The sequence below is a fragment of the Mesorhizobium sp. B2-4-13 genome, assembly GCF_006658535.1.
In the GTDB taxonomy this organism is placed as follows: Bacteria; Pseudomonadota; Alphaproteobacteria; order Rhizobiales; family Rhizobiaceae; genus Mesorhizobium; species Mesorhizobium australicum.
The window spans coordinates 57,672-114,372 of the sequence record NZ_VFVB01000009.1 but is presented as its reverse complement, the minus strand read 5'-3'; the positions used below and the strand labels follow the sequence as shown (position 1 = coordinate 114,372).

The window sequence follows — 56,701 nt, the reverse complement described above, 5'->3', positions numbered from 1 at the left end:
TGCAACGTTGGCGATTGGCGAAGCGCCGATGACAGCACCCCTCTCCCCGTCACTATACGGGGAGAGGATGCCGGCAGGCAGGTGAGGGGCGGCACTGCCCTCGGCGATGATCTTCCCGTCACAAAGCGTCCGCGCCGATTGCCTCGGAACCACACGGCGGCAAACCTTGTCTTGTCATGCCGGCCATGGTAGCGAACGCCCGATTTCAATTCGGTCAGCCCCGATTCAATTCGGTGAGCGAGACTGCCCAGGGGAAAAGGATATTGGCTCATGGCCAGCAATGATGACGCGCCGGTCGGCGCCAACGGCAACGGCAACGCGGCACAGCCGTCGCTCAACGTGCTGGCCCAGTATGTGAAGGACCTGTCCTTCGAAAGCCCCGGCGCGCCGAACTCGCTGCGCGGCCGCGATAAGGCGCCCGGCATTGCCATCAACGTCAACGTCAACGCCAACCCGCTCTCCGACAAGCAGTTCGACGTCAATCTGACGCTGAACGCCAAGGCCTCCTTCGACCAGGAAGTGCTGTTCAACGTAGAGCTGGTCTATGGCGGTGTCTTCGCCATTTCGGGCTTCCCGCAAGAGCACATGCTGCCGATCCTGTTCATCGAATGCCCGCGCCTCCTGTTCCCCTTCGCCCGCCAGATCATCGCCGAGGCGACGCGCAATGGCGGCTTCCCGCCGCTGATGCTGGACCCGATCGACTTCGCGCAGATGTTCCAGCAGAAGCTCGCCGAAGACCAGGCCGCGTCCTCCAAGACCCAGGTGAGCTGATCCTCGGCTGACAGGGATCGCTTGAAAAACCCGGCCTCGCGCCGGGTTTTTTGTTCTGGTGGATTGACCGATCGCGCCATGGGTCGACCCCCACTCCGTCGAGCTTCGCTCGACACCTCTCCCCCGATCGACGGGGTAGAGGAAAGGCGCGACCTCGCCAAGCGCGTTCCTTCCTCTCCCTCCGGAGGGGGGAGAGGTGGCTCGGCGAAGCCGAGACGGAGTGGGGGAAGCCGCTGGTGAAACGCGAAGCCGCAGGCAAACGCATCGCTCTTGCTCGCAATCCGACCGATCCCCTGCGAGGGAGATGGCTAGCAGACAAGAGGTGGTGCGCCCAGGTCCGTCCACCCCCTGCGGAGCATCGCACAAGTCCTGCGGATTCCAGAACATTCCGCCACGTCACCCAGCCCTATCATTCCCTCTCAGGCAATGGCGCCCCGGCGGTCGCAGCCGCGCCGCGTCGGCTTGTCCGCCGGGGCGAGCCTGTTTCCGTGCAGGCTGTCGTCCCAAAACCGCTGGGCAATTTTGGGCATGCACCAACAAAAGAGGGAACGACGATGAAATTCATGCTGACCGACCGCAAACTTCACCCGCGCGCCAAACCTGTCGCCGACGATTTCAAGACGGGCGGCATCAGCCGTCGCGAATATCTGGCGCTGATGGCCGGGCTCGGCGTCAGCGCCGCCGGCGCTTTTGCGCTGGGCGGCATCGCCCCGACGCCCGCCCGCGCCGCCGAGCCGAAGAAGGGGGGCGTGCTGCGCGTCGCCATGAACGTCAAGGGATTCAAGGATCCGCGCACCTTCGACGGCGTCGAAATGTCCAATGTCGCGCGCCATTGCAACGAATATCTGGTGCGCTGGAACACCGATTTCTCCTTCGAGCCCTGGCTGCTCGAAAAGTGGGAGATGAGCGACGACGCCAAAACGCTCACGCTTCACGTGCGCAAGGGCATCACTTGGTCGAACGGCGACGCCTTCAACGCCGACGACGTCGTCCACAACCTCACCCGCTGGTGCGAAGCCGGCGTTGCCGGCAATTCGGTCGCCGCGCGCATGGGCGCGCTGGTCAATGCCGACACCAAGAAGGTGGTCGATGGCGGCATCGAGAAGGTCGACGACTACACCATCAAGCTCAACCTGCCCAAGCCCGACATTTCGTTGATCGCCGGCATGGCCGATTATCCCGCGTTGATCATGCACCGCTCCTATGAGGGCGACGGCGACCCGATGAAGGCGCTCGCCATCACCACCGGGCCGTGCGAGCTGGTGAAATGGGACGCCGAGACGGCCGCGGAGGTCAAGCGCCGGGACAAGCCCTGGTGGAAGGGCGAGTTTTACCTGGATGGCATCCAGTGGATCGACTACGGCTCCGACCCTAACGCCATGCTGTCGGCCTTCGAATCCGGCGAGATCGACACCGACCACGAAACCGCCTCCGATGCCGTCTCGCAGACCGACAAGATGGGGCTGAAGAACTCCGAGATCGCCACCGGCTCGACCATCGTCGCCCGCTTCAACGTCGCCAACGCGCCCTATGACGACGTCAAGGTGCGCCGCGCCGCCCAGCTCGCGGTGGACAATTCCGCCGTGCTGAAGCTCGGCCTCGATGGCCGCGGCAAGCCCGCCGACAACCACCATGTCGGCCCCATGCATCCCGAATATGCCGATATCGGCCCCGCCAAGCGCGATGTGGAGGCGGCCAAGAAGCTGCTCGCCGAGAGCGGCAAGGCGGACCACGAATACGACCTCATCTCGGTCGACATCGAATGGCAGAAGAGCACCGGCGACGCCATCGCCGCGCAGATGCGCGAGGCGGGCCTCAAGATCAAGCGCACCGTGCTGCCGGCCGCCACCTTCTGGAACGACTGGAGCAAGTTCCCCTATTCCTGCACCGAATGGCTCGGCCGCCCGCTCGGCGTCCAGGTGCTGGCGCTGGCGTATAAATCGGGCGCCGCCTGGAACGAGAGCGCCTACGCCTCGAAGGAGTTCGACGAACTGCTCGACAAGGCGCTCGCCATGCCCGACCCCAAGGCCCGCAAGGAGATCACGGCCAAGATCGAGCAGAATTTGCGCGATTCAGGCATCATCATCCAGCCCTACTGGCGCTCGGTCTACCGGACCTTCCGCAAGGGCATCGAAGGCTGCGAACAGCACCAGGCACTGGAGCAGCACTTTGAGAAGGTTTGGATTGAGAGTTGAGGTTTGGCCGGTCTTGGTTCCTCTCCCTCCGGAGGGGGGAGAGGTGGCGCTGCGAAGCAGCGACGGAGTGGGGGACGGCGTCCGCAAAGTCAAAATCGGGTCGGGGTTGGGGATAGCGGCTAGTCCAGCGTGCGCCTATCGCAGGTCAGCACCGCCCCCACTGTCCTGCCGGCAGGCAGGTGAGGAGCGCCGACGCAGACTTTCCTGTCGCGGGCGAAGGGAGGTACCAACCTGCGAAGGTCAGCACCGGGCGACGCGGAGCGCCTTTGGCCCACACTCAATCATTCCGGGAAGATGGCCGGCGCGCGTGCCGGTGAGACAATTGCCTGAGCCCCGCGCCGGCCACTAGCGACCTGATGAAGGTCCGCCGCCCGATTTGTGTACCGGGCCTATGCCGCGCGATCAACCGAGGCGGATGCTTGGTATGAATTCGTACCAACGCTGCCTGGGATTTGTCGCGGGAGAGCGATGGGCGGCAGCAGGCCTGCCCTTTCCCGGGAACGTCCTAGCGCGGGCAGACCGACACTGGACACGCGACAGCCGTCACGGCCGAAAGCCTCTCGCGTTTGCTCAGCGTCGGCTTTGCATAGATCTTTTTCACGGATAGTCCCCCAATTGCCCGCCTCCAATGACGCATGTGTGGAGCTGATGTCAATACGAGGCGGCCGTAGTTCGGGGCGGACTGTTGCTTTGCCAAGGCCGGCGCCGCCCCTCACTGTCCTGCCGGACGTTCGCGTGATAAGCGCCTCCTGCGGAGGCGGATATATAGCTGCAGCATTTTCGTTAGTGCTCGACTCGCGTATGCTGAGTTCTATTGGAGGCGAGCATGTCTTGTAACGGTCGGAACCATCAACCTAACTGCACATGCGGCTTTAGTGGTGGGCGACATTCGCGATCACGCACATTCCGATGGAAAGGATGGAAGCGCGCCTCTATCCGTAGTTACAGCAACGGACCGTGGGCCAAATGCCCCGAGTGTCAAATTGGCGTCTACTACATTTCTGGGCCGCGTGGCGGTGGTGCCTTTTTCGACTGCCTTGGTCCACCATGGACGTTACACCCCTGCACAAACAAAAGGCTCAAATATTCGCCCTTCGGCCGTGCTGGCCGACCAAAATTGAGGGTGCTCAAAACCTTACTAGAGAAGAACGGTTTCCTGCCGCTAATCGTGAGAAGGGTCGAGAGAGTAAATGGCGGCTCCATTTTGCATGGTGTCGTGTGGGACACACCAACCGCGCTTCACCTTGGAACAATGGAAATCCTAGACCTTGATGCAAATAGGCCCGTGTATGTCCGTCGAGACGGCTCGGGCTGCGCAGTAGTAAGTCACTTCCCAATGGGTAGCCTAGAGCCAATCAATATCAGGATGAGAGAAGATACGTTGGGGCCATTAGACCTACTCATGAACCCTCCGCATAAAACGGATAGTGATCGGTAGCTGCTACTGGCGTGCATAGTGCGAACGGCCGATTAGGTCACCGCACTGCTGCAACCCCCGGGTGGGACCCGCTGCCTTCGGCAGCTTCCATCCGGACTTGCGCTCCCATCGACCCGGTGGGTCGATGCGAGCGGCCAAAGCCGGACCGCTTAGTCCCCCATCTTCAGCGCCTGGATAAACGCCTCCTGCGGGATATCCACCTTGCCGAACTGGCGCATCCGCTTCTTGCCCTCTTTCTGCTTGTCCAGCAGCTTGCGTTTGCGGGACACGTCGCCGCCGTAGCACTTGGCGGTCACGTCCTTGCGGAGCGCCGAGATGGTTTCGCGGGCGATGACCTTGCCGCCGATCGCGGCCTGGATCGGGATCTTGAAGAGGTGGTGCGGGATCAGATCCTTGAGCTTCTCGACCATCTGGCGGCCGCGCTTTTCGGCCGCTGTGCGGTGCACCAGCATCGACAGCGCGTCGACCGGCTCCTCATTGACCAGGATCGACATCTTCACCAAGTCGCCCTCGCGGTAGTCGGTGAGGTGGTAGTCGAAGGAGGCGTAGCCTTTCGAGATCGACTTCAGCCGGTCGTAGAAGTCGAAGACGACTTCGTTGAGCGGCAGGTCGTAGGTCAGCATGGCGCGCTTGCCGACATAGGAGAGGTCGGCCTGGATGCCGCGCCGGTCCTGGCAGAGTTTCAGAATGCCGCCGAGATAGTCGTCGGGCGTCAATATGGTGGCGCGGATCCACGGCTCCTCGATGGCCGAGATCTTCACCACGTCGGGCATGTCGGCCGGGTTGTGCAGTTCCTTCATCGAGCCGTCGTTGAGGAGCAGCCGGTAGACGACCGAGGGCGCCGTGGCGATGAGGTCGAGGTTGAACTCGCGCTCCAGCCGCTCCTGGATGATTTCGAGATGCAGCAGGCCAAGGAAGCCGCAGCGGTAGCCGAAGCCGAGCGCGGCGGAGGTTTCCATTTCATAAGAGAAGGAGGCGTCGTTGAGGCGCAGCTTGCCGACGGCGGCGCGCAGGTCCTCGAAATCGGCGGCGTCGACCGGGAACAGGCCGCAGAACACCACCGGCTGCGCCGGCTTGAAGCCGGGCAGCGCATGCGCGGTCTGGCGCTTGTCCTCGGTGATGGTGTCGCCGACGCGGGTGTCGGCCACTTCCTTGATTGAGCCGGTGAAGAAGCCGAACTCGCCGGGGCCGAGCTCGTCGACATTGATGCGGGCGGGCGTGAACACGCCGGTGCGCTCGACCAGGTACTTGGCGCCGGTGCCCATCATGCGGATGGTCTGGCCCTTCTTCAGCACACCGTCGATGATGCGCACCAGCACGATGACGCCGAGATAGGCGTCGTACCAGCTGTCGACCAGCATCGCTTTGAGCGGCGCCGTGGCATCGCCCTCGCGCGGCGGCGGCAATTGGTGGACGATGGCTTCCAGCACGTCGGGAATGCCGAGGCCGGTCTTGGCCGAGATCAGCACGGCGTTGGAGGCGTCGATGCCGATCACCTCCTCGACCTGCTCGCGGATGCGCTCGGGCTCGGCGGCCGGCAGGTCGACCTTGTTCAGCACCACGACGATCTCGTGGTTGTTGTCGATGGCCTGATAGACATTGGCCAGCGTCTGCGCCTCGACGCCTTGCGAAGCGTCGACCACCAGCAGCGAACCCTCGCAGGCGGCGAGCGAGCGCGACACTTCATAGGCGAAGTCGACATGGCCGGGCGTGTCGATGAGGTTGAGGATATAGTCCTCGCCATTGTTGGCGCGGTATTTCAGCCGCACCGTCTGCGCCTTGATGGTGATGCCGCGCTCGCGCTCGATGTCCATCGAGTCCAGCACCTGCTCCTTCATGTCGCGCAGCTCCAGCCCGCCGGTGGACTGGATCAGGCGGTCGGCAAGCGTGGATTTGCCATGGTCGATATGGGCGACGATGGAAAAATTCCGGATGTGGTCGAGGGGCGTGCTCATGCCGCGCGCTTTAGCAGGGGCGGCAAGCGGCGGCAAGGCTTGGCGCCCAAGGGCTGCCTTGCCGCTCACAAAGCGGTGAGATCAGCGAAAAAATCGAAAAAGCCGGCCTACGGGCAAAGAATGCATAAACTTTGATGGGTCACATTAGAGCTTGGTTCGCCGGCTCGTGGTAATTGCACGCTCGCTAATGTCTGTCGGGGGTTTGAAATGTTCAGGATTTTGCGCGGCTTTGCCCGCTCCCGCAGCGGGTCGATGATGCCGCTCTTCCTAGTGATGCTGATGCCGCTGATCGCGGTCATCGGCTTCTCGGTCGACTATACTGGCGCGGTCCAGACCAAATCCAACCAGCAGCAGGCGCTGGATGCCGCGATCCTGACGATCACCACCATGGACACCACGTCGACGCTGGCGCAGCGCCAGACGCTGCTGCAGGATTCCTTCGCCGCGAACGGTGGACAAGGCACCGCGACGCTGACCAACTTCGTGGCCGGCAACACCACCACCGCCACCACGGCGCAGGCCACGGCGAGTTTCGCCATGCCGACCGTTTTCATGAGCATCGCCAGGATCAACACCGTACCAATCGCCGTCGCCTCTGCGGTCAGCAAGCCGCCCGCGCTGGTTGCGGCTACCTTCAAGGTCTCCGGGGTTTCGGGTTACTGGAACAAGACAATGACGCTTTACGGCACGCAATTCGGTGCGACGGTGGCCAAGCCGCTGATGACGATCGACTATACCTATGGGAACACCAAGGATCCCAAGGGCTACGGCACGACCAATGTCAACGTCCTCACCACCGATTCAGCCGGCAAGACCGTCACCACGCTGGTCCAGAAGCAGGTCTGCACCGTCGGCAACAATCCGCCAAGCGGCGTGACCCTCAAGACCGATGCGAGCGGCACGAAATACTACTGCGTCGATACGATGTATCCGGCCAACAGCGCCGGCGCGGCGATCGACGTCAGCGCGATGGGCGGCCTCTATTTGCAGATGGACGTACCGTCGGGCAACCCGAAAAAGCTGATCTCAAACGATCCAACGACGTCCAACCGGCTCTATAGCGGTTTGAGCGCGACCACCCTGACCGAGACGGCCACCGGTCAGCCTGTCGACATCTTCAGCGTCGTGCCTTGCGGCGCGACAGCCTACCAGGCTTGGGAAGATGGCGGCAACTCGGTCCCGGCGCCAGTCAGCAACGCCGACTTCTTCTACAACGTGACCGGCAAATGCGACTACAACAAGCGGCCCTCGGAGACGGCGCTGACACAGTGACGCTGCCGATCTCCCCTCGTGGTGAGATTGGATGCGGCGACCGTGTTCGCCAATCTCTGGGGCCCGCAGGGAAGAGGCGCTCTTCAATCACAAACCGGTGAGCGTTGTAACGAAGCCGTCCGTGGCGGCGAAGTGGGGATATGAGCGGCGCATCGTGACGTCGTCCCACGGAGCAAGCCGATGTCGCCAGTCCTACCAAGCAGGTTTTTCGTACTGTCCGGCCTCGCCGCGCTGGCGCTCGCCGGATCGCTTGCCGGCGCCGTCGCCCAGCCGCTCACCGTGGTCGAGCTGTTCACCAGCCAGGGCTGCTCGTCCTGCCCGCCGGCCAACGCCAACCTCATCAAGGTCAAGGACCGGCCCGGCGTGCTGGCGCTGTCGTTCAACGTCACCTACTGGGATTACCTCGGCTGGAAGGACACGTTCGGCAAGCAGGAATTCACGCAGCGCCAGGTGTCCTATGAGCCGCCGCTCGGCCATGACGGGCCATTCACACCGCAAGTGGTGGTCAACGGCCATGCCGACGTCGTCGGCGCCGCACCCGGCGAGATCGAACATCTGATCGCGGCCACGGCCAAGACCGGCGGCCCGTCGCTGTCGCTCGAGGGCGGCAAGGTCGCGATCGGCGCCGGCGCCGTTCCTGGCGGCCATGCCGATGTCTGGCTGGTGCGCTACACCAAGGGTGTCGTCGAGGTGCCCGTGGCGCGCGGCGAGAACACCGGCCGCACCTTGCCGCATGCCAATGTCGTGCATGCGCTGACAAAACTCGGCAGCTGGAGCGGCGACGCCAAGACGCTCGATCTGCCGGCGGCCTCGGGCGGCCTCAGCACCGCCGTGCTGGTGCAGTCGCCCGGCGGCGGACCGATCCTGGCGGCCGCCGCCAACTAGATCCCGTTCGAGCAGAGATTTGCCAAACAGAGATTTGCACCGCCGCATGAGCAGCGGTGCAAGAGCCCGGCCGCCCAAAGGGCGTGCCATCAACCCGTAAACCCAAGGAACCGACCATGACCACTTTCTCCCGCTTGACGCTGCCGGCTCTCGCCCTCGCTTTGTGCTCCACGGCGCTGTTTGCCGGCGGCATCGCCCGCGCCGACGATGCCACCAATGCGATGAAGCCCGCCGCCAACGCCATGGCGCCGGCCGCGGACGCCATGAAGCCGGCAACCGACGCGATGAAGCCGGCCGACCCGATGGCGACCACCGCCATGAAGCCCGCTACGGACGCCATGAAGCCTGCCACGGATGCGATGAAACCGGCGACCGACGCGATGAAGCCGGCAACGGATGCCACCGCCAATTGAGATTGGTGCGTGGCCTTCTGTCCCTGGCGGGCTCCCTGTCCAGCCGGGGACAGTTGCTGGAGCAGCCCCGGGAAAGGCTTGAAGCGGTTTTGCTTCGGCAACGAGGTCGAAACAGAAAGTCCGCAGGCGCACGCGAATGTGAGCTTCCGCCGCAACTCACGCATCGCGCCACCGTAGCTGATCCAATAGACTGATCCCAATGGAAGCCATGAGGAGTGCAACCATGACCACTATCAACAAACGTTCGACAGGCTTTGTCCGGGGCGCGCTCGCCGCCCTCGCCCTTGCCGTCGCGGGCGCCGCCTTCTGGCTGACGCCGGCCATCTCCGCCGAGGATGCCGTGAAGATCCCGCCGCCGGCAATCGACGAAAAGGCGGCCACCGGCACAGAGAAGGCGATCTTCGCCGGCGGCTGCTTCTGGGGCGTGCAGGGCGTGTTCCAGCACGTCAAGGGCGTCAGCAAGGCGGTCTCGGGCTATACCGGCGGCGCCAAGGACGACGCCGTCTACGAGACGGTCGGCACCGGCCGCACCGGCCACGCAGAGTCCGTCGAGATCACCTATGATCCGTCCAAGGTCACCTACGGCCAGCTGCTGCAGGTCTATTTCTCGGTCGCTCACAACCCGACCCAGCTCAACTACCAGGGTCCGGACTCGGGCACCCAGTACCGCTCGACGATCTTCGCCGAAAACGACGCCCAGAAGAAAATCGCGCAGAGCTACATCGCCCAGCTCGACAAGGCCAAAGTGTTCGGCGAGCCGATCGTCACCACGCTGGAGACCGGCAAGACCTTCTATCCGGCCGAGACCTACCACCAGGACTTTTTGACGCTGAACCCGACCTATCCCTACATCGTCTACAACGACCTGCCCAAGGTGGCGAATTTGAAGACGCTGTTCCCGGCGCTTTACAGCGAAAAGCCGGTGCTGGTGCTGTCGGCGAGCAACTGAGATTGCGAGGCGCGCCATTCTGGCCTTTCTCCCCGTCATTATACGGGGAGAAAGGCGCTGTCATCGCGCCTCAATCATACGTCAGATCCGTCGCCTTGCCGCCGAACACGCGGTAGGCATAGAACGAATAGAAGATGATGACCGGCAGCACCACCACGGTGCCGGCCAGGATGATCGCCAGGCTTTCGGGCGCCGACGCCGCCTGCCAGATGGTCAGGCGATCGGGCACCACATAGGGATAGAACGACCAGGCCAGGCCGGCAAAGCCGAGCGCGAAGATGGTGGCCAGCGTCAGGAACGGTGTCAGCGAATGGCGATCGTCAGGCCTCGGCAGATGGAAGGTCTGCCGCCACAGCCAGGCAAACAGCAGCGCCGACAGGATCGGCAGCGGCGACAGATAGAGCATCTCGGGCCAGACGAACCATTTGGCGAAGATGCGCGGGCTGGCGAACGGCGTCGCCAGCGACACGGCGGCCATTCCGAGCGCGGTCAGCACCAGCGCGGTGCGCAGCCAGAGCACCGCCTTCTTCTGCAGCGCGCCTTCGGTCTTGTAGATCACCCAGGCGGAGCCCATCGCCGCGTAGGCCGCCGCCAGGCAGAACGCCACCAGCACGCCAAAAGCCATGCCGCCTGGCCCGACATCGAGGCCGAGCACGTAGACGCCCAGCATATAGCCTTGCGCCAGCGAGGCGATGAGCGAGCCAAGGAAGAAAATACGGTTCCAGCGATGTTTCTTCCCCGCCGGCACCTTGGCGCGGAAATCGAAGGCGACGCCGCGCAGGATCAGGCCGACCAGCAGGACGAAGACCGGAATGTAGAGAGCTGTCAGGATGACGCCATGCGCCAGCGGAAAGGCGACCAGCAGCAGGCCGACGGCCAGCACCAGCCAGGTTTCGTTGGCATCCCAGAACGGGCCGATCGCCGCGATCATGGTGTCCTGTTCGGTGTCCTCGGCGGCGGCGAAGAGGATGCCGATGCCGAGGTCGAAGCCGTCGAGAATGACGTAGATCAGGATGGCAAGGCCCATCAGTCCGGCGAAGATGAGGGGGAGCAGGGTCGGCCAGTCATAGGTCATCTTGCTCTCCTCACGCCCTGACTTCGGTTTGCGAAGCTAGCGCAGCCCCTCATCGCCCTGCCGGGCACTTCTCCCCGTATAGGGACGGGGAGAAGCGGGCTGGCCGCAACGCCGGCGCCATCCATGCAACGTTGGCGATTGGCGAAACCATAGGACTCAGCGCTCCTCTCCCCGTCCCTATACGGGGAGAGGATGCCGGCAGGCAGGTGAGGGGCGGCGCGGGCCTGCAATGAAAACATGCTCACTCCCCCGCGGCCGGCTGCGACAGCGGTGCGTTGAGAACACCCGGCAGCGGCGAGGTGTCGCCGTCCTTGGCCGCCTTCAGCGCCAGGTGCACCAGCACGCCGAGATAGGCGATCAGCAAAAGCACGTAGAGCAGGAGATAGATGGCGAGCGTCAGCGCCACATGGCTGCCGGCCACCGGCCCGACGGCGTCGGCGGTCTTCAATACGCCGGTCACCAGCCAGGGCTGGCGGCCGATCTCGGTCGTGTACCAGCCGGCCAGCGTCGCCAGCCAGCCCGACAGCGCCATCGGCACCATCAGCATGGCGAGCGGCTTTGGCAGCGCGTGCCGGCGCTTGAGGAAGAAGGCGGCCGACCAGGAGACGGCGAGCATCAAAAGCCCGGTGCCAACCATGATGCGAAAGCTCCAGAAGAGCGGAAAGACCGGCGGATGGTTGCCGGGATAGTCGTTCAGCCCCGGCACCACACCGTCGGTCGAGTGCCGCAGGATAAGGCTGGCCCCGTCCGGAATCGCGACCTCGAACTTGTTTTCCCTGGCCGCCTCGTCGGGCAGCGCGAACAAAACCAGCGGCACGTTGGGACCGGTGTTCCAGTTGGCCTCCATGGCGGCGATCTTCTGCGGCTGGTGTTCCAGCGTGTTGAGCCCATGCTGGTCGCCGGCCAGGATCTGGATCGGGATCAGGATCGCAGCGGTAAAGACGCCGGTGCGCAGCGCCTTCCACATCGATTCCGAACGGTCGCCGTTGAGGTAGCGCAGCGCCGACAGACCGGCGATCAGGAACGACACCGTAAGCCCCGAGGCGAGCAGCATATGCACCAGCCGGTAGGGCATGGACGGGTTGAAGACGATGGCCCACCAGTCGACGGCGTGCGCGACGCCGTCGCGCATCTCGAAGCCGGCCGGCGTCTGCATCCAGGAATTGAGGGCGATGATCCAGAACGCCGACAGCGTCGTGCCGCCGGCGACCAGCACCGTCGCCAGCGTGTGGATGCGGTTGGAGACGCGGCGGAAGCCGAACAGCATGATGCCGAGAAAGGCCGCCTCGAGGAAGAAGGCGGTGAGGATCTCGTAGGCGAGCAGCGGTCCGGCGATGTTGCCGACATGCTGCATGTAGCCCGGCCAGTTGGTGCCGAACTGGAAGCTCATGGTGACGCCCGAGACCACGCCCATGGCAAACGACAGCGCGAACACCTTCACCCAGGTGAAATAGGCGCGCATCCAGGCGGAATCATTGGTCGCGTTGTAGCGCAGCTTGAAGAACAGCAGCACCCAGCCAAGGGCAATGGTGATTGTCGGAAACAGGATATGAAACGAAATATTCGCGCCGAACTGCATGCGCGACAGTATGAGCGGGTCCATGGCGGGCTCCGGCTGTAAATACTCGCGAAGGATAGGCCCGAAGCGGGGTCAGGTCAAAGCGGCCTCCTGCCGCGAGGCTGAACGCCACAGGACAATTTTACCGGATGGACGCGGCGCATTCCCAGCCAGCTCCGCGCTTCGATGTCCAGAACTGGCAGCAGGGCATTGACTTGCGGTTGCACTGGGCGACAACAGGCCTATATCAAGTCACCTCTTTCAGGCAGCCGTTTTCAACCATGCCCTCCATATTGTCCATTTCCGGGGTCTCCAAGACCTACGCCACCGGCTTCACCGCGCTCAAGGAAGTCAGCCTCGATATCCAGCGCGGCGAGATCTTCGCGCTGCTCGGCCCCAATGGCGCCGGCAAGACGACGCTGATCTCGATCGTCTGCGGCATCGTCAACCGCTCTTCGGGTACCGTGACCGTCGATGGCCATGACATCAACAAGGACTATCGCGCCGCGCGCAGCCTGATCGGGCTGGTGCCGCAGGAACTCACCATCGACGCGTTCGAGAGCGTCTGGGCGACCGTCAATTACAGCCGCGGCCTGTTCGGCAAGCCGGCCAACCCGGCCTTCGTCGAGAAGGTGCTGCGCGACCTGTCGCTGTGGGACAAGAAGGACGCCAAGGCGATCACGCTGTCGGGCGGCATGAAGCGGCGGCTGATGATCGCCAAGGCGCTGTCGCACGAGCCGCGTATCCTGTTCCTCGACGAACCGACCGCCGGCGTCGACGTCGAACTGCGCCAGGACATGTGGGCGATGGTCCGGCGGCTGCGCGAGGACGGCGTCACCATCATCCTTACCACGCACTATATCGAGGAAGCCGAGGCCATGGCCGACCGCGTCGGCGTCATCAACCGCGGCGAGATCATCCTGGTCGAGGGCAAGGCCGAACTGATGCGCAAACTCGGCCGCAAGGAGATGAGGCTGGAGCTGCGCGCGCCGCTCGGCAGCGTGCCCGACGGGCTCTCGCGCTATGCGCTCGAACTGTCGCCGGATGGCACGCAACTCACCTACACATACGACAACCAGAGCGACCGGCCGGGCGTCGCCTCGCTGATCAGGGATCTCGAGGCGGCCGGCATCCAGTTCCGCGATCTCGACACCAAGAACAGCTCGCTCGAAGAGATCTTCGTCAATCTCCTGAGGCAAGAGCCATGAACCTGCGTGCGGCCCCTAATTTTCGCGCGGTCTGGGCGATCTACCGGGTCGAGATGGCGCGTGCGTTCCGCACCGTGCTGCAGAGCATCATCTCGCCAGTCATCTCGACGTCGCTCTATTTCGTCGTCTTCGGCTCGGCCATCGGCTCGCGCATAACCGAAATCGACGGCATCGCCTACGGCGCCTTCATCGTGCCGGGACTGATCATGCTGTCGCTGTTGACGCAGTCGATCTCCAATGCCTCTTTCGCCATCTATTTCCCGAAATTCGTCGGCTCGATCTACGAGCTTTTGTCGGCGCCGGTCTCCTACCTGGAGATCGTCATCGCCTATGTCGGCGGCGCCGCGACCAAGTCGATCATCCTCGGCCTGATCATCCTGGCCACCGCCTCGCTGTTCGTGCCGCTGCACATCGAACATCCGTTCTGGATGCTCGCCTTCCTGATCCTGACGGCGGTGACCTTCAGCCTGTTCGGCTTCATCATCGGCATCTGGGCGAAAAGCTTCGAGCAGCTGCAGCTGGTGCCGCTGCTGATCATCACCCCGCTGACCTTCCTCGGCGGCAGCTTCTATTCGATCCACATGCTGCCCGGCATCTGGAAGACGATCACGCTGTTCAACCCGGTGGTCTACCTGATCAGCGGCTTCCGCTGGAGTTTCTACGGCAAGGCCGATGTCTCGGTCGTCGTCAGCCTCGGCATGACGCTGGTGTTCCTGGCCGTCTGCATCGCGATCGTCGCCTGGATCTTCCGGACCGGCTACCGGCTGAGGAACTGACGCGGCCCTAAGGTCGTGAGAGAGGCCTCAAATGGCCTTGACCAGCCGCAGCAATCCCAGCATCTCGATGTAGGTCCCCTCGCGAAAGGCGATATAGACCGGCTCCTCGGCGCCGTGGAAGCGGCGCTTGAATGCCGCCTGCCCCTGCAGGTTGAACCTGCGGCGGTTGACCCAGGGCGAGTCGTAGGCGCGCTGGAAGGTGTTGCGCCAGAACTCGCTTTCGGCAAATCCGCTCGGGCCGACATCGAGCAGCGGCGACAGGCCGAGCGTCACCACCGAAATGCCTTCCTCGCGAAAGCGGTCGACGGCGAATTTGGTCAGGCCGATCTCGGCATGCGGCGAGGCATCGATGTGCTTGCGCTTGAAGGCCGTGGTGTAGCCGATCACCTTGCCGTCGGCGAACATCGGATCGAAATCGAGCAAGGCGACGAGGTCGCCATCGGGGCCGTGCAGCACGAAACGGCGCATATCGGTGCCGAGCTGATCGTAAAATGGTCGGTTGAGGAAAGCCATCTCCCATCGCTTGACGATACGGTCGCCGCGCCAGTTTTGAGACAGCCGGGAGATCTCGTCGAGGTGGATCGTGCGTTTGTCCTCCTCGAACGAAAAGCCCTTCTTCAACAGCCAGCGCTCGGAATAACGCACCGTTTCGTTGCGCTTGCCGGAAAAATCATGGTCGGGCAGAACGAGGCGCGTGTCGATGCCCAGCCGGTTGATCTTGTAGCCAAGGCCGGCAAGGACCTGGGCGGTCTGTTCGCCGATCTGCACGAACCACGGGCCGCCGGCGCTCTCGACGAAGCGTCTGATGTAATCGGGCCGCCGATCCGGCGCCGCCACCGGATCGCCGAGCGCGAAATGATGCCTCATCTTGGTGCCGAAGGCGATGTAACCGTCGGCATCGCCAAAATAGGAAAGCTTGCTTTGCACGGCGGTGGAATAGGCGAGCGAGAAGTCGCCATGACGGCGCACCAGCGCCAGCCGTTCGACATGCGTCAGCGCCCGGCGCTCGACCTTGGGCGAGGCTCCCTCAAGGAGGTTGTCGAAATAGATCCGCAAGGAGGGCATGGTCGAGATTCCGCGTGCCGTCCATGGCGCGACGTGTCCGACGACACGCAAGACGCGCCACGGCGTCTTGATTTTTCGCAGGGTAGCCGAAATCGGGTTGCCAGTTTCGAATGCCCGCGTCCGTGACGAGATCCGCCAGCCCCCGGACCTCGAATCAATCACTTTGCCGCGACCTGATTATCGCCGATGCCGCCGATATGCCATATAGGGCTGGATGTATTCGGACGGAAGCGGGTAACGCGCTCCATGTCGTGGTTTTGACGCGGTGCCGCGACCGGCTGTTTCCGCCAGGCGGCGGAATGCTCCGGACGCGAAGCCGCCTCGGCGCGGGACCATCGAAAATCGGCATCGAGTTGCCGTTCGGGTCCTGCGCGCGATCAAACTGTTACAGCGGCCTGCGAGCCTTCAGGGCTGCCGCGAGGGCGAATGGGGTTCGAGAGTGAATGGCTGATACGACAAGCAGATCGATGGTGGAGCAGGCGGTGACGGTCGAGCCGGCGATCGTCGTTGGCGCCGGCGCCGCCGGGCTGGCCGTCGCGAGGGCCTTGATGAAGGCCGGCGTGGCGACGGCGATCCTGGAGAAGGAAAGCCGGCTGGCCGAGCCCTGGCGCCGGCGCCACGAGCAGCTGCACCTCAACACCCACCGCGATCTCTCGGCACTGCCTGGCCTTGCCTATCCCAAGGGCACCCCTGCCTTTCCGCACCGGGACGTCGTCATCCGCCATATGAACGATTTCCATGAGGCGAACCGTTTGCCGGTGGAGTTTGGCGTTTCCGTCGAGTCCATCACGTTCAGGGGCTATCACTGGGTCGTGCGCACCAGCGCCGGCTCGCGCCTGGCGCGCCATGTCGTTGTGGCCACCGGCCGCGACCGGGAACCCTTCACGCCGCAGTGGACGGGCATGCAGGCGTTCGGGGGCCGGATCATCCACTCGGCGGATTTTGGCGATGCCCAGGCCTATGCGGGCAAGAAGGTGCTGGTTGTCGGCGCCGGCAATTCGGGCTTCGACGCACTCAATCATCTGGCCGGTGTCGATGCCGCCGCTGTCTGGCTGTCGGCCCGCAACGGCCCCGCCCTTTTGCCCAAGCGCGTCGGCAAGATCGCCGTGCACCGCCTCTCGCCGCTCATGGCGCGCCTGCCGCTGCGCGTCGCCGATGCGGTGATGGCGGTGACGCAGCGCCTGGTGTTCGGCGATCTCACCAAATTCGGCGTGCCGCCCGCGCCCGCGGGCGGCGCCAGCCGCCTGACCTCGGACTATACCGCGATCGCCGCCGACGATGGCGCCGTCGATGCCATCAAATCGGGCAGGATCGTGGTGGTGCCCGGGGTACGGGAGTTCACCCGCGACGGCGTCATCCTGGCCAATGGCAGCCTGATCGCTCCCGACATCGTCATTGCCGCGACGGGCTACCGCACCGGGCTGGAGCGGATGGTCGGCAATCTCGGCGTGCTCGACGAGAAGGGCGTTCCGCTCTTCAACGGGGGCCAGGCCGATCCGAAACTGCCCGGCCTGTGGTTCACCGGCATGCGGCCGAGCATCCGCGGCTGCTTTGCCAATGCCGGCATATTGGCCAAGGCGATAGCTGCGCGGATCGCCGGCTCATCCCGCCCCTCCGGCGCCTCACGCTGAGCGACCGCATAGGACAACATTTGCCGTCGGCGTCACGCCGATTTCGGCTCCAGCCGCCGGAAACCGACAGCCTCGGTCAGCATCTCCTCGTCGACCATGCCGGCATTGTAGAGGGCCAGCAAGGTGAGCGCCAATTCACGCGCCTCGACGGATTCGGGATGCGCTTGCCGTCGGCGGCAGGCCTCGTCAAAGACACGTTGCAAGGTGGCCACTTCGTCAGGTTTGAGCAAGCCACGGTCGTAGATCGACTTGGGCATGGCGATGATCTCCTGATCACGATCTAGGGCGCCACGTGTAAATTGCCAATCTTTCCCGAGGCTTGAATATGATATCGCACAAAAGAGAGGCCCCGGATCACCGGAGCCCCTCTCATTTTTGTCTCGCCCGACCTCAGACGGCGATCTTGCCGCCACCCTGTTTGGTGATGGCGACCACCGCCGGCCGCACCGGCATGTCGGGCCTGAAATCGGGCCAGCGGGTCGACAGGTCCTCATAATAGGAGGGCCGGCCGAACGCTTCCCAATCCTCGCCGCCGTCACCCGGATGCTGGACGGCGACAAAGGCGGTCTGGTCGTCCGGCGTAAACAGCGGGCCGCACATTTCGGCGCCGATCGGCACCCGGAAGAACAGTTTCGAGGTCGCCCGCGCCGATCCTTCCGTGTCCACCGCCCACAGGCCGTCGGTGCGGCCGGTTGCCTTCGGGCCCTGGCCGTCGGTGGCGACCCACAGGCGCCCGGCCGAATCGACCGCGCAATTGTCGGGCATGCCGAACCAGCCATGGGCCGTCGTCGCGGTGGAGAAGGTGGCGCCGACGGCGGCCACCGACGGGTCGCCGCATTTCAGCAGCACTTCCCACTTGCCTTTGGTGGCGGCGAAATCGCCCTCGTCCTCGACGATTTCGATGATGTGGCCGAAGGCGTTTTCGGCACGCGGGTTGGCGGCGTCGACCTGATCGGCCTTGCGCTTGGAATTGTTGGTCAGCATGACATAGACCTTGCCGTTGCTGGCATTGGGCTGGATGTCTTCGGGCCGGTCCATCTTGGTGGCGCCAAGGAGGTCGGCGGCGCGACGTGTCTCGATCAGCACGTCGGCCTGGCCGGCAAAACCGTTTTCCGCCGTCAGCGGCCCTTGGCCGAACACGATCGGCATCCATTCGACCGAGCCGTCCTCCGCGAATTTGGCGACATGCAGCGTGCCGTCGTCGAGCATATCCTTGTTGGCCGCGCGGTCGCCGGCGTTGAACATGCCCTTGGTGACGAACTTGTAGACATAGTCGAAGCGCTCGTCGTCGCCGAGATAGAAGACCACTCGACCATCCTTGGCGACGATCGATTCGGCGCCCTCATGCTTGAAGCGGCCCATGGCGGTGCGCTTGCGCGGCACCGAGGCCGGGTCGTTGACATCGACCTCGACGATCCAGCCGAAGCGGTTGGGCTCGTTCGGCTCCTTGGCCAGGCTGAAGCGGTCATAGTGCGCGCCCCATTCATAGGCGCCTTCCGGAATGCCGAGGCGCTTGTAGTTGGCGGCCTCCTTGTGGCCCTCCGGCAGCTCGCCGGAGAAATAGCCATGGATGTTCTCCTCGGACATCACATACGTGCCCCAGGGCGTGACCCCGCCGGCGCAATTGTTGATGGTGCCGAACACCTTGACGCCGGACGGGTCGGCATTGGTCTTGACGCGGTCATGGCCGGCAACCGGGCCCGACAGCGCCATCTCGGTGTTGGCGGTGATGCGGCGGTTGAGCTTGCCGTCGCGAATTGCCCGCCATTTGCCGCCATCCTTGCGGATCTCGACGATGGTGCCGCCATGGGCGGCCATCTCGACATCGACCTGCTCTTTCGAGAGCGGCGCCACCTCGGCCGACTTCTTGCCGTCCTTCTCGACAATCTTGACGATGCCTGGGAACATCAGATGCGGGTTGGTGTATTCGTGGTTGACCACCAGCAAGCCATGCTCGGCCGAGCCATCGAGCGGGATGTAACCGACATAGTCGTTGTTGTAGCCGAACTGCTTGGCCTGGGCTTGCGCCGACTGCTTCGTCGGGTCGAATTCCGGCGAATCGGCAAACAGCGGATCGCCCCAGCGCAGCAAAACGTCGGCGTCGTAGCCCGGCGCGACGTGGTGCTTATCGTCGATACCGGCCTCCAGCTCGTCGAATTTGAACGCTGAGCCTTCCGCGGCGCGGGCATCGTCGGCGGCGATCATGGCCAGCGGGCTGACGGTGGCGGCGATCGCCGAAACGGCAAGCGAACCCTTGAGAAAGCCACGGCGCGAGAACCGCGCGGCGATGATCTCGCCCATGGTGCGGTTCTCGCTGGGATTGTTGGCCGGGCCTTCATTTTGCTCGAGCAGGCTGGTGCGGAATCGGGCGTCGGGAGAGCGATGTTCGGTCATGGGAACCTCTGGCTTGGTTTGGCTGGAGCTTGTTGCCTGTTCGACCGCCTTACGTCAGGCTGATCACATTTTCGTGACATCGTATCTCCGCTGCCGCTCGCTCACGAGACCGATTTTTCACGCCTCGCCTGGGACTTTGGTCCAAGCTTGCGCCTGCAAAGGTCCTGGGGGACAAACGCAACGGTCGGAGGTCGCTTCCGGTCACCACGTCTTTCGGCGATGTTGTTGCACTGCAACGTTGGGGTGGGCGCGCCGGCTCAATCGACGGAGATCAGTATGCGTGGATCGATCACGGCCCGTTGTTGCCGTCTGGCTCTCAGATCGGCGGCCGTCCTGGCGCTGACCATCGCTCCCTATGGAATAGCCTTCCATCGCTTCGTGCCTGGAATCGATGCCGCGACCGCACATGCCGACAAGGGTGGCAACGGCGGTGGCGGTGGGAATGGCGGTGGCGGTAACAGCGGTGGCGGTGGCGGCAACAGCGGCAATGGAGGAAACAGCGGCAACGGCAATAGCGGTAACAGCGGCGGCGGGAATAGCGGAAAGGGTAAGGGCCAGGGCAACCAGAGCACAAGCCATGTCAACGCCACGACCGGCGACACGGTCGACGTGGACGGCAACAAGATTACAGTTCAGCACCCGGATGGCTTGACGGAAAAAATCGAGAACGGCCGTTTCAGCATGAAGGATAAGCTCGGCCGCACGATCATCGATCGCCGTGCCACACCGGCCGACGCCAGCCGTCTCAAGGCGCTTTGAATTTCGGCCCTATGAATTTCGCCTTGTGAAGCTGGTCAACAGGCAACGACCAGTTTCACACGTCACCTCCGCCGCCCCCCGGCGGAGGTGACCTCGTTTCGCGGCGTTCCACGATGGCTACGAACGGTCCCTGTCGCGGTCGCGAAACTCGCGCATGATGAGGGCCGCTTCAGTACGATTTCGCACGTTGAGTTTCGACAGCACCCCCGTCATGTGATGCTTGACGGTCTTCTCCTGCAGTTCCAGGCGCAAGGCGACTTCCTTGTTGCTCAGTCCCTCCGCCACCAGCCGCAGTATTTCGGTCTGCCGGCCGGTGAGTTGCCGCAGCCGGTCCGCCACGCCGTTGGCGGGCTGCAAGGACTGCACGTCGGAAAGCAGCCGGGCCGACAGCATCGGCGAAAGATAGCTTTCGCCGGCCGCCACGTTGCGCAGGATATCGGCAAGCGCACGCGATCCGACGCCTTTGAGGACATAGCCGAGCACCCCGGCGTTCAAGGCCTTGGTCACATCGGCATTCGCCTCTGAAACGGTCAGCATGACGATCTTCTGGGCGGGATGGTCGGCAAGGATGCTGGCAACCGCGGCCAGGCCGCCGCCCGGCATTGAAATGTCGATGAGCAATATGTCGGGCTGCATGGTCGAGGCGATGCGCTCCGCGTCCTGCGCGGTCGCACCTTCGCCGACCATCTCGAAGCCGCCGATCTCCGACAGGCTGCGCGTCACGCCTTCGCGGAACAGCGGATGATCGTCGACAATGGCAATGCGGATGGCGCCGATCATGCTTGCTCCTCGACCGAAAGACGGATCACCAGCTTCGTGCCTTTCGGCCCTGTGAGTGTTTCGAATTGGCCGCCAATGCTTTCAACCCGCTCCCTGAGGCCGGCAAGGCCCAACCCCTCGGCCCGCGCCGGATCGAAGCCCGGTCCGCCGTCCGATACTTCAACGAAAAGCCTACCATTTTTCATGCCTGCACGCACCGCCTGATCCTTGCCCCGTCCGTGGCGGTAGGCATTGTTCAGCCCCTCCTGCACGAAGCGATAGATGCTGATCTTCTCAGAAGCGCCGGGCTCCGGCAAATGTCTCGGCATCGTAAGCGTCACCGATGTGCCCGTCCGGCGCTCGTGTTCTTCGACGGCCAGCCGCAGCACGTCCGCCGCCGCCGCCGTTTCTATCTGCGGCAGGACCAGGCCGGTGCAGATGCCGCGTATCTCGCGCATCGCATCCTCCAGTGTCTTGCGGATCATGGCGATTTCGGTCGAGCGGCCTTCGCTGCCATGCCCGTCGCCGGTAAACACCGGACTGTCCATGCGCAGCGCGGCCAGCGCCACGAGCTGGGCAGGGCCGTCATGCAGGTCGGCGCCGATCCGACGCAGATATCTTTCGTTGAGCGCGGTGGCGCGGCGGGACGCCCGCTGCACACGATGCCGCAAGGCGCTGTTCTGCGTCACCAAGCCCTGCAGCTCGGACACCTGGCGGCGCAGCGCCCCGCGCTGGTCGTCGATAATGCGGCTGCCGCGCAGGACGATGCCCGACAGTAGCAGAAATGCTGTCAAGGTGGTGCCGGCCACGACCAGCCAGCTCGACAGCAGGGCGGAAGCCAGGGTAGCCTTGAAATCGCTGGCGACCTCGTAGAATTCGGTGACGGCGACCACTTCGCCGGACCAGGGCTCGCGCACTGGATTGTAGATCTCGAGCAACGGCACACCCGCGGCCCGCTCCTTGTCTTCGTTCTCGTCGAACGTATCGAACTGGGCAACGACGCTGCCCTGGAAGGCAGAACGCAGATTGTCGTTCAGGTCGAAGCGGCGACCCGTCAAAGCCGAGTCCTTCGCATAGAGGATCGTGCCGTCGCGGCGCCAGAGCCTGAAGGATGCCAGGCGTTTGCCGAGCGCGCCCTGGCCGAGCGTCTCGTCGAGCGCCTGCTTGACGGATGCGCTGAGCTCCTCGCTCTTGCGCAGGTCGGGCAGCAGCGGCGCAATCACGCTGTCGACATAGAGCGCCGTCGTGGCGGCCGAATTGCGAGTGACGCCGTCCCGGATCTGCGTCGTCACCCAGGTCCCGACGATCACCATGACGACCAGCAGCCCAAAACCGCCGGCAACGACGAATTGCAGGGCAAGGGAAAGCTCGCTCCAGCGCCGCGCCAAGTTCTGAAAAATACGAATCATGAACCCCTGACCGCCCCTCTATCGACAGGCTGGGCGATTCCGGCACATTGAGCTTCAGTCTCGCCGTTGCCAAGACCCTCGTTTGAACGACGTCGCTTGACGTTCCGGCACGCTTCGGAAACAAGGTCGGCGATATCAGGCAAAAGGCGCTTCGAGGGGGACGGGACGTTGAGTTTTTCGGGACTTCTGCAGCTCGGCTTTTCGACGGTGATCTTCCTCCTGGCGGCGACCGCCGCCAAGCAATGGGGGCTGGCGCCCAGCCTCGGCAAGATCCTGCTGACGCTGGCGCTCTATTCGCTGGGCAATCTGATCATGCTGCGGTTGATCCGCGAGTTCGGCATGTCGGTATCGTTCAGCCTCTCGGCGGTGATCCAGCTGGTTTCGGTCAATGTCGTTGCGCTGGTGTTCTTCGGCGAGCGCGTCAACGCGCTGCAGGCGGCCGGCATCGCGCTGGCAATCGCAGCCGTGGCGCTGATCACGCTTGGGCCCTATCTGCAAGGGCGGATGTAACGGTGCCGATGAAGAACGCCGCGAAAGCTCTGCTCAATCGGGTCGAATTCCCGGTGCTGCTGGCCGGCCTGGTCATCGCCGGTGGGCTGTGGGCGTTCGAGGAATTGATGGAGGTGGCACGGGCCACCACGCCGCACGCCTTCGATACCGAAATCCTGCTTGCATTCCGCCAGGCCGGTCAACCGGCGATCCCGATCGGTCCGCCATGGCTGGAAGGCGCGATGCGCGACATCACCAGCCTCGGCAGCTCCAGTGTTCTGGTGCTGATCACGGCGGCGACGATCATCTATCTGCTGTTGATCCGCCGCCCGGCGACGGCGCTTCTCATGTTCGTTGCCGTGGCGGGCGGCCAGGTGCTGTCGAGCCTGCTGAAAGCCGGCGTCGACCGGCCGCGCCCGGAACTGGTTTCGCATCTTGTCAACGAGACGTCGCTTTCCTTCCCGAGCGGCCATGCCATGCTGTCGGCGGTGACCTACCTCACGCTCGGTTCGCTGGCGGCGCGCTTCCTGCCGGGCCGGACAACCAAGGTCTACGTGCTGTTCCTGGCGGTGCTGACGACAGTGCTGGTCGGCGTCAGCCGCATCTATCTCGGCGTCCACTGGCCCTCTGATGTGCTGGCGGGCTGGTGTGCCGGCTTCGCCTGGGCGATGCTATGCTGGTTGGTGGCGAGGCTTCTGCAACGGCGCAAGGCGGTGAGCGAGGAGCCTGACTGAGTCAGATCAACCTGTTGATGAGGTGCCCTCCGCAGCCCGTCAGTACCAGAACCGTCGACAGCAAGCCTGCCGATATCACCAAGGTCTTGAAAACGTTCACCCGCGTACCCCCTGCTCTGATGCATGCCACCCTACCTGAAATCCTTGGCCGGTATCGAAGAAAATGAGCATCAGGTTGCAGTGGTTACGTTTAGAACTGATATAATGATGCTTGAAGCATGATAATGATGGTATTACACGTTATGTCAGCAGGCTCAGACGGGGATTCCGGCCGATGATCACTGCCGCGCAGATGCGCGCCGCAAGGGCGCTGGCCGGCATCGACCAGAGGACGCTCGCCGAGCGCGCCGGCGTCTCGCTTCCCACCATCCAGCGCATGGAGGCGAGCGGCGGCGTGGTCAGGGGCGTGGTCGATACGCTGATGAAGGTCATCCAGGCTCTCGACGAAGCAGGGGTGGAACTGATCGGCGAGAACCAGGCCAGCGAGCGCGGCGGCAGGGGCGTGCGCCTCAAGCCCGCCATGCCGCCGGAACCCAAGGCCGAGCCGGAATAAGTCGCGACGGCGACCGCCGACAGTCCTGCCGACGATCCCGCCGCTTTTGCAGGGGCAGTCCATGGATCAAGCGCGTCAGGCAGTGCATCAGGCGGTGAAGCCGACATTCTCCGAGCTGTTCACGCCGAAGCTGGTGACGGTCTGGCGGGAGGGCTACCGGCTGCCGCATTTCAAGGCGGATGTCATCGCCGGGCTGACTGTCGCCATCGTCGCGCTGCCGCTGTCGATGGCGATCGCGATCGCTTCGGGCGTGACGCCGGAGCGTGGCCTCTACACTTCCATCGTCGGCGGCTTCATCATCTCGGCCTTGGGCGGCAGCCGCTTCCAGATCGGCGGCCCGGCCGGCGCCTTCATCGTGCTGGTGGCGGCGACGGTGGCGCGCGTCGGCCTCGACGGCCTGCTGCTGGCGACGATGATGGCCGGTGTGTTCCTCATTGCCATCGGCTATCTCCGGCTCGGCACCTACATCAAGTTCATTCCCTATCCGGTCACTGTCGGCTTCACCGCCGGCATTGCCGTCATCATCTTCTCCGGCCAGATCGTCGAACTGTTCGGGCTGACCTTGCCGGGCCGGGAGCCCGGACCGTTCGTGCCCAAGCTGATCGCGCTTGGCGAAGCAGCCGGCACGATCAACCTCGCGGCGACCGGCGTGGCGGCGCTGACCATCGCGACCATCGTCTTGCTGAAGCGCTGGCGGCCGAAATGGCCGGCCATGTTGATCGCCATCGGGCTCGCCTCGCTGGTCGTGGCGCTGTTGGCGTTGCCGGCCGAGACGATCGGCACGCGCTATGGCGGCATTCCGCGCAGCCTGCAATGGCCTGGCATGCCACCCGTCAGCTTCGGCAGGATGCTCGACGTCTTGCCGGACGCCATCGCCTTCGCGCTGCTCGGCGCCATCGAATCGCTGCTGTCGGCCGTCGTCGCAGACGGCATGACGGGCCGGCGGCACCGCTCGAATTGCGAGTTGGTGGCGCAGGGCTTCGCCAATGTCGCGTCCGCTTTGTTCGGCGGCATCTGCGCCACCGGCACCATCGCCCGCACCGCCACCAATGTGCGGGCCGGCGCGCACGGCCCGGTCTCGGGCATGGTCCATTCGGGAATCCTGCTGGTGCTGATGCTGGTGGCGGCGCCGCTTGCCAGCTACATCCCGCTCGCGGCCCTTGCCGGCGTCCTGGCGGTGGTCTGCTGGAACATGGTCGAGAAACAAGCCTTCGCCACGCTGCTCAAGGCATCGCGCGGCGATGCGCTGGTGCTGATAGCGACCTTCCTCATCGTCGTCTTCCGCGATCTGACCGAAGGCATCGTCGTCGGCTTCGCGCTCGGCTCGATCCTGTTCATCGACCGCATGGCCAAGTCCGTCGCGGTCGAGGCGGACCTGGCGCAGGACGATGTCGCCGACAGCGCCGGCGGCGCCCGCGCCTATGATTCCGCGGAGGCAAGCGACGCCGACACCGTCGTCTACCGCATCTCGGGCGCCTTCTTCTTCGGTGCCGCGTCCACTGTCGGCAGCGTGCTCGACCGCATCGCCGACCAGCGCCGCAACTTCGTGCTCGACTGTTCGGCCGTGCCGCTTTTCGATTCGACGGCGGCCAATGTCATCGAAAGCGCGGCCCACAAGGCGGGGCGCGCTGGCGTGCGCTTCATCATTTCGGGCGCCTCGCCGCAGATCCGGCGCATGCTGATCAACCACGGCGTCAAGCCGCCGCTGGTGACCTATGCCGCGTCGATCCGCGACGCGCGGGGCCAATTGGCGGGGAAACAAGAGGCGGAGCAGCCGTCTCTCAGCGATTGAGCGATGCCGGGCCGCTGACGAACGGACTTTCTTTGACGTAGAACCGCAGCAGGCGGTCGGCGTCCTTCGAAATGCCGATTCTGATGCCCTGTCCGATCGCGCCGGGCTCACATTCGTCCTGAGCGAGCCACAGCGGGCCTTCCCGGCACAGGTCGATCCCGTCGAGCGAACGATCGATCCGCAACGCCGCAGCCAGCCTTCCGGGACCGCGCGCCAGGTCGCGCAGGCGCTCGACGCCTCGGTTCAGCCGCATGATCGCGACGCCTTCCAGCGGTTCCAGCGCCCGGATCAGCACGCCGGTTCCGACCCCTTTCGTCTCGCTCGAGACATTCAGCATGAAGGAGGTGCCATAGGCGAGGTAGACATAGGCGTGCCCGGCTTCGAGAAACAGCGACCGGTTGCGCGGCGTCATCCCTCGAAAGCCGTGCCCGGCCGCATCACCGACGACATAGGCTTCCGTCTCGACGATGCGGCCGCTGACCCTGCCTTCGGGCAAGTCGCGCACCACCAGCTTGCCTAGGAGAAACCGGGCGAGCGCGGCCGTATCGTCCGGCAGCTCCTCTCGCGCGAGCGGACGGGGAGCGATCATGGTCATGTCTGTCTAGGCGTCCGTGTGGCGCAACGCATTGGCGATCACCGCGAAGGCAGGCGAGTTCTGCCGCCGGGTCGGATAATAGAGATAATAGCCGGGGAATAGCGGGCACCATTCATCGAGCATCAGCACCAGCCGGCCCGACCGGATGTCGTCGGCCACCAAATTCTCCGGCACGTAGCCGATTCCAAATCCGCTCAACGTCGCGTCGATCATCGCGACCGACGAATTGAAGGTCAGCTGTCCGTCGACGCGCACTCTCAGCTCTCGCCCGTCCCTGGCGAATTCCCATGCGTAAAGGCCGCCCGACCGCGACTGGCGGTGGTTGATGCAATCATGCTGGACGAGGTCCTGAGGCGTACCGGGCGCCGGATGCCGAGCGAGGTAGTCGGGGGATGCGACGACGACCAGCCGCCAGTCGGGGCTGATGCGAATGGCGATCATGTCCTTGTCGACACTTTCCCCAAGCCGCACGCCGGCATCGAACCGCTCCTCGACGATGTTGCGGAAGCCGTTGTCGATATTCAGTTCGACATGGATGTCGCGGTAATGCCGCAGCACCGGTTTCAGCTTCGGCCAGACCATCCAGTCCAGCGCATGGTCGGAAAGCGTGATCCGCACCGTGCCCGAAGGTTTGTCGCGAAACGCCATCAGCGCGTCGATGTCGCTCTCCATGTCCTGGATGCGCGGCGCCAATGCCCGCAGCAGCCTCTCTCCGACTTCGGTCGGCGACACATGGCGGGTGGTCCGCGTCAAAAGCCGCAGGCCGAGCCGCGCCTCGAGCTGTTTGATGGTTTGGCTGAGCGTCGGCTGCGACGTTCCAAGTCTGGCCGCCGCCTTGGTGAAACTGCGCTCTTCGGCCACCGCCAGGAACCAGAGCATGTCGTTCAGATCGTCGCGGTTCATGACCTCAAATCCGTCTATTCATATCCAAGATGGATAAGTCCATGCGAATTGCAATGGCTAATCGAGGCAGTCGCGGCTGTTTATAAACGCGCCAACGAAATCGTCGGAGGGCCCTCGGCGGGCCAAAGCGCATGGAAGCCACCTACGACAGCCAACTGGTCGAGACACCAAGCGCCTGGGGCGCGGTGATCTGTCTTTCCCTGCTCACCTTCGTTCTGGTGGTCTCGGAGTTTATGCCCGTCAGCCTGCTCACGCCCCTCGCCAGGGACCTGGCCATCACCGAGGGCCAGGCCGGTCAGGCGATCTCCGTGTCTGGATTCTTCGCCGTCGTCACCAGCCTGTTCGGCAACGCCTTGCTCTCGAAGCTGGACCGGCGCACGGTCGTTCTTCTCTATACCGTCGTGCTGGTGGTCTCCGGACTGGCGATCACTTTTGCACCCACCTATCCTGTGTTCATGTTTGGCCGGGCCCTAATCGGCGTTTCGATCGGCGGCTTCTGGTCACTGTCGACAGCCATTCTGGCCCGCATCGTCTCGCGTGACGATCTGCCCAGGGCGATCGCCATGCTGCAGGGCGGGACGGCGTTCGCGACGGTCGTCGCGGCGCCGCTTGGAAGTTTTCTCGGCGGCCTGATCGGATGGCGCAGCGCCTTCTTCATCGTGGTGCCGATCGGGCTCACGGCCATCGTCTGGCAACTCGCCGTCCTGCCCAGCATGCCCGCCGAGGAGCCCGTCTCGGCCGGCCGCATGGTCGGCCTTCTCGGCAATCGCGCCTTCGCCATCGGCATGGCGGCGACCACGCTCGCCTTCATGGGCCAGTTCTCGCTTTCCACCTATTTGCGTCCGTTCCTCGAAGGCATCACCGGCCTCGACGTGAATACGCTGTCGATGGTCCTGCTCGGGCTCGGGCTGGCGGGCCTCGTCGGCACGTCCCTCGTCGGTTTCGTCCTGCGCTCGCATCTGGGCGCCGTGCTGATTGGCCTGCCGGCCATGCTTTCGGTCATCGCGCTGCTCTTGATCGCGCTTGGGCCCGTCGCGGTCGCGGCCACGGTCCTGCTCTTGCTGTGGGGATTGTTCACCTCGCCCATTCCGGTGGCCTGGAGCACCTGGATGGCCAAGGTCATCCCCGACGATCTCGAGGCGGGTGGAGGCTTGCAGGTCGCGCTGATTCAGTTTGCCATCACCTTCGGCGCGTTCGCCGGCGGCTTGCTGTTCGACACCGCCGGCTGGTGGAGCCCCTTCGCGCTCGCGGCGCTGCTTCTCCTCGGCTCGACGCTATTTGCCGTCGCCGCGGCGACCTCGACACCCACGAGCCGCCAATCATGACAAAACGACAGCTCAGCCGACGCACACTGCTCCGGGTCGCGCTCGCGCAGGCGGCGGTCCTGCCCGGACAGGCTTTCGGGCAGCAAGGCGCCGGCCCGGCAAGCCAGCAGCCCACGGACATGAAGATCAGGATAAGCTTCAACGGGCAGACGATGACGGCCACGCTGTATGACAATCCCTCGGCACGGGATTTCTACTCCATGCTGCCGCTGGATCTGACGATCGACAATTACGCCGGCAACGAGAAGATCGCCTATCTCCCGCGCAAGCTCACCGTGCAAGGCAGCGGTCCCTTCGGCAACGAACGGCCCGGCGACCTTTGCTACTTCGCGCCCTGGGGCAATCTGGCGCTGTTTTATGCCGGCTACCGCTGGTCCACCGGGCTGATCCGGCTCGGGCGCTTCGACGGCGGCTTCGAGCCTCTGCTGGCACGCGGGAATTTCCCGCTGCGAATCGAGCCCATTCGCTGACATACGCAATCGAAAGCAACTCATAGGAGACGTTCCCATGCGAGGCACTGTTCTTTACAGCCCCGGCGACATCCGTTGCGAGGAAGTGGCCGATCCCGAAATCCTGCTGCCCACCGACGCTATCGTGCGGCTGTCGGCGACCTGCGTCTGCGGATCGGATCTCTGGCCCTATCGCGGCCTGCAGCCGATCGCGGAGCCCGCCCATATGGGCCACGAATATTGCGGTGTGGTGGAGGAGGTCGGCAGCGCGGTCCGCGCCATCCGCCCCGGCCAGTTCGTGGTCGGATCGTTCGCGACCTCCGACAACACCTGCCCCAACTGCCGCAATGGCTACCAGTCGTCATGCCAGCACCGTACCTTCATGACCGGCGCCCAGTCGCCGTTCCTGCGCGTGCCGCTGGCCGACGGCACTTTGGTGGCCCTGTCCGGTCAGCCCTCGGCCGACATGATCCCGAGCCTGCTCGCCACCTCCGACGTGCTGGGCACCGGCTGGTTTGCCGCCGACGCCGCCAACGTAAAGGCAGGGTCGACGGTCGCGGTGGTCGGGGATGGCGCGGTCGGCCTGCTTGCCGCGCTTTCCGCGAAACAGATGGGCGCCGAGCGCATCATCGTCATGAGCCGGCACGAGCCGCGCCAGAAGCTCGCCTTGGAGTTCGGTGCAACCGACATCGTCACCGAGCGCGGCGAGGAAGGCGTCGCCCGCATTCTGGACATGACCGGCGGCATCGGCGCCGACTCCGTGCTGGAATGCGTCGGCACGCAGGAATCGATGAAGCAGGCGATCGGTTCGACCCGCAGGGGCGGTTACGTCTCCTATGTCGGCGTACCCCACCAGGTGCAACTGGATGGGCAACAGCTGTTCTTCGCCCATGTGCACCTGCATGGCGGCCCGGCACCGGTGCGCCGCTATTTGCCCGAACTGATAGCCCTCGTCACCGAAGGCAAGATCAATCCCGGCAAGGTGTTCGACCTGGTCCTCCCGCTCGAACAGGTGGCCGAAGGCTACCAAGCGATGGACGAGCGGCGCGCCATCAAGACATTGCTGCGGGTCTGACCGGCACCCCGGGCCGTTCGTCACGGCGCTCATTCGATCTTGAGCGCCGCGACCTCGCCTTCGTTCATCAGCGGCACGTAGAGGATCGACTTGCCGTCGGTGCCGATATCGGCGCTGCCCGGCTTGAAATGCGCCACCGCTTCCGGGGCTGCGCCGGTCCGGTATCGGTAGAGCGTGCCGGTCATGTAGGCCGTCGCATAGATGGTGCCGCCGATGGCGACGACGCCGTCGAGGTCGGCGAAGTTTTGGGCGCCCGCCAGCGGCGTCACCGCCTTGCTGGCGATAGCCGTGAACGGTTAAGCAACTCCTTCCGACTTCGTTAACGCAGGTGTTCAAGCACGAAATTCAGCCGAGCCCGATCCGCCTGGCGCCTTGCCGAAACAACGCCTCGGCATCGGGCTCGAAGCGGAAAGTGGCGATGAAATCGTCGGCGCGGTAGTCCGGCAACGTCTTGCGGATGGCGGCGGCAAAGCCGCGCGCCTCTTCGAGCCGCCCCGCCAGTGCCAGGCAATGTGCCGCGATCGCCAGGATGATGGCGTGCGCGTTCGGCCGGGCGGCTGCCTTCAGCGCCCATCCGGCCGCCTCCTCGAACTGGCCGAGCCGGACGTGCGCCATGGCCCGCGCCCCCAGCATGCCGAACAGCAGCGGATCGAAAGGGCTGAGATGGCGCGAATGGTCGGAGGAGCCGATCGCCGCCCGCGGGTCGCCCGACTGCGAATGGACGAAGGACAGCGCATAATGGCCGAGCGCGAAATTGGGGCTGAGTTTGACCGCCTGTTCCAGTTCGCCGAGCGCGCCGTCCTGTTCGCCGCGCAGCCACAGCGCCCGCCCCATCGCCCAGTGCGCGGCCGGATTGTGGTCATCGACCAGCAAGCTCTGCCCGGCACTCTCGAAGGCCAGCGCGCTTTCGCGATCGCGGTCGCCCCAGCGCTGGAAGGCGTTCTGCCAATGGGTGAAGGACAGGCCGGCATAGGCGCGGGCGAAGGTCGGATCAAGCCGCAGGGCGCTGGCAAAGAAGTGCCGTGCCGTTTCGTTCTCGGCCTGCGTGAAACGGTACATGTGCCAGAGGCCACGGTGGTAGGCCTCCCAGGCATTGAGCGAGTTGGGAGCCTTGAGCAGGGCGCGGTTGCGTTCGACCGTCTCGATCTCGGCCGAGATCGACGACACGATGCTGTCGCCAATGTCGTCGAGCACGGCGAAGATGTCGTCCGGACGGCGCTCGAAGGTCTCGGCCCAGACGATCCTGGCCGTGCGCACCTCGACGAGTTCGACGCTGACGATCAGGCGGCCGGCCATGCTGCGCACCGTTCCCGTGGCGACATAGTCGACCTTCAGCCGGCGGCCCGCCTCCTCGGGCGCAATACCTTTGTCGGCCAGCGCGAACACCGATCCGCGCGCGATCACGAAGAAATCCCGCAGCTTGGCGAGACGGGTGATGATGTCGTGGGTGAGGCCGTCGGCGAGCCCGCCGCGCGGACCGGCTTCCTCGACAAACGGCATCACCGCCAGCGACGCGTGGCTCGGCTCGACAGGATCAGGAGCCGGCGGACCAGGGTTGGGCGGGTCTAGCGGGAACCCCGATTGCGATGCTGTGGACCGGCAGGCCGGCAGCGTCCGCGGCGAGGCAGCCGACTGCTGGTCGCGGATCGCCCGCCAGGCAGATTGCAGCGGGGCGAAATCCAGGTCTTCCGACTGGAACAACTGTGCCGCCACCACCAGATGCTTCTCGGCCGCGGCGATCTCGCCGCGCCGCGCGAGGCTCGCCAGCAGCGCCGTATGCGCGCGACCGTCGAAAGGCGCGAGTTCCACCCATCTGTCGAGATGCGCTATGCCCTCGCCGCAATCAGTGGGGAGACTGGCGACGAGCTGTTCCAGCACCGCCGCGTGGATCGACCGGAAGCGGCGACGCTGGCCGATTAGCCAGCTGTTGAAGTGCGGATTGCGTTCGAGCTCCAACCCGTCGAGAAAATCGCCGGCGAAGAGTTTGGCCAGCGCGCGCAACTGCTGCGCATCCAGCGTGCCGGCCCGGTGCGTGGCGGCATGGCTGATCTCCAACGCATCGACAAGGCAGGCGCCGAGATCGAGCGCGACCGTATCGTCCTGCGTGCGGACACGGCGCCGGTCCGGCGTGTCGAGGGCGCCGCGCAGCTTGCTCAGGCACCAGCGCAACTCGCCTCGCGGATCGTTGGGCACGTCCCACAGAAGTTCGCACAGGCGGCCGCGCCCGACCGGATGTGGCGCCAGCACGAGATAGGCAAGCAGCGCTCGCAGCTTGCGCGAGGCCGGCAATGCCGTCGGCACGCCGTTACGCGTGATCGCCAGCGGCCCGAGCAGCCGCACCGACAGGCAGGGCAGGCCGCTGTCCTGCCTCGATGCTGCGGATTCCACGTCCGTTTCCACGCCTGCTCCCACGCTGGCCTGTCGGCCCCTTGTGTATCACCAAAAGCGACAAGGCGCATCCAGTGGCGGTCATTGCCGCATCGCCGGAACGTCAGTCTTAGCGCGGCAAGGTCTCGAAACCTCGCCGCCCAGGCCGCCGGTTTGTAACCGGCCCGTGAAGATGAACAGGATCGAGGAGATCAACGATGTTGAACAAACAAAAAATCAGGAGCACCGCAGGGCGCGGCCGCCTGTTCGATAGCATCCTGGACACCGTCGGCGACACGCCGGTTGTGCGCATCAACAATCTCGCACCGGCGCATGCGACCATCTACGTCAAGGCCGAGTTCTTCAACCCGGGCGCCTCGGTGAAGGATCGGCTGGCGCTCAACATCATCGAAGAGGGCGAACGCAGCGGCGCGCTGAAGCCCGGCCAGACCGTGGTCGAGGCGACCAGCGGCAACACCGGCATCGGGCTTGCCATGGTCTGCGCGCAGAAAGGCTATCCGTTGGTCGTCACCATGGCCGACAGCTTTTCCGTCGAGCGCCGCAAGCTGATGCGCATGCTGGGCGCCAAGGTGGTGCTGACGCCACGCGCCGAAAAAGGTTTTGGCATGTACAAGAAGGCGGTCGAACTGGCCGAGGCCAATGGCTGGTTCCTTGCCCGCCAGTTCGAGACGGCCGCCAATGCCGCCATCCACGAGTCGACGACCGCGCGCGAAATCATAAACGATTTCGCCGGCTCGCGGCTCGACTGCTTCGTCACCGGCTATGGCACCGGCGGCACGGTCGTCGGCGTGGCGCGGGTCTTGCGCCGCGAACGGCCCGATGTCCGCATCGTGCTCTCCGAGCCGGCCAATGCGCAACTGGTCGGCAGCGGCAAGGCGCAGCAGCGGGGGGCCGGCGGCGCCCCTGCCGCCAGCCACCCGGCCTTCGAGCCGCATCCCGTCCAGGGCTGGACGCCGGACTTCATCCCCAACGTGCTGCAGGAGGCGATCGACGCCAGCCTCTATGACGAGGTGATGCCGATCGCCGGGCCAGAAGGCATCAAATGGGCTCGGGCGCTGGCCCAGAAGGAAGGCATCTTCACCGGCATTTCCGGCGGCGCCACCTTCGCCGTGGCGCGTCAGGTCGCGGAGAAGGCGCCGCCCGGATCGGTGATCCTGTGCATGCTTCCCGACACGGGCGAGCGCTACATGTCGACACCGCTTTTCGACGGCATCGAGGCCGAGATGGACGCCGACGAAATGGCCCTGTCGCGCTCGACGCCCGGCTGCCAGTTTCCGGCGGCTTGACGGGAGGCTGTCATGGACATCGCGCAGGAAAGCCTCGGCATGTCGGCCGAGGAAACGCTTGACCCCGCCGACTGGGCCGATGTGCAGGCCTTCTCGCATCGAATTATCGACGATGCGGTAGACTACCTGCGTGAGGTGCGCGAGCGCCCCGTTTGGCGGGAGATGCCCGGCGAGGTGCGGGATCTTTTCACCGCACCCCTGCCGCGCTCGCCGGCACCGCTTGCCGTCGTCTATGGCGAGGTCTCCCGCACCGTGATGTCTTATCCGATGGGCAACATCCATCCACGGTTCTGGTCGTGGTATATGGGGTCCAGCAACTTCACCGGCGCGCTCGGCGATTTCCTGGCGGCGATCCAGGGCTCCAACCTCGGCGGCGGCAACCATGCCGCCGGGCTGATGGACAGCCAGGTGGTGAACTGGTGCAAGGAGATGCTGGGCTTTCCGGCCTCGGCCTCCGGCACGCTGGTCAGCGGCGGCTCGATGGCCAACATCATCGGGCTGACGGTGGCGCGCAACGTCAAGGCGGGCGTCGATGTGCGCGAGCACGGCGTTTCAGCCATCGAGAAGCCGCTGCGCTTCTATGGCTCGGACCAGATCCATTCCTGCCACCGCAAGGCGATGGAAGCGCTGGGCCTCGGCAATCGGGCGCTGCGCCGCATCCCGACAGATGCCGGGCTGCGGATCAATATCGACGCGTTGCGCGCGGCGATCGTCGAGGACCGGGCAGCCGGCTTCAAACCGGCCTGCGTCGTCGGCAATGCCGGCACGGTCAACACTGGGGCGATCGACGACCTGCGGGCGCTTGCCAAACTCGCTCACGAGGAAGGCCTCTGGTTCCATGTCGATGGCTGCATCGGCGCGCTGATCGCCATCGCCCCGCAAAACGCCCACCGCGTCGCCGGCATCGAATGGGCCGATTCGGTCGCGCTCGATCCCCACAAATGGCTGCATTCGCCCTTCGAGGTCGGCTGTGCCCTGGTCAGGGACGCCGCCGCGCACCGCCGGACCTTCGCGGTGACGCCGGAATATCTGGAATCGACGCCGCGCGGCCTCGCTTCCGGCGAATGGTTGCACGATTATGGTCTGCAGACGTCGCGCGGCTTTCGTGCCTTGAAAGTGTGGATGGCACTGAAGGAACATGGCGTCGAAAAATTCGGCCGCCTGATCGACCAGAACATCGCGCAGGTCTCCTATCTGGCCGGGCTGATCGAGGCCGAGCCTTCGCTGGAGCTTGCGGCGGCGCCGACCATCAACATCGTCTGCTTCCGCTATCAGCCCGGTTTGGCGGGCGAAGCGCTGAAGGCGCTCAACACCGAGATCATGTTGCGGCTGCAGGAGCAAGGCATCGCTGCACTCTCCGACACCACCGTGCATGGCGGGCACTGGCTGCGTGTGGCGATCACCAACCATCGCACCCGACGCGACGATCTCGATCTGCTGGTGCGTGAAGTGGTGAGGCTGGGACGTGAGATCACCGCGCAGGGCCACGTGTCTTCCTAGTTCCGGGCCGCCGTGCGAACCTGCCCGCGGTGATTCGGGGAGGTCGGCGGTGACGCTGTTTCGCATGCTTGCGCTGGCGGCACTGGTCCTGGCCAATTCGGCCGAGGCCGCCGACATGGCCTTTTTCGTCAAGAACCTGCGCAAGGAGGGGGTCGCGGTCGAGCTGTTCAGCCGCGATCGCGAGACCGTCTGGCCGGGCAACGACAAGGTGTTCCTTGTCGATCCGGGCTCGCAGAAATCAGTGCCGATCTCCTGCAATCAGGGCGAACGCATCTGCTATGGCGCCTGGGTCGATGGCAATGACAAGATTTCCGCCGGCGTCGGGCCAGACAACGACCAGCCTTGCGATACCTGCTGCTTCATCTGCGTGGAGCACACGACCGAAACCATCGACCTGGTGCCGTAGCGGCGCTTCGGTGCAGGAGCCACCCCGGCGCGTCAGTCGGGAAGGCCGGCCTTGCCAAAGCCATCGAGGAAGTGCTCGCGCGTCGCGTCGTCGCGGAAGGGCTCCGTCCAGACCCAATGGCGGGTCGTGAAATGCGGGTTGCCGACGAGGAACAGTTCCACCTCCGTGCGTGCCTCCTCGAGCCGGCCAAGTTGCGCAAGGCTTGCCGCCAGGAAGCGGCGTGAGCTGGTGCGGTAGGTCTCGTCCCGGCGCAGCGTCTCGACGGCGCCTGCGTAGTCGCGCGCCGCATATTGCGCCTGGCCGAGCGTCAGATAGTACCAGCTCGGTGGAAACGGGTTCAGCCGGAACGCCTTGCGGATTTGCTCCAGGGCCTCCTCGACCCGCCCGGCCAGGGTCGTTATGTCGGACAATGTCGCCCACGCATCGGCCTCGTTCGGGTCGAGTTCGAACGCCCTGGCGAATTCGGCCTCCGACTCGGCGAACTCATGCTCATAGGCAAGCAAATTGCCGAGCACCCAGTGGCACCCGGCATCGTTGGGATCGATCGCGACCGCCTTGCGCGCCAGCTCCAGGGCAATGCGGCGGTTAGGGTCGATCGGCTCGCCCCAATGCACCCATCCCATCCAGTGGTTCATGGCAAGCCAGCGATAGGCCTCGGCGTAGTGGGGATCGAGCGCAACCGCGCGCGTCAGCATCAGATGCGCTTCCCGTGCGGTCTGCGGCGAATCATCGATCAGCTTGCGCGCCCGCACGCACAGGTCGTAGGCGTCGAGATTGGTGGGCCGGTTGCGTGGCGGCGGTGCGCGCAGCCGGCCGAGCAGCGCCTCCACGATCTTGGCGGTCACCTCGTCCTGGACGGCAAAGATATCGTCCAGGCCGCGGTCGAAGCGTTCCGCCCATAGATGGTCGCCGCTCGCCGCGTCGACCAGCTGCGCGTTGATGCGCACCCGCCCCGCATCGCGCCGCGCGCTGCCCTCCAGCAGATAACGAACGCCGAGTTCCCGGGCGATCGCGCGCACGTCCATTGCCTTTCCCTTGTAGGCAAAGGTCGAATTGCGCGCGATGACGAACAGGCCGGAGATCCTCGACAGGTCGGTGATCAGGTCTTCGGTCAAGCCGTCGCAGAAAGAGTCCTGCCCGGCATCGTTGCTGAAATTGACGAAGGGCAGCACCGCTATCGAAGGCTTGTCCGGCAGCGGCAAGGGTTTTGGTTTGGCGCCGGCGAGCTGTTTCACGGCCCCCGTGAAACGATAGCCGACGCGCGGAACGGTCGTGATCCATTCCCCGCCCCCTTCACCCACAATGCCAGGCGGGCCGAGCAGCTTGCGCAGCTGCGCGATCTGGACGGTGAGGTTGCCTTCCTCGACGGCCGTGCCCGGCCACGCCGCGTCCATCAGTTCGGCTTTTCCCAGGATTTCGCCGGGCTTTGCGACGAGCGCCGCAAGCAGCTTCAGCCCCCGATAGCCGATGGCGACGGGATCGTCGTTCCGAAGCAGCGTTCCCGCGCCCGGATCAAGCACGAACGAACCAAAGGCGAAGCGCTCTCCCTGCATTGGCGCATCTATAGAGCAATTCCGGGAAAAGTGCGAAGCGGTTTTGCCGGGAAACGCGTGGCTGGCTCTCCCCGAGAGAGGCGTCAAAACAAAGAGTTAGCGCAAGTTTGGAACTTTTGAGAACTATTTGGGCGGGCTTAATTACGGCGCCGCTCGTATCCTGCAGAATTCAATCTCTTTCCGGGTGAGGTCCACGGTTCCCAACGGTGTGGGAACGCCCAACCCAATGGAGGCTGCCATGAACAATACAATCGCATCGGTCCGGCATCGGGCAGTGCGGCCGGGTGTGCCCGTCCAACGATCGTCGCATCCGCGCTCCCTGCGAAGCATGGTGGCAAGCTGGCGCGAGCGGACACGCTTTCGCTGGGACCTCAAGCGAATGTCCGAGGTCAGTCCGCATCTGATCGACGATATTGGCCTGACGCAATTGCAGGCCAAGGCTGAGATCGCCAAGCTGCCATTCTGGCAGCGCTAAGGCGAAATGCCGCGACGATCTGGAAACAATCGCCGGCATCATCCCTTTAGCGGCGGGCCGTGTCGTGCCATGATCCCCTATCGGCCGTGGGGGCCGATTCTACATCGGGGGTTTTCCATGTCGTTCACATTCGCGCGCCGGCTCGCCGCCGCGTTTTCGCTTGCTGTCCTGTTTGTGCCAGCCGCCCATGCCGGCGACGTCACCTTCGCTGTCAAGAACAGCCATCCCAACGCCATGCGTCTGGAACTCTATAGTCAGGACCGCGACTATGTCTGGCCGGGCGATGGCAAGGATTTCTATCTCGACGACGGCGAGACCAAGTCGTTGCCGATATCCTGCAACGAAGGCGAATCGATCTGCTACGGGGCCTGGGTCGATGGCGACGAGGGTACATATTGGGGCGTCGGCCCCGGCAACAAGGAAAAATGCGAGGATTGCTGCTACACCTGCAGCGGCGGCGAGACCGAGGAGATCGATCTGGTCCCCTGACCGGTTTGCCAGCTTGACGGTTTTCCTGTTCGAGCCATAGCTTGGCCATGCATGCCGCCCAAAACCGGCTTCCGGTTTTGGCGCGACGACATGCATCGAAACAAGACCATACCCAAGGGTACGCCGCGCCTGTGCATTCAGGAGCGGCGTACTCCAGGCAACAGGAGCACCGCGATGGCCGGCACGGTCGAGGGCGAAAAAATCGACGTCGGGTTTTCCGGCAAGCGCTGCATCCATTCGCGCAATTGCGTGCTCGGCGACCCGCATGTCTTCGTGCCCAACGCGCCGGGCCAGTGGATCCATCCCGAGGCGGCCAGCGTCGAGAAGATCGTCGCACTGGCCGAGAACTGCCCCTCGGGCGCGATCACCTATGCGCGCAAGGATGGCGGCCCGCCGGAAAAGCCGCCCGTGGTCAACACCGTGCGGCTGCGCGAAAACGGCCCGCTGGCGGTGCATGCCGAGATCGTGCTTGGCGCCGAGACGTTTTTCCGCGCCACGCTTTGCCGCTGCGGCGCCTCCCAGAACAAGCCGTTCTGCGACAACAGCCATATCAAGGCGGGCTTTGCCGCCACCGGAGAACCGGCGCTGAAGGACACGCCGGCGCTGGAGGTCCGCGACGGACCGCTGCAGGCGACGCCGACCACGAACGGCCCGCTCAAGCTCGAAGGCAATGTCGAGATCGTCACCGGCACCGGCCACACGATCGACCGCACCACAAAGGTCTTCCTGTGCCGCTGCGGCCACTCGGCCAACAAGCCGTTCTGCGATGGCAGCCACAAGAAGGTTGGGTTTGTGGGATAGATGGGTAGCCGATCTCCCCCACGAAGGGGGAGATCGCTTGTGGCCTATCTCTCCCGGCTTTATCCGCAAGCCGGTATCGGCTAAGGGCAGGCAACCAAACAATCTGCCCGGACTTTCGCCCAAAATGACCGCCAAGACCAAGTCTGCCCCTCTCTTCCTCGGCATCGACACCGGCGGCACCTACACCGATGCCGTGTTGTGGTCCGAGACCGAGGGTCCGCGGGAGGGGCCGAACAAGGGCAAGGTGCTGGCCAAGGCCAAGGCGCTGACCACGCGGCATGATCTGGCCGTCGGCATTTCGGGCGCCGTCGATGCTGTGCTGGAAAAGGCGGGCACCAATCCGGCCGATATCAAACTGGTCTCGATGTCGACGACGCTCGCCACCAATGCGCTGGTCGAGGGCCAGGGCGGCCGCGTGGCGCTGGTCATGATCGGCTTTTCCGAGGCCGATCTTGCCCGCGACGGGCTGAAGACCGCGCTCGGCACCGACCCGGTGGTGTTTTGCGCGGGCGGCCATGATGTGCATGGCAATGCCGCCAAGCTCGACCTGTCCGGGCTGGAGGCGATGCTGCCGGAACTCGGCGTGTCGGTGTCCGGCTTTGCCGTCTGTGCCTATTTTGCCACCCGCAATCCGGCGCACGAGATCGCCGCCCGCGAGCTGATCCGCGACAGGACCGGCCTCCCGGTTACGGCGAGCCATGAGCTGTCGGCCAAGCTCGGCGGTCCGCGCCGGGCGCTCACCACGCTGCTCAATGCAAGGCTGATCTCGATGATCGACCGGCTGGTGGCGGCGACCGAGGGGTTCCTTCAGGCCCGCAACATCGCCGCTCCCTTGATGGTGGTGCGCGGCGATGGCGCGCTGGTTTCGGCGGCATTTGCCCGCCAGCGGCCGATCGAGACGATCCTCTCCGGCCCCGCCGCCAGCCTGGTCGGCGCCCGCCACATGACCGGGCTCGACAACGCGGTGGTCTCCGACATTGGCGGCACCACCACCGACGTGGCGGTCCTCGATGGCGGCCGGCCGCGGCTCGATCCGGAAGGCGCCACCGTCGGCGGTTTCCGCACCATGGTCGAGGCGGTCGCGATGCGCACTTTCGGCCTCGGCGGCGATTCCGAAGTGATGCTGGAGGATGGCGCGCTCAATCCGAAAATCCTGCTCGGGCCGCGCCGCCTGGTGCCGCTGGCGCTGTCCGGCATGGCGCATGGCGAGGCGGTGACGGCGGAACTCGAACGCCAGTTGCGCGCGCCCAACACAGGCCGCATGGATGGCCGCTTCGCGGTCCGCACCGGCGTGCCTGACAGGCTCGCCGCGGGGCTGACCGCCCCCGAGGCAAAGCTCTACGAAGCGATCGGCGCGACGCCGCTTGCCCTCGACAGGCTGCTGACCTCGAATGCCCAGAGTGCCACGCTGAACCGGCTGGTCTCGCGCGGGCTGGTGCATATTTCGGGCTTCACCCCGTCGGACGCCGCGCACGTGCTTGGCAAACAGGCGAACTGGGATGCCGCCGCCGCCCGCCTTGGCGCCGAACTGTTCGCCCGCAGGCGCGACGGCCGTGGCCAGGCGATCGCGGCCTCGCCGGAAGTGATCTCTGAACGGGTGCTCTTGACCCTGACGCGCTGGTCGGCCGAATACATCCTGGAAACCGCTTTTGCCGAGGACGGGCTCGACGGCGCGGCGACGGTGGCGCACGCGCTGGTGCAGCGCGCCGTCGACGCTCACCCCGGCATCGCCCGCCTCAGCGTCGCGCTCGACCGGCCGGTCATCGGGCTCGGCGCTTCGGCGCCGCTGCACTATGCCGGCCTGGCGCCCTTGGTCGGCAATGACTGCGTCGTGCCCCGGGATACCGACGTCGCCAACGCGCTCGGCGCCGTCGTCGGCCAGGTCAGGGTTTCGGCGGAGGCCCGCGTCAGCCAGCCCAAGGAAGGCCTGTTCCGGCTTGCCTCGGGTGAGGTGGTGCGCGATTTCCTCGACGAGGCGGCGGCGATCGCGGCCGCCGAGGCCGATGTGCGCGCCATTGTCGCCCAGCGGGCTCTTGATGCCGGCACCGACAGCGCCGAGATCGACGTGGCGACGGAGTTCCGGGTCTCGACTGTCGAAGCGCAGCGCATGTTCATCGAAGCGCATATCGTGGCGGTGGCCTCGGGCAGGCCGAGGATCGCGGTTTGAGGAAGAAGAGCCATCTCCGCCCTCCTCGGGGAGATTGGCCAACCGCCCAAAATGCCCCACCTACACCCTAAGCTGAATTGACCCTGCACCCCTGACATGCCAAACGCCCGCAAAGCCTTTCATCTGGAGTAGCCTGATGACCGATCGCATCGAGATCGCCGGATTGCGCATTGCCCGCGAGCTGCATGACTTCGTCGTCGACCAAGCTTTGCCCGGCCTCGACATCGAAGCGGCGCGTTTCTGGGACGGGTTCTCGGTCATCGTCCATGATCTGGCGCCCAGGAACCGGGCGCTGCTGGCAAAACGCGATGCCATGCAGGAAAAGCTCGATGGCTGGTATCGCGACAATGGCGCGCCCATCGACATGGACGCTTACAAGGCGTTCCTGAAGGAGATCGGTTATCTCGTGCCGGAAGGGCCGGCCTTCAGCGTCTCGACTGACAATGTCGACCCGGAAATCGCGGTCGTGGCCGGACCGCAGCTGGTGGTGCCGGTGATGAATGCGCGCTATGCGCTCAACGCCGCCAATGCACGCTGGGGCTCGCTCTATGACGCGCTCTATGGCACCGACGCCATCCCCGAAACGGGTGGCGCTGAGAAGGGCAAGGGCTTCAACCCGGCACGCGGCGCCAAGGTCATCGCCTGGGCCAAGGACTTTCTCGACCAGTCGGTGCCGCTCACCTCCGGGAAATGGGCGGGGGTCAACGGCCTCTCGATCGCCAACGGCGCCCTGAAGCTCAGCGCCGGCGCCGGCTCGACGACGCTGGCCGATCCCAGGCAATTCGTCGGCTATCGCGGCGACGCCGCCAGTCCGCAAGCCGTGCTCCTGGTGAAAAACGGGCTGCATGTCGAGATCGTCGTCGACCGCGACAACCAGATCGGCCGCACCGATCCGGCTGGCATTGCCAACGTCATCCTGGAATCGGCGCTGACCACCATCCAGGATTGCGAGGATTCGGTCGCGGCCGTGGATGCCGAGGACAAGGTCGTCGTCTACCGCAATTGGCTCGGCCTCATGAAGGGCGACCTCGCCGAAGAAATCAGCAAGGGCGGCAAGAGTTTCGTCCGCAAGCTCAACCCCGACCGCGCCTACATCGCCCCTGCCGGCGGCACGGTGACCGTGCCTGGCCGCTCGTTGATGCTGGTGCGCAATGTCGGCCACCTGATGACCAATCCGGCCATCCTGGACCGCGACGGCAACGAGGTGCCGGAAGGCATCATGGACGCGGCGATGACGGCCCTGATCGCGCTGCACGATGTCGGGCCGAAGGGACGGCGGATGAACTCTCGCGCCGGCTCGATGTATGTCGTGAAACCCAAGATGCATGGCCCGGAGGAAGTCGCCTTCGCCGTCGAGATGTTCGATCGTGTCGAAGCCGTGCTCGGCATGGCCCGGAACACCATCAAGATGGGCATCATGGACGAGGAGCGGCGCACCACAATCAACCTCAAGGAGGCGATCCGCGCCGCGAGGGAGCGCGTGGTGTTCATCAACACCGGCTTCCTCGACCGCACCGGCGACGAGATCCACACCTCGATGGAAGCCGGCCCGATGATCCGCAAGGGTGACATGAAGCAGGCCGCCTGGATTTCCGCCTATGAGGCATGGAACGTCGACACGGGCTTGGAATGCGGGCTCGCCGGCCACGCCCAGATCGGCAAGGGCATGTGGGCGATGCCCGACTTGATGGCCGCGATGCTGGCCGAGAAGATCGCCCACCCCAAGGCCGGCGCCAACACCGCCTGGGTGCCATCGCCAACGGCGGCGACGCTGCACGCCACGCACTATCACAAGGTCGATGTCCATGCGGTCCAGGCGGCGCTGAAGAGCCGGCCCAAGGCCAAGCTCGACGACATATTGTCGGTGCCGGTGGCCGTGCGGCCGAACTGGACGCCCGACGAGATCCAGCGCGAACTCGACAACAACGCGCAAGGCATTCTGGGCTATGTCGTGCGCTGGATCGGCCAGGGCGTCGGCTGCTCCAAGGTTCCCGACATCAACGATGTCGGCCTGATGGAAGACCGCGCCACGCTGCGCATCTCCTCGCAGCACATTGCCAACTGGCTGCGCCACAAGGTCTGCTCGGAAATCCAGGTGATGGATTCCTTGCGGCGCATGGCGGCAATTGTCGATCTGCAGAATGTCGGCGACCCGCTCTACCGGCCGATGGCCGCCGACTTCGAAAAGTCGATCGCCTTCCAGGCCGCCTGCGACCTGGTGCTCAAGGGAACAAGCCAGCCCAACGGCTACACCGAGCCTGTGCTGCACAAGCGCAGGCTGGAGCTGAAGGCCAATCAAGGGTAGGACGATATCGCGTTGAAAGGGTTTGGAGCGCCGACTGGATGTCGCCGGTCCGCGCCGGCGAAGACGGCGGCGTCAGCCCAGCGGCAATGTCGTGCCGAAGGCGGCAGGCTCTTATGGCTGGATACGGTTCCTTTGCTTTTTTCAGTTAGTGCTGGCTGGAGGGCTCCGGAGCATTGGCATGGCCAACACGATGGCGATCGAAAAGAAACTGTTGAATTCCGTCCATGACCGGGCAGTTTTCCAGCGCCGCGTGCGCATCCTGTCCGACCGGCTGGCCGACGAACTGGGCCCGGCCGGCACCGTTCTCGATCTCGGCTGCGGCGACGGCTCCATCGCCAAGGCGATCATGGAAAAAAAGCCGGGGCTGACGTTTCGCGGCATCGACGTGCTGATCAGGCCGCAAACCCATATCCCGGTAGAACTGTTCGATGGCAGCACCATTCCCGCCGCGAATGGCTCCTATGACTGGGTGACGATTGTCGATGTGCTGCATCATGCCGACGACCCGGGTCATCTCGTGCGCGAGGCGGCCCGCGTGGCGCGCAAGGGCGTTGTCATCAAGGATCACTCGCGCGAAGGCTTCGCGGCCTACCAGACGCTTCGTTTCATGGATTGGGTGGGCAACAAGGGGCACAACGTGCGCCTGCCTTACAACTATCTCTCGAAGGCCGAGTGGGACGCCATTTTTGCCGCCGCGGGCATCACACCCCGCACCTGGCGTGAGAAGCTGTCGCTCTATCCGTTCCCGGCCAGCGTGTTTTTCGACCGTCGCCTGCATTTCATCGCGACCTTGCGATAGCTAACCGGAGCTGCGCGGAACGCGGCTACGCCGCCTGCGCCATGCGCTCCGAACTCATGCGATAGGAAATCGCCTCGGCCAGATGGATGCGGCCGACACATTCGCTGGCGTCGAGGTCGGCGAGCGTGCGCGCCACTTTGAGCACCCGGTGGTAGGCCCGCGCCGAAAAGGCGAGTTTTTCGCTGGCATCCTTGAGCAGCGACAGGCCTGCGGCGTCCGGCATGGCGATCGTCTCGATGATGGCAGGAGAACAATGCGCGTTGGTGGTGGCGCTGTTGACGCCGAGCCGCTCGAAACGCTCGCGCTGGATGGTGCGGGCACGCGCCACGCGCAACGCCACGTCGGCGCTCTTTTCCGCCCGGTCCGGCCGGATCAGGTCGCTGGCCGAGACCGCCGGCACTTCGATCCTGAGATCGATGCGGTCGAGCAGCGGACCTGAAATGCGCGCCTGGTAATCGGTGCGGCAACGATCGCCGCGCAGGCAGCGATAACCCGGTTCGCCGGCCATGCCGCAGCGGCACGGGTTCATCGCCGCCACCAGCTGGATGCGGGCCGGATAGGTGACGCGATGGTTGGCCCGTGCGATCATGCAGTCGCCGGTTTCAAGCGGCTGGCGCAGCGCATCGAGCGTCTGCGGCGTGAATTCGGGGAACTCGTCGAGGAACAGCACGCCGTGATGAGCGAGCGACACCTCGCCCGGCCGCGCGCGCAGGCCGCCGCCCACCATCGCCGCCATCGAGGCCGAATGGTGCGGGGCGCGGAACGGCCGCCGGTCGGTCAGCTTGCCTTCGCCGAGCTCGCCAGCCACCGAGGCGATCATCGAGACTTCGAGCAGTTCCTTCGGCGCCAGTGGCGGCAGGATCGACGGCAGGCGCTGCGCTAGCATCGATTTGCCTGAGCCTGGCGGACCGATCATCAGCAGATTGTGTCCGCCGGCGGCCGCCACTTCCAGCGCCCGCTTCGCCGTCTCCTGGCCCTTGATGTCGGCAAGGTCGGGCAGGTCGCGCGCCGCCGCGCGGATGCCGGCCTCCGGGCGCGACAGCACCTGTGTGCCGCGGAAATGATTGGCGATCGCAATCAGGCTGCGCGGCGCGAGAATGTCGAATTCCCGCCCCGCCCAGGCCGCTTCCGGCCCGCAAGCGAAGGGACAGATCAGCCCTTTGCCTTCGGCATTGGCGCCGATCGCCGCCGGCAAGGCACCGGCAACGGCGGTGATCGTACCGTCGAGCGACAGCTCGCCCAGCACGACATAGCCAGCCAGCATGTCGCCCGGAATGGCGCCAAGGGCTGCCATCAAGCCGAGCGCGATCGGCAGATCGTAGTGGCTGCCTTCCTTCGGCAGATCGGCGGGCGCCAGGTTGACGGTCACCTTCTTCGACGGCATTGACAGGCCCGACGCATGCAATGCCGCCTGCACCCGCTCGCGGCTTTCCGCCACCGCCTTGTCTGGCAGGCCGACGATATGCATGTTGACCTTGCCGGGCGCGATCATCACCTGCACGTCGACCGGCACTGCCTCGATGCCCTGGAAAGCAACCGTACGAACCCGCGCCACCATTGTCTGCCCCCGATGCCGGCTCGCCCTTGCCCTGTGAACAGGCCGCGAGCGACGTCAACGCAAGACAACCACAGATTTCAGCCCAGGGCAAGAACATTACAGGAACAAGTGAGGTGAGCGCATGGAGCGGCTACTGGCCGGTGCATTCCGAAAGCCGCCGCAACACGCCTAAGATCAAGCTGTTCCGAGATTGGGTCCCAGACGGCTGACGTCAGGGAGAGCGCGAACAGCGCCGGCTCTGAGGCGCCACTCTTGATCAAATCGGGAACATTGGCGCAACCGGTAGCCGCCCAGGTTGCGCGCCGGTTGTGCCCGGCTGCAAAAGCGGAACATGGTTAACACAAACTGAAAACAAATTATGTCCGCTTCCCCTCCACCACGTCCCAGAACAGGCTGGCGATGTCGGCGCCGCCGAAGCGCTTAACCTCGCGCACGCCGGTCGGCGAGGTGACGTTGATCTCGGTCATGTAGTCGCCGATGACGTCGATGCCGACCAGGATGAAGCCGCGCTCTTTCAGCGACGGCCCGATGCGGGCACAGATTTCGCGCTCGCGTGTCGTCAACTCGGTCTTCTCGGCGCGGCCGCCGACATGCATGTTGGAGCGGGAGTCGTGCTCGGCCGGCACCCGGTTGATGGCGCCGACCGGCTCGCCGTCGATCAGAATGATGCGTTTGTCGCCCTTGCGCACATCCTTCAGGTAACGCTGCACGATATAGGGCTCGCGAAACATCTGGCCGAACATTTCGAGCAGCGAGGCGAGATTGCGGTCGGCTTCAAGCATGTGGAAGATGCCGGCGCCGCCATTGCCGTAGAGCGGCTTGACGATGATGTCGCCGAATTCCTTGCGGAAGGCGGCGACTTCGAGCGGATCCTTGGTGATCAGCGTGTCCGGCATCAGGTCCGGGAACTCGGTGACGAAAATCTTTTCCGGGCTGTTGCGCACCCAGGCCGGGTCGTTGACGACCAGCGTCTTTGGATGGATGCGCTCGAGGATGTGGGTCGTGGTGATGTAGTTCATGTCGAAGGGCGGGTCCTGGCGCAGCAGGACGACGTCCATTTCGGACAAGTCGGTGCGCACCTTTTCGCCCAGCGAATAGTGGCTGCCCTTTTCGTCGCGCACCGTCATCTCCTCGACGCGGGCAAACACCTTGCCGTCGCGCATCGACAGCCGGTCGGGCGTGTAGTGGAACAGCTGGTGACCGCGCCGCTGCGCCTCCAGCGACAGGGCGAACGAGGTGTCGCCGGCGATCGACACGGTGGAGACATGGTCCATCTGGACGGCGATTTTCAACTTCATTGCAGGTCCCCAGCATAGTCGACGCAAGCGATATAAGCGTCGCGGCGCGTTCTGCCAATCGCGACCTTTTGAACATTGGGATCAGCAAGGCGCGCCTGCCGGTTGCAGACAAGGCGAGGACTGACATCATCGCTTTCTTAAGCCTTGCCGTGCGACGGTAGGCTCCGAATGCAGCCGGCCGACCTGACGCAGCGCCGGGCACCCGATGGAACGACGATCATGAACGCGCTCACTGCCGTCCGCGCAGCCTCGGCCCAGCAGCTCGAACTCACCATCCTGATGCCATGCCTCAACGAGGCCGAGACGCTCGCCGTCTGCATCGGCAAGGCCAAGGCCTTTCTCGACCAATCCGGCATAGCGGGCGAGGTGCTGATATCAGACAATGGCAGCACCGACGGCTCGCGGGAGATCGCAGCCCAGGGCGGCGCCCGTGTCGTGCCGGTAGCGCAGAAGGGCTATGGCGCGGCCCTTCTGGGCGGCATCGCCGCCGCCAGGGGCCGCTTCATCATCATGGGCGACGCCGATGACAGCTATGATTTCGCTGGGCTCGATGCTTTCGTGACCCGGCTGCGCGGCGGCGCCGACCTGGTCATGGGCAACCGCTTCCGCGGCGGCATAGAGGCTGGCGCCATGCCGCCCCTGCATCGCTATCTCGGCAATCCGGTGCTGAGCTTCGTCGGCCGCCTGTTCTTCCGCATCAAGACCGGCGACTTCCACTGCGGCCTGCGCGGCTTCAACGCCGACAGCATCAGGAAGCTCGATCTGCAGACCACCGGGATGGAATTCGCCAGCGAAATGGTGGTGCGCAGCGCGCTTGCCGGGCTGCGCATCGAGGAAGTGCCGACCACGCTCAAGCCCGACGGCCGCAGCAGGCCGCCGCATCTCAGGACCTGGCGCGACGGCTGGCGGCATCTCAAATTCCTGCTGGTCTACAATCCGCGCTGGATGTTCTTCATTCCAGGGGCGGTGCTTTCCGGCCTCGGCACGCTGTTCGCGGCGCTGCTGGTGTTCGGCCCCTTGCGGGTGGTCGACAATCTTTCGCTCGATCTCAACACCTTCGTCGCCGCCTGTTTCATGATCGTCACCGGCATCCAGCTCATCACCTTCGGTGCCATTTCGCGATACTATGCCGAAATCACCGGCATCCTGCCGCCAAGCCGCGGGTCGGACTGGCTGACCAGGACCATCAGCACCGACCGTCTCGCCGCCAATGCCGGCATCTGCTTTGCCGCCGGCTTCCTGTTCTTCCTCTATGCCGTGGCGCGCTGGGCCCATCTCGGCTTCGGTCCGCTGAACGATTCCGAAATTCCGCGCATCGTCGTGCTGGGCTTGAGCCTGATCGTCATTTCGTTCCAGGTCTTCTTTTCGGCATTCCTGCTCGGTGTCCTGGAGATCCCTGTCAAGCGGCTGAAGGCCGGGCTGTCGCGGGAAGCGACGGCACGCGATCAGCAATGACCGACGTGCTGCCGGCGCTTGTCCAGGCGCGCCCGTTCCGCTTCATGGTGGTGGGCATCGGTGCGGCGGGATCGTTTTTCGCGCTCTCGTGGCTGCTGGTTTCGCTGGGCGTTCCGCCGTTCGCCGGCAGTGCCGTCGCTTATGCGACGGCGTTCGTCGTTGCCTATCGGGCGCAGCGGGGCTGGACGTTCGGTGCGGAACACGATCACAAGGTCGCGTTCCCGCGCTATCTTGCCCTGCAAGCCGGATGCGCCGCTTTTGCCGGCCTCGTCTCGCAGGTGGCGGTGACGCGTTTCGGCCTGTCGCCCGTCGCGATGTCGGCGCTGACGACGGTAGTGACAAGCACCATCAGTTATCTGGTTTCGAGGCTTTGGGTGTTTCCGGCGCGCGGCCACGGCTATCCCGGCAAAATGACCGCTGGCCATGCCGCGATGCCTTCCAAGGACACCGCCCGTCCCTCCTGGCGGGCGGACATGCTGGCGGCGCTGCTCGCGGCCCTGGTGCCGCTCACGGTCTATGCCGTGACCGGATTTCCGCAACTGGCCAACCCGGCGGGCGACAATGACAGCCTGCTGCAACTGGTCGAGGTCCGCGATCTTCTGGCCGGCCAGGGCTGGTTCGACCTGCACCAGTACAGGATGGGACTGGACGGCGGCTTCGTCATGCATTGGTCGCGGCTGCTCGACGCGCCGCTGGCCCTTGGCGTCCTTGCCGTATCGGCCCTGACGGGCAACGTCGCCCTGGCTGAACAGATCGTGCAGGTGGCCTGGCCTGCCCTGCTGTTCTGGCTGGCGGTCTTCTTCCTCATCCGCGCCGCGCGCGCTTTCGCCGGCGGCCACGCTGTCCTGCCCGCCGCCGTCGTCGGTGGCGCCGCGCTCTACTACCTCGGCATTTTCTCCCCAGGTTCGCTGGATCATCACAATGTGCAGCTGACGCTGATCCTGGCGAGCCTTGCCTTGCTGCTCGAGGCTCCCTTGCTGCGGCCGGCCGCCTTGCTTTCGGGCATCTGCGCCACGCTGAGCGTGGCCATCGGCATGGAAAGCGCTCCCTACGCCGGAACCCTTGGCGCCGCTGTCGCGCTGCTGTTCCTTGGCAATGGTGCTCGGGAAAGGCTGACCGCGAGGGACTTTGGCCTGGGCGCCGCCGCTGTTTCGGCTCTCGTCTTCGTCGCCACCGTCCCGGCATCCGCATGGACCCAGGCACAGTGCGACACATTTTCGATTGTGCAGTTCGCCGTCGCCGGACTTGCCGGCGCGGGGCTGGCGGCCATCGCCTCGTGGAAGGCCGCCAGTGCCACCGTCGCCGGCCGCCTGGCCTCGCTCGGCCTGCTTGGGCTAGCCCTTGCGGCTGTGGTTGTATTCCTATTCCCGCAATGCCTGGCCTCGCCCTATGCCAACCTCGATCCGCGCCTGAAGGAGATGTGGCTCAGCCATATCGACGAGGCGCAGCCGCTGTTCCAGATCGTCACCAATGATCCGGCCAGAGCGGTGGCACGGTTTGCCACGCCGTTGGTGGCCATCATCCTGATGGCGCTCCGCGTCGGCCATGGCTGGCGTCGGCAGGACAGCCTTGTCGGCTCGCTGCTGGTTATGGCGTTCCTGGTCAGCGCCTGGGAAGTTCGCGGCTCGACCTTCTCCATCGCCTTCGCGGTGATCCCGCTTGCGGCATGGATCGCCTGCTGGCGGCAGCGTGCGCAAACCAGTCCGTCCAACAGCGCCGCACTCAGGATGGTCGCGGCCTGGCTGATATCGGTAAATGCAATCTGGGCAGGCGCTGCCGGGGCGGCGTCGAGTGCTTTCCAAACCGACGCGGCTGCCACCGGTGCCAATGCCGCAGACACGGCTTGCCTCGGCAAGGCATCGTTCGCGGCGCTCGGCCGGATGCCGGCCACAACCGTGCTTTCGCTCTCGAATCTTGGCTCGCCGATACTGGCCTTTACCGGTCACCGCGTGCTGGCCGGACTCTACCACCGCAACGTCGCCGGAAATCTGGTCGCGCTCGATGCCTTGCTGGGCTCGGATGCCGATGCCAGAACCGTTGTCGAAAGGCATCATGTCGGTCTTGTCGCGCTCTGCCGTGGCAACGCGGAAAGCCGCCTGCTCATGGCCAGGGCACCGGACGGTTTCCTGGCCAGGTTGATGAGCGGGGACGTGCCGGACTGGCTGGAGCCGGTGGCGGAGACCAAGGGAAGACCCTTGGAACTGTATCGCGTCAAGCCAAACGGCTGAAAATCCAACCGCTTGACGGATCTTGTAGCCGGCTTCACGAATCTATCCGGCTTACGGTTTGGGCACGGCTCACGGCGAAAGCCGGACCCCGTTTTTCGGGATCATGCTCCGGCCACAAAAATCGGTCAGTGGGATACGTTTCCTAAAGGGTTTGCTGCCAGTCTGAAAATAAATTCCGACGACAAAAGCAGGGACGAACAGGGACACCGATGCAAACTTCGTTTGGCACCGGTCAGGCAAACAGGGAAAGCACGGATCTGGCGTTCACCGATTCGTTGACCGGGCTTGGCAATCATCGCCGCTTCTTCGACAAGGTCGATCGCCTGATCAGCGACCGTTCCGACGATCCCGCGCCCTTCACCGTCGGCATTCTCGACCTCGATGGTTTCAAGCCGATCAACGACCTGTTCGGCCACAAGGCCGGCGACGACATCCTGATCCAGGTGGCGATGCGGCTGCGCGCCTCGATGGATGGCCATTCGACGGTCTGCCGCATCGGCGCCGACGAATTCGCCTTCCTCTACCCGCTGGTGTTCTCGGAGGAGGCGGCGGCGGAAAAATCCCGCATGCTGATCGAGATCCTGTCGGCGCCCTACGATGTCGGCGAACGCACCGCCAGGCTCTCGGCCTCGGTCGGCTGCTCATTGTTCTATTCCGGCGACGAGACCACCGAGATACTCATCAACAAGGCCGAAACGGCGCTCTACCATGCCAAGCGTTCCGGCCGCGGCCGCGTCGTCGTCTACACCCGCGAGATGGAGGAGGCCGCCAAGCGCGTCACCCGCATCGAGCAGGCGCTGCGCCGCGCGGTCTCGGCCGGCGAGGTGGAGCCGCATTTCCAGCCGATCGTCGATCTCACCACGCGCCGCACCATCGGCTTCGAGACGCTGGCGCGCTGGACAGACCGCGACCTCGGCTCGGTGCCGCCGACCGTCTTCATCCCCATCGCCGAGGAGCGCGGCATCATCGGCCCGTTGTCGCAGCTTGTGCTGCGCAAGGCCACGGAGGCCGCCAGGAGCTGGCCGAAAGACCTGTTCCTGTCCTTCAACCTGTCGCCCTCGCAGCTCGTCGACCAGAACACCGGCCTGCACATACTGGCGATCCTTGACCGCACCGGCTTCGATCCGCGCCGGCTGGAGATCGAGATCACCGAGACCGGCCTGATGAACGACCCGGCCTCGGCCGCGCAGATCGTCGAGGACCTGCGCCGCGTTGGCATCCGTGTCTCGCTCGACGATTTCGGCACCGGCCAGTCCTCGCTCGGCCGCTTGCGCGAATTCCATTTCGACAAGCTCAAGATCGACCGAGCCTTCGTCTCCTCCATTCTCGACGACCGGCCGTCCGAACACATCATCCGCGCCATCCTCGCCATGTGCGAAGGGCTCGGCATGGATGTGGTCGCAGAAGGCATCGAAGAGGAGGCGCAGGCCGACCGGCTGGTCCAGTTCGGTTGCGCCGGCGGGCAGGGCTATTTGTTCGGCAAGCCGGCCGATGCCGACGCCACATTGGGCTACCTCCGTGATTCCTTCCGTGGCGCCTTGCGCGCCAAGGCGATCTGAGCGGCAGGTTTCGGCGCTGCCCGCGATGCGGCGATGCCGCTTGGCGGGTCGCGCAGGGGCGCGATCGCCTTTTTGTCAGACATAAGCCCGGAAATCGGTCTTTTCGCCCTTGCCCGCCGGACGTGTCTGGCTAGGATGCGCGCCGGTTGACCCGGGAGACGAAAAATCATGATGCCATCGGCGCGTTTTGCCGACCTCGAAGGCGCTTCGGTGCTGATCACCGGCGGCGGCTCCGGCATCGGCGCGGCATTGACCGAAGGGTTCATGCGCCAGGGCGCCAAGGTCGCCTTCATCGACATCGCCGACAAGCCCAGCATCGCACTCGCCGACCGTATCGAGGAAGAGCTCGGCCGTCGGCCGCTCTATCTCAGGACCGATCTGCGCGATATCGAAGCACTGCGGGCGTCCGCCGCGAAGGCGGCCGAAGCGCATGGCGACGTCACCGTGCTGGTCAACAACGCCGCCTGGGACGAACGTCATGCCGTCGAGGACGTCACCGTCGAGTTCTGGGACAACAACCTCGCCATCAACCTGCGGCCGCATTTCTTCACCGCGCAGGCGGTGGCACCAGGCATGAAGCGCGCCGGCGGCGGCTCAATCATCAATTTCACCTCGACGTCCTATCTGATCAATCATCCCGACCTGCCGGCCTACACCGCCGCCAAGGCCGGCATCCTCGGCCTCACCAAGGGGTTGGCCGGCAAGCTCGGGCCCGACCGCATCCGCGTCAATGCCATCGCGCCCGGCTGGGTGATCACCGAGCGGCAGAAGCAGCGCTGGGTCACCGAACAGGCGCTTGCCGCCCATGTCGCCAAGCAGTGCATCAGGGACGTGATGTCGCCCGACGATATGGTCGGCACGGTGCTGTTCCTGGCCTCGGACGCCTCGCGCATGCTGACCGCGCAGATGCTGATCGTCGATGGAGGTTTCCTGTGAGCCCGGGGTTTGACAGCAGCGTGCCGGCAGTCGCGGCGCTCGATTGGGGCACGACCCGGCTTCGGGCCTGGCTGATCGACGGCGGCGGCAAGGTGCTTGCGGAGCGTCGCGGCGACGACGGCCTGATCACCGCGCGCGAAAAGGGCTTCGCCAACGTTCTGGAGGGCCATCTGGCTGCGATGGGCGCGCCGGAGGAATTGCCCGTCATCATCTGCGGCATGGCCGGCTCCCGCCAGGGCTGGCTGGAGGCGCCCTATGTCGGCGTTCCGTCGCCGCTCGGTGCCATTCTCGGCGGCGCCGCTAGGGTGCCCGGGCAGAAGCGCGACATCCGCATCATTCCCGGCCTTGCCCAGCGCCTGGCCGACGCGCCCGATGTCATGCGCGGCGAGGAGACGCAGCTTGCCGGCGCCGGCCTGCCCGCCAGGGGCCGCGAACTGGTCTGCATGCCCGGCACGCATTCGAAATGGGTGCTGGTGGAGGACGGCGCCGTCGCCGGCTTCGGCACCTGGCCGACGGGCGAGCTGTTTTCCGTGCTTGCCGCGCACTCGATCCTGCGCCATTCGCTGGGTGAACATCCAAGCCCGGTTGCTCCAGACAATCCGTTCTTCCGCCGCTGGTGCGAAACAGCGCTAGGCGATGGCGGCGATGTCACCTCTCGGCTGTTTGCCATCCGCGCCGCCGGCCTGCTCCAGAACCTCCAGGCCGATGATGCGGCCGCCTGCCTGTCCGGCTTGCTGATCGGCGGCGAGATCGCATCGGCCCGGCGTCGGCATGGTGCCGGCGCGACATCGGTCGTGCTGGTTGCCTCGGGCGCGCTGGCCGGGCTCTACCAGGCTGCACTCGGCCTTGCCGGGCTTGGTGTGCGGACAGTCGACGCGGACGAGGCTGTACGCGCCGGTCTCATCGAGGCCGCGCGGGAGAATGGCATGATTACCAGAAGTGGAGCCGCCATATGACCGAGACCGCACCCTTTCCAAAACTTAAGCGCGGCCTGGTCGCCATCCTGCGCGGCCTCAAGGCAAGCGAGGCGATCGCCATCGGCCAGGCATTGTTCGATGCCGGCATCGAGGCTATCGAGGTGCCGCTCAATTCGCCCCAGCCGTTTTCGTCGATCGCCAGGCTTGTCCAAATGCTGCCGAAGACAGCTTTGGTCGGCGCCGGCACGGTGCTGACTGCGGCCGACGTCGATAGTCTTCACGCGGCCGGCGGACGACTGCTGGTCAGCCCCAACATCGATGCCGAGGTGATGGGCCGCGCCGCGCATTACGGCATGGTCACCATGCCTGGCGTGTTCACTCCCACCGAGGCCTTCCAGGCGATCCGGCTCGGTGCCTCGGCGCTGAAATTCTTCCCCGCCAGTGTGCTCGGCGCATCGGGCATTTCCGCGATCCGGGCGGTGCTGCCGGCGCAGACGCTGGTCGGCGCGGTCGGTGGCGTTTCGGAGAAGGACTTTGCCGGCTACAAGGCTGTTGGCGTCACGGTCTTCGGGCTTGGCTCCAGCCTGTTCAAGCCAGGCATGAGCGTCGACGATGTGGCGGCGCGCGCCTACGCAGCCGTCGCTGCCTGGGACGCGGTATTCGGAGAAGCATGATGAGTGAACCGATCGTTTCCGTCTTTTCCGATCATGTCTGCCAGCTCGGCGAAGGGCCAAGTTACGATCCCGGCACGGATGCGCTGTTCTGGTTCGACATCGTCAACAGCCAGCTCCTGGAAAAGCCCTTGGCCGGCGGTGCGCTGAAAATCTACGAGCTTGGCCAGATGGCAAGCGCGATCGCCATCATCGATGACAAGCGACAGCTGATCGCCACCGAAACCGGGCTTTTTGTCCGCGACGTCGCCACCGGCGGAATGACGCTGCACACCGCCATCGAGGCCGACAACCCGGTCACCCGATCCAACGATTCCCGCGTCCATCCCTGCGGTGCCTTGTGGGTCGGTACCATGGGCAAGGGCGAGGAGAAGGGCGCGGGCTCGATCTACTGGTTTTTCAAAGGCGAACTGCGCCGCCTGTTTTCGGATATCACCGTCTCGAACTCGATCTGCTTTTCATCAGACGGCACGCTTGCTTACTACACCGACACCTCGACCGGATTGCTGATGCGCGTTGCCTGCGATCCGGCGACCGGCCTGCCCGTCGGCGAGCCGAAGATCTTCGTCGACCACCGCTCGGCCAAGGGCTATATCGACGGTTCGGTGCTCGACCGCGACGGCATCCTGTGGAACGCCGTCTGGGGTGGCAGCGTCATCGAGGCCTATGGGCCGGACGGCGAGCTCGTCCGCACGGTCGCCATGCCGGTGACGCAGCCATCCTGCCCGGCCTTCGTCGGCAGGAATGCCGATCGGCTGGCCGTGACCTCGGCCTGGTCGGGCAAGAACGAAAAGCAGCGTCTGCTCGACCTGCAGGGCGGCATGACCTTCCTGCTCGACATTCCTGTCAATGGCCGCCTGGAACCGCGCGTGCTGATCGCCTGACATTGCCGGACGCGGACCCGGGGCTACGGTCGCAATCCTGGCGCTGTCACACAGGCGCCCGGGGCGCGTCGATTTCGCGAAAGCCGATTGTGCGGGCCGTGCGATGGTAGGTCATCGCACCGTCGGGAACCGCCACATCATGCCAACGCACAAGCCGAAACTGATCCTTGTCCACGAGCCTGAAAAGGCTTGTTTCGACCGCTTGCTCGCCGACGGTCATGCATCGCGGCGTGCCGCCGAAATCTCGTCCTATCTGGCGCAGTCGACCGATCTCGCTCTCGAATTCGATGCGCTGGCCGCCGCCTGCGAGGCGCGCGGCCTGTCCTTTGCGCCGGTGGTGCTCGACGATGCGGCCAAGGTGCTCGACGGGGAGGATCCGCGAAGCGCGCTGGTCTGGACGCTGACCGACGGCGTCGCCTATTTCCGTGGCGGCGCGGCACCCGCTTTGGCAAGACTGAGCGGTTTCAACACCATCGGCGCCGACGATTCGCTGTTCGCGCTCTGCCAGGACAAGTTCCGCTCCGGCGCCGTGCTTGGCGCGCTCGGCCTGCCGGTGCCGCAGGCCGGTCTCGCGCGGGATGGCGAATGGCTGGTCGAGG

The 56,701-nt window shown here is 64.9% G+C and carries 49 protein-coding genes (1 of these 49 running past the window's edge); 34 read left to right on the top strand and 15 right to left on the bottom strand.

The features are described from left to right. The first annotated feature begins 270 nt into the window (after positions 1-270). Entirely contained in the window at positions 271-771 is a 501-nt protein-coding gene (secB, locus tag FJ936_RS23215; RefSeq protein WP_015314738.1) for a protein-export chaperone SecB, read from the top strand. Between the two features lie 554 nt (positions 772-1,325). After that, entirely contained in the window at positions 1,326-2,966 is a 1,641-nt protein-coding gene (locus FJ936_RS23210) for an ABC transporter substrate-binding protein (protein WP_141907052.1), read from the top strand. Between the two features lie 1,587 nt (positions 2,967-4,553). Here the strand turns inward: FJ936_RS23210 and lepA are convergent. Next, positions 4,554-6,359 (bottom strand): translation elongation factor 4, encoded by a 1,806-nt coding sequence (lepA, locus tag FJ936_RS23205; RefSeq protein ID WP_141907051.1) that lies wholly within the window; start codon positions 6,357-6,359, stop codon positions 4,554-4,556. A gap of 207 nt (positions 6,360-6,566) precedes the next feature. On the opposite strand from lepA, the gene FJ936_RS23200 reads away from it, so the two are divergent. From FJ936_RS23200 to msrA, 4 genes are all read left to right on the top strand, one after another. After that, complete coding sequence (locus tag FJ936_RS23200) at positions 6,567-7,631, top strand: pilus assembly protein TadG-related protein (protein ID WP_141907050.1); 1,065 nt, start codon at positions 6,567-6,569, stop codon at positions 7,629-7,631. A 180-nt stretch (positions 7,632-7,811) separates the two neighbouring features. Beyond that, positions 7,812-8,516, top strand: a complete 705-nt coding sequence (locus FJ936_RS23195) for a DUF1223 domain-containing protein (protein WP_141907049.1) — start codon at positions 7,812-7,814, stop codon at positions 8,514-8,516. Positions 8,517-8,632: 116 nt separating this feature from the next. Beyond that, positions 8,633-8,929: a hypothetical protein gene (locus tag FJ936_RS23190; RefSeq protein ID WP_141907048.1), complete on the top strand. Its 297-nt coding sequence runs from the start codon at positions 8,633-8,635 to the stop codon at positions 8,927-8,929. 223 nt (positions 8,930-9,152) lie between these two features. Next, positions 9,153-9,878 carry a peptide-methionine (S)-S-oxide reductase MsrA gene (gene msrA / locus FJ936_RS23185; RefSeq protein ID WP_015314746.1) on the top strand — a complete coding sequence of 242 codons (726 nt, stop codon included), beginning with the start codon at positions 9,153-9,155 and terminating at the stop codon, positions 9,876-9,878. 70 nt (positions 9,879-9,948) lie between these two features. Here the strand turns inward: msrA and FJ936_RS23180 are convergent, their stop codons facing one another. Both FJ936_RS23180 and FJ936_RS23170 read right to left on the bottom strand, forming a co-directional pair. Further along, the gene (locus FJ936_RS23180; protein WP_140660324.1) at positions 9,949-10,953 is read right to left on the bottom strand and encodes a cytochrome d ubiquinol oxidase subunit II; all 1,005 of its coding nucleotides are present in this window, start codon (positions 10,951-10,953) and stop codon (positions 9,949-9,951) included. Between the two features lie 241 nt (positions 10,954-11,194). Continuing rightward, on the bottom strand, positions 11,195-12,556 hold the full coding sequence (locus FJ936_RS23170; RefSeq protein WP_141907047.1) for a cytochrome ubiquinol oxidase subunit I: 1,362 nt from the start codon (positions 12,554-12,556) through the stop codon (positions 11,195-11,197). Between the two features lie 236 nt (positions 12,557-12,792). On the opposite strand from FJ936_RS23170, the gene FJ936_RS23165 reads away from it, so the two are divergent. Both FJ936_RS23165 and FJ936_RS23160 read left to right on the top strand, forming a co-directional pair. Next, on the top strand, positions 12,793-13,719 hold the full coding sequence (locus FJ936_RS23165; RefSeq protein WP_041163616.1) for an ABC transporter ATP-binding protein: 927 nt from the start codon (positions 12,793-12,795) through the stop codon (positions 13,717-13,719). Further along, entirely contained in the window at positions 13,716-14,495 is a 780-nt protein-coding gene (locus FJ936_RS23160; protein ID WP_015314751.1) for an ABC transporter permease, read from the top strand. The genes FJ936_RS23165 and FJ936_RS23160 overlap by 4 nt, the downstream gene beginning before the upstream one ends. A gap of 27 nt (positions 14,496-14,522) precedes the next feature. On the opposite strand, the gene FJ936_RS23155 is transcribed toward FJ936_RS23160, so the two are convergent. Further along, entirely contained in the window at positions 14,523-15,560 is a 1,038-nt protein-coding gene (locus FJ936_RS23155; RefSeq protein ID WP_141907046.1) for a phosphatidylglycerol lysyltransferase domain-containing protein, read from the bottom strand. A gap of 443 nt (positions 15,561-16,003) precedes the next feature. Between FJ936_RS23155 and FJ936_RS23150 the strand changes: the two genes are divergently transcribed. Continuing rightward, positions 16,004-17,191 carry an NAD(P)/FAD-dependent oxidoreductase gene (locus tag FJ936_RS23150; protein ID WP_141907045.1) on the top strand — a complete coding sequence of 396 codons (1,188 nt, stop codon included), beginning with the start codon at positions 16,004-16,006 and terminating at the stop codon, positions 17,189-17,191. A gap of 32 nt (positions 17,192-17,223) precedes the next feature. Here FJ936_RS23150 and FJ936_RS23145 read toward each other — a convergent pair whose 3' ends face one another. Both FJ936_RS23145 and FJ936_RS23140 read right to left on the bottom strand, forming a co-directional pair. Then, a complete protein-coding gene (locus FJ936_RS23145; protein ID WP_015314754.1) occupies positions 17,224-17,448 on the bottom strand; it encodes a hypothetical protein in 225 nt (74 codons plus the stop codon). Positions 17,449-17,581: 133 nt separating this feature from the next. Beyond that, the gene (locus tag FJ936_RS23140; protein WP_141907044.1) at positions 17,582-19,585 is read right to left on the bottom strand and encodes a PhoX family phosphatase; all 2,004 of its coding nucleotides are present in this window, start codon (positions 19,583-19,585) and stop codon (positions 17,582-17,584) included. Between the two features lie 276 nt (positions 19,586-19,861). Between FJ936_RS23140 and FJ936_RS23135 the strand changes: the two genes are divergently transcribed. After that, a complete protein-coding gene (locus FJ936_RS23135) occupies positions 19,862-20,344 on the top strand; it encodes a hypothetical protein (protein WP_141907087.1) in 483 nt (160 codons plus the stop codon). 117 nt (positions 20,345-20,461) lie between these two features. Here FJ936_RS23135 and FJ936_RS23130 read toward each other — a convergent pair whose 3' ends face one another. Continuing rightward, a complete protein-coding gene (locus FJ936_RS23130) occupies positions 20,462-21,124 on the bottom strand; it encodes a response regulator transcription factor (RefSeq protein ID WP_015314757.1) in 663 nt (220 codons plus the stop codon). Continuing rightward, positions 21,121-22,512 carry a sensor histidine kinase gene (locus tag FJ936_RS23125; RefSeq protein ID WP_140712045.1) on the bottom strand — a complete coding sequence of 464 codons (1,392 nt, stop codon included), beginning with the start codon at positions 22,510-22,512 and terminating at the stop codon, positions 21,121-21,123. The genes FJ936_RS23130 and FJ936_RS23125 overlap by 4 nt, the downstream gene beginning before the upstream one ends. Before the next feature lie 168 nt (positions 22,513-22,680). Here FJ936_RS23125 and FJ936_RS23120 point away from each other — a divergent pair, with 168 nt between their 5' ends. From FJ936_RS23120 to FJ936_RS23105, 4 genes are all read left to right on the top strand, one after another. Continuing rightward, positions 22,681-23,022, top strand: coding sequence for a hypothetical protein (locus FJ936_RS23120; protein ID WP_015314759.1), 342 nt, complete (start codon positions 22,681-22,683; stop codon positions 23,020-23,022). 8 nt (positions 23,023-23,030) lie between these two features. Beyond that, positions 23,031-23,735: a phosphatase PAP2 family protein gene (locus FJ936_RS23115; protein ID WP_015314760.1), complete on the top strand. Its 705-nt coding sequence runs from the start codon at positions 23,031-23,033 to the stop codon at positions 23,733-23,735. A 274-nt stretch (positions 23,736-24,009) separates the two neighbouring features. Next, on the top strand, positions 24,010-24,288 hold the full coding sequence (locus FJ936_RS23110) for a helix-turn-helix transcriptional regulator (RefSeq protein ID WP_023771988.1): 279 nt from the start codon (positions 24,010-24,012) through the stop codon (positions 24,286-24,288). Between the two features lie 61 nt (positions 24,289-24,349). Then, the gene (locus tag FJ936_RS23105; protein ID WP_141907043.1) at positions 24,350-26,080 is read left to right on the top strand and encodes a SulP family inorganic anion transporter; all 1,731 of its coding nucleotides are present in this window, start codon (positions 24,350-24,352) and stop codon (positions 26,078-26,080) included. On the opposite strand, the gene FJ936_RS23100 is transcribed toward FJ936_RS23105, so the two are convergent. Then, the gene (locus FJ936_RS23100; protein WP_181763163.1) at positions 26,070-26,675 is read right to left on the bottom strand and encodes a DNA-3-methyladenine glycosylase; all 606 of its coding nucleotides are present in this window, start codon (positions 26,673-26,675) and stop codon (positions 26,070-26,072) included. The two genes, FJ936_RS23105 and FJ936_RS23100, sit on opposite strands and share 11 nt — an antisense overlap. A gap of 6 nt (positions 26,676-26,681) precedes the next feature. After that, positions 26,682-27,578 (bottom strand): LysR family transcriptional regulator, encoded by an 897-nt coding sequence (locus FJ936_RS23095; RefSeq protein ID WP_140792403.1) that lies wholly within the window; start codon positions 27,576-27,578, stop codon positions 26,682-26,684. Positions 27,579-27,709: 131 nt separating this feature from the next. On the opposite strand from FJ936_RS23095, the gene FJ936_RS23090 reads away from it, so the two are divergent. From FJ936_RS23090 to FJ936_RS23080, 3 genes are read left to right on the top strand one after another with little or no spacing between them, the layout of a single operon-like run. Next, positions 27,710-28,903, top strand: a complete 1,194-nt coding sequence (locus tag FJ936_RS23090) for an MFS transporter (RefSeq protein ID WP_140792401.1) — start codon at positions 27,710-27,712, stop codon at positions 28,901-28,903. Beyond that, positions 28,900-29,373 carry a cyclophilin-like fold protein gene (locus FJ936_RS23085; protein WP_140792399.1) on the top strand — a complete coding sequence of 158 codons (474 nt, stop codon included), beginning with the start codon at positions 28,900-28,902 and terminating at the stop codon, positions 29,371-29,373. Before FJ936_RS23090 ends, FJ936_RS23085 begins: the two co-directional genes overlap by 4 nt. A 37-nt stretch (positions 29,374-29,410) precedes the next feature. Next, positions 29,411-30,427, top strand: a complete 1,017-nt coding sequence (locus FJ936_RS23080) for a zinc-dependent alcohol dehydrogenase family protein (protein ID WP_140792397.1) — start codon at positions 29,411-29,413, stop codon at positions 30,425-30,427. 29 nt (positions 30,428-30,456) lie between these two features. Here FJ936_RS23080 and FJ936_RS23075 read toward each other — a convergent pair whose 3' ends face one another. Both FJ936_RS23075 and FJ936_RS23070 read right to left on the bottom strand, forming a co-directional pair. Next, positions 30,457-30,696 (bottom strand): hypothetical protein, encoded by a 240-nt coding sequence (locus FJ936_RS23075; RefSeq protein WP_246680517.1) that lies wholly within the window; start codon positions 30,694-30,696, stop codon positions 30,457-30,459. Positions 30,697-30,772: 76 nt separating this feature from the next. Next, positions 30,773-32,815 (bottom strand): BTAD domain-containing putative transcriptional regulator, encoded by a 2,043-nt coding sequence (locus FJ936_RS23070; RefSeq protein WP_041163614.1) that lies wholly within the window; start codon positions 32,813-32,815, stop codon positions 30,773-30,775. 197 nt (positions 32,816-33,012) lie between these two features. Here FJ936_RS23070 and cysK point away from each other — a divergent pair, with 197 nt between their 5' ends. From cysK to FJ936_RS23055, 3 genes are read left to right on the top strand one after another with little or no spacing between them, the layout of a single operon-like run. Further along, a complete protein-coding gene (gene cysK, locus FJ936_RS23065) occupies positions 33,013-34,101 on the top strand; it encodes a cysteine synthase A (protein ID WP_140792395.1) in 1,089 nt (362 codons plus the stop codon). A 12-nt stretch (positions 34,102-34,113) separates the two neighbouring features. After that, positions 34,114-35,601: an aspartate aminotransferase family protein gene (locus tag FJ936_RS23060; protein WP_140792393.1), complete on the top strand. Its 1,488-nt coding sequence runs from the start codon at positions 34,114-34,116 to the stop codon at positions 35,599-35,601. Between the two features lie 49 nt (positions 35,602-35,650). Continuing rightward, a complete protein-coding gene (locus FJ936_RS23055) occupies positions 35,651-36,007 on the top strand; it encodes a hypothetical protein (protein WP_015314700.1) in 357 nt (118 codons plus the stop codon). A 32-nt stretch (positions 36,008-36,039) separates the two neighbouring features. On the opposite strand, the gene FJ936_RS23050 is transcribed toward FJ936_RS23055, so the two are convergent. Continuing rightward, the gene (locus FJ936_RS23050; RefSeq protein ID WP_140792391.1) at positions 36,040-37,560 is read right to left on the bottom strand and encodes a winged helix-turn-helix domain-containing tetratricopeptide repeat protein; all 1,521 of its coding nucleotides are present in this window, start codon (positions 37,558-37,560) and stop codon (positions 36,040-36,042) included. A gap of 238 nt (positions 37,561-37,798) precedes the next feature. On the opposite strand from FJ936_RS23050, the gene FJ936_RS23045 reads away from it, so the two are divergent. The 6 genes from FJ936_RS23045 to FJ936_RS23020 all read left to right on the top strand — a co-directional run bounded on the left by FJ936_RS23045 (position 37,799) and on the right by FJ936_RS23020 (position 44,596). Further along, positions 37,799-38,035 (top strand): DUF1127 domain-containing protein, encoded by a 237-nt coding sequence (locus FJ936_RS23045; protein ID WP_140792389.1) that lies wholly within the window; start codon positions 37,799-37,801, stop codon positions 38,033-38,035. A 117-nt stretch (positions 38,036-38,152) separates the two neighbouring features. Then, the gene (locus FJ936_RS23040) at positions 38,153-38,524 is read left to right on the top strand and encodes a hypothetical protein (protein WP_140792387.1); all 372 of its coding nucleotides are present in this window, start codon (positions 38,153-38,155) and stop codon (positions 38,522-38,524) included. A 174-nt stretch (positions 38,525-38,698) separates the two neighbouring features. Next, positions 38,699-39,325, top strand: a complete 627-nt coding sequence (locus tag FJ936_RS23035) for a CDGSH iron-sulfur domain-containing protein (protein WP_015314696.1) — start codon at positions 38,699-38,701, stop codon at positions 39,323-39,325. A gap of 124 nt (positions 39,326-39,449) precedes the next feature. Further along, a complete protein-coding gene (locus FJ936_RS23030; RefSeq protein ID WP_141907042.1) occupies positions 39,450-41,492 on the top strand; it encodes a hydantoinase/oxoprolinase family protein in 2,043 nt (680 codons plus the stop codon). A gap of 136 nt (positions 41,493-41,628) precedes the next feature. Next, on the top strand, positions 41,629-43,797 hold the full coding sequence (locus tag FJ936_RS23025) for a malate synthase G (protein ID WP_141907041.1): 2,169 nt from the start codon (positions 41,629-41,631) through the stop codon (positions 43,795-43,797). Between the two features lie 178 nt (positions 43,798-43,975). After that, complete coding sequence (locus FJ936_RS23020) at positions 43,976-44,596, top strand: class I SAM-dependent methyltransferase (RefSeq protein ID WP_140660293.1); 621 nt, start codon at positions 43,976-43,978, stop codon at positions 44,594-44,596. Between the two features lie 25 nt (positions 44,597-44,621). Here FJ936_RS23020 and FJ936_RS23015 read toward each other — a convergent pair whose 3' ends face one another. Further along, the gene (locus FJ936_RS23015; RefSeq protein WP_141907040.1) at positions 44,622-46,154 is read right to left on the bottom strand and encodes a YifB family Mg chelatase-like AAA ATPase; all 1,533 of its coding nucleotides are present in this window, start codon (positions 46,152-46,154) and stop codon (positions 44,622-44,624) included. Positions 46,155-46,510: 356 nt separating this feature from the next. Further along, a complete protein-coding gene (gshB, locus tag FJ936_RS23005) occupies positions 46,511-47,452 on the bottom strand; it encodes a glutathione synthase (protein ID WP_140711959.1) in 942 nt (313 codons plus the stop codon). Positions 47,453-47,671: 219 nt separating this feature from the next. Here gshB and FJ936_RS23000 point away from each other — a divergent pair, with 219 nt between their 5' ends. The 8 genes from FJ936_RS23000 to FJ936_RS22965 all read left to right on the top strand — a co-directional run. Further along, positions 47,672-48,907 (top strand): glycosyltransferase family 2 protein, encoded by a 1,236-nt coding sequence (locus FJ936_RS23000; protein WP_141907038.1) that lies wholly within the window; start codon positions 47,672-47,674, stop codon positions 48,905-48,907. Continuing rightward, positions 48,904-51,135, top strand: coding sequence for a GtrA family protein (locus tag FJ936_RS22995; RefSeq protein WP_141907037.1), 2,232 nt, complete (start codon positions 48,904-48,906; stop codon positions 51,133-51,135). Before FJ936_RS23000 ends, FJ936_RS22995 begins: the two co-directional genes overlap by 4 nt. A gap of 209 nt (positions 51,136-51,344) precedes the next feature. Further along, positions 51,345-52,694: an EAL domain-containing protein gene (locus FJ936_RS22990; protein WP_141907036.1), complete on the top strand. Its 1,350-nt coding sequence runs from the start codon at positions 51,345-51,347 to the stop codon at positions 52,692-52,694. A 168-nt stretch (positions 52,695-52,862) separates the two neighbouring features. After that, positions 52,863-53,630, top strand: a complete 768-nt coding sequence (locus FJ936_RS22985) for an SDR family oxidoreductase (RefSeq protein WP_141907035.1) — start codon at positions 52,863-52,865, stop codon at positions 53,628-53,630. Beyond that, positions 53,627-54,586, top strand: coding sequence for a 2-dehydro-3-deoxygalactonokinase (locus FJ936_RS22980; protein WP_141907034.1), 960 nt, complete (start codon positions 53,627-53,629; stop codon positions 54,584-54,586). Before FJ936_RS22985 ends, FJ936_RS22980 begins: the two co-directional genes overlap by 4 nt. Then, the gene (locus FJ936_RS22975) at positions 54,583-55,221 is read left to right on the top strand and encodes a 2-dehydro-3-deoxy-6-phosphogalactonate aldolase (protein WP_141907033.1); all 639 of its coding nucleotides are present in this window, start codon (positions 54,583-54,585) and stop codon (positions 55,219-55,221) included. The genes FJ936_RS22980 and FJ936_RS22975 overlap by 4 nt, the downstream gene beginning before the upstream one ends. Then, the gene (locus tag FJ936_RS22970) at positions 55,221-56,102 is read left to right on the top strand and encodes an SMP-30/gluconolactonase/LRE family protein (RefSeq protein WP_141907032.1); all 882 of its coding nucleotides are present in this window, start codon (positions 55,221-55,223) and stop codon (positions 56,100-56,102) included. Before FJ936_RS22975 ends, FJ936_RS22970 begins: the two co-directional genes overlap by 1 nt. Positions 56,103-56,241: 139 nt before the next feature. Further along, positions 56,242-56,701, top strand: partial view of a D-alanine:D-lactate ligase-like protein gene (locus tag FJ936_RS22965; protein WP_141907031.1) — the 5' end (the start) only. The gene runs 599 nt beyond the window's last position; 460 of the gene's 1,059 nt are visible here — the first part of the coding sequence; it begins with the start codon at positions 56,242-56,244; its stop codon lies off the right edge, out of view.

What these genes read in the sequence shown, in the direction of transcription:
- secB (WP_015314738.1), top strand. Translation starts at nt 271, where the DNA reads ATGGCCAGCAATGATGACGCGCCGGTCGGCGCCAACGGCAACGGCAAC.
- FJ936_RS23210 (WP_141907052.1), top strand. Translation starts at nt 1,326, where the DNA reads ATGAAATTCATGCTGACCGACCGCAAACTTCACCCGCGCGCCAAACCT.
- lepA (WP_141907051.1), bottom strand. Translation starts at nt 6,359, where the DNA reads ATGAGCACGCCCCTCGACCACATCCGGAATTTTTCCATCGTCGCCCAT.
- FJ936_RS23200 (WP_141907050.1), top strand. Translation starts at nt 6,567, where the DNA reads ATGTTCAGGATTTTGCGCGGCTTTGCCCGCTCCCGCAGCGGGTCGATG.
- FJ936_RS23195 (WP_141907049.1), top strand. Translation starts at nt 7,812, where the DNA reads ATGTCGCCAGTCCTACCAAGCAGGTTTTTCGTACTGTCCGGCCTCGCC.
- FJ936_RS23190 (WP_141907048.1), top strand. Translation starts at nt 8,633, where the DNA reads ATGACCACTTTCTCCCGCTTGACGCTGCCGGCTCTCGCCCTCGCTTTG.
- msrA (WP_015314746.1), top strand. Translation starts at nt 9,153, where the DNA reads ATGACCACTATCAACAAACGTTCGACAGGCTTTGTCCGGGGCGCGCTC.
- FJ936_RS23180 (WP_140660324.1), bottom strand. Translation starts at nt 10,953, where the DNA reads ATGACCTATGACTGGCCGACCCTGCTCCCCCTCATCTTCGCCGGACTG.
- FJ936_RS23170 (WP_141907047.1), bottom strand. Translation starts at nt 12,556, where the DNA reads ATGGACCCGCTCATACTGTCGCGCATGCAGTTCGGCGCGAATATTTCG.
- FJ936_RS23165 (WP_041163616.1), top strand. Translation starts at nt 12,793, where the DNA reads ATGCCCTCCATATTGTCCATTTCCGGGGTCTCCAAGACCTACGCCACC.
- FJ936_RS23160 (WP_015314751.1), top strand. Translation starts at nt 13,716, where the DNA reads ATGAACCTGCGTGCGGCCCCTAATTTTCGCGCGGTCTGGGCGATCTAC.
- FJ936_RS23155 (WP_141907046.1), bottom strand. Translation starts at nt 15,560, where the DNA reads ATGCCCTCCTTGCGGATCTATTTCGACAACCTCCTTGAGGGAGCCTCG.
- FJ936_RS23150 (WP_141907045.1), top strand. Translation starts at nt 16,004, where the DNA reads ATGGCTGATACGACAAGCAGATCGATGGTGGAGCAGGCGGTGACGGTC.
- FJ936_RS23145 (WP_015314754.1), bottom strand. Translation starts at nt 17,448, where the DNA reads ATGCCCAAGTCGATCTACGACCGTGGCTTGCTCAAACCTGACGAAGTG.
- FJ936_RS23140 (WP_141907044.1), bottom strand. Translation starts at nt 19,585, where the DNA reads ATGACCGAACATCGCTCTCCCGACGCCCGATTCCGCACCAGCCTGCTC.
- FJ936_RS23135 (WP_141907087.1), top strand. Translation starts at nt 19,862, where the DNA reads ATGCGTGGATCGATCACGGCCCGTTGTTGCCGTCTGGCTCTCAGATCG.
- FJ936_RS23130 (WP_015314757.1), bottom strand. Translation starts at nt 21,124, where the DNA reads ATGATCGGCGCCATCCGCATTGCCATTGTCGACGATCATCCGCTGTTC.
- FJ936_RS23125 (WP_140712045.1), bottom strand. Translation starts at nt 22,512, where the DNA reads ATGATTCGTATTTTTCAGAACTTGGCGCGGCGCTGGAGCGAGCTTTCC.
- FJ936_RS23115 (WP_015314760.1), top strand. Translation starts at nt 23,031, where the DNA reads ATGAAGAACGCCGCGAAAGCTCTGCTCAATCGGGTCGAATTCCCGGTG.
- FJ936_RS23110 (WP_023771988.1), top strand. Translation starts at nt 24,010, where the DNA reads ATGATCACTGCCGCGCAGATGCGCGCCGCAAGGGCGCTGGCCGGCATC.
- FJ936_RS23105 (WP_141907043.1), top strand. Translation starts at nt 24,350, where the DNA reads ATGGATCAAGCGCGTCAGGCAGTGCATCAGGCGGTGAAGCCGACATTC.
- FJ936_RS23100 (WP_181763163.1), bottom strand. Translation starts at nt 26,675, where the DNA reads ATGACCATGATCGCTCCCCGTCCGCTCGCGCGAGAGGAGCTGCCGGAC.
- FJ936_RS23095 (WP_140792403.1), bottom strand. Translation starts at nt 27,578, where the DNA reads ATGAACCGCGACGATCTGAACGACATGCTCTGGTTCCTGGCGGTGGCC.
- FJ936_RS23090 (WP_140792401.1), top strand. Translation starts at nt 27,710, where the DNA reads ATGGAAGCCACCTACGACAGCCAACTGGTCGAGACACCAAGCGCCTGG.
- FJ936_RS23085 (WP_140792399.1), top strand. Translation starts at nt 28,900, where the DNA reads ATGACAAAACGACAGCTCAGCCGACGCACACTGCTCCGGGTCGCGCTC.
- FJ936_RS23080 (WP_140792397.1), top strand. Translation starts at nt 29,411, where the DNA reads ATGCGAGGCACTGTTCTTTACAGCCCCGGCGACATCCGTTGCGAGGAA.
- cysK (WP_140792395.1), top strand. Translation starts at nt 33,013, where the DNA reads ATGTTGAACAAACAAAAAATCAGGAGCACCGCAGGGCGCGGCCGCCTG.
- FJ936_RS23060 (WP_140792393.1), top strand. Translation starts at nt 34,114, where the DNA reads ATGGACATCGCGCAGGAAAGCCTCGGCATGTCGGCCGAGGAAACGCTT.
- FJ936_RS23050 (WP_140792391.1), bottom strand. Translation starts at nt 37,560, where the DNA reads ATGCAGGGAGAGCGCTTCGCCTTTGGTTCGTTCGTGCTTGATCCGGGC.
- FJ936_RS23045 (WP_140792389.1), top strand. Translation starts at nt 37,799, where the DNA reads ATGAACAATACAATCGCATCGGTCCGGCATCGGGCAGTGCGGCCGGGT.
- FJ936_RS23040 (WP_140792387.1), top strand. Translation starts at nt 38,153, where the DNA reads ATGTCGTTCACATTCGCGCGCCGGCTCGCCGCCGCGTTTTCGCTTGCT.
- FJ936_RS23035 (WP_015314696.1), top strand. Translation starts at nt 38,699, where the DNA reads ATGGCCGGCACGGTCGAGGGCGAAAAAATCGACGTCGGGTTTTCCGGC.
- FJ936_RS23030 (WP_141907042.1), top strand. Translation starts at nt 39,450, where the DNA reads ATGACCGCCAAGACCAAGTCTGCCCCTCTCTTCCTCGGCATCGACACC.
- FJ936_RS23025 (WP_141907041.1), top strand. Translation starts at nt 41,629, where the DNA reads ATGACCGATCGCATCGAGATCGCCGGATTGCGCATTGCCCGCGAGCTG.
- FJ936_RS23020 (WP_140660293.1), top strand. Translation starts at nt 43,976, where the DNA reads ATGGCCAACACGATGGCGATCGAAAAGAAACTGTTGAATTCCGTCCAT.
- FJ936_RS23015 (WP_141907040.1), bottom strand. Translation starts at nt 46,154, where the DNA reads ATGGTGGCGCGGGTTCGTACGGTTGCTTTCCAGGGCATCGAGGCAGTG.
- gshB (WP_140711959.1), bottom strand. Translation starts at nt 47,452, where the DNA reads ATGAAGTTGAAAATCGCCGTCCAGATGGACCATGTCTCCACCGTGTCG.
- FJ936_RS23000 (WP_141907038.1), top strand. Translation starts at nt 47,672, where the DNA reads ATGAACGCGCTCACTGCCGTCCGCGCAGCCTCGGCCCAGCAGCTCGAA.
- FJ936_RS22995 (WP_141907037.1), top strand. Translation starts at nt 48,904, where the DNA reads ATGACCGACGTGCTGCCGGCGCTTGTCCAGGCGCGCCCGTTCCGCTTC.
- FJ936_RS22990 (WP_141907036.1), top strand. Translation starts at nt 51,345, where the DNA reads ATGCAAACTTCGTTTGGCACCGGTCAGGCAAACAGGGAAAGCACGGAT.
- FJ936_RS22985 (WP_141907035.1), top strand. Translation starts at nt 52,863, where the DNA reads ATGATGCCATCGGCGCGTTTTGCCGACCTCGAAGGCGCTTCGGTGCTG.
- FJ936_RS22975 (WP_141907033.1), top strand. Translation starts at nt 54,583, where the DNA reads ATGACCGAGACCGCACCCTTTCCAAAACTTAAGCGCGGCCTGGTCGCC.
- FJ936_RS22970 (WP_141907032.1), top strand. Translation starts at nt 55,221, where the DNA reads ATGAGTGAACCGATCGTTTCCGTCTTTTCCGATCATGTCTGCCAGCTC.